The sequence below is a fragment of the Corynebacterium sp. UD i78 genome (genome assembly GCF_056280545.1).
In genome coordinates, this window is the sequence record NZ_JBWCED010000001.1 from 2,288,124 (window position 1) to 2,344,451 (window position 56,328).

54 protein-coding genes, 1 pseudogene and 1 riboswitch (1 of these 56 cut by a window edge) are annotated in these 56,328 nt (G+C 67.6%); of the genes and pseudogenes, 25 read left to right on the forward strand and 30 right to left on the reverse strand.

Translation table 11 applies throughout. The annotated features are described in order from the left end of the window. Positions 1–70 precede the first annotated feature (70 nt). The 4 genes from ACZ9GM_RS10750 to ACZ9GM_RS10765 form a co-directional block, all read right to left on the reverse strand. Positions 71–211 (reverse strand): hypothetical protein, encoded by a 141-nt coding sequence (locus tag ACZ9GM_RS10750; RefSeq protein ID WP_291474435.1) that lies wholly within the window; start codon positions 209–211, stop codon positions 71–73. 339 nt (positions 212–550) lie between these two features. Then, the gene (locus tag ACZ9GM_RS10755) at positions 551–2,275 is read right to left on the reverse strand and encodes a purine-cytosine permease family protein (protein WP_291474436.1); all 1,725 of its coding nucleotides are present in this window, start codon (positions 2,273–2,275) and stop codon (positions 551–553) included. 225 nt (positions 2,276–2,500) lie between these two features. Next, on the reverse strand, positions 2,501–3,280 hold the full coding sequence (locus ACZ9GM_RS10760) for an NAD-dependent deacylase (protein ID WP_476037812.1): 780 nt from the start codon (positions 3,278–3,280) through the stop codon (positions 2,501–2,503). Positions 3,281–3,467: 187 nt separating this feature from the next. Next, positions 3,468–3,797 (reverse strand): hypothetical protein, encoded by a 330-nt coding sequence (locus tag ACZ9GM_RS10765; RefSeq protein WP_476037813.1) that lies wholly within the window; start codon positions 3,795–3,797, stop codon positions 3,468–3,470. Here ACZ9GM_RS10765 and ACZ9GM_RS10770 point away from each other — a divergent pair. After that, a complete protein-coding gene (locus tag ACZ9GM_RS10770; protein ID WP_476037814.1) occupies positions 3,796–4,380 on the forward strand; it encodes a PIN domain-containing protein in 585 nt (194 codons plus the stop codon). The two genes, ACZ9GM_RS10765 and ACZ9GM_RS10770, sit on opposite strands and share 2 nt — an antisense overlap. Positions 4,381–4,456: 76 nt before the next feature. On the opposite strand, the gene ACZ9GM_RS10775 is transcribed toward ACZ9GM_RS10770, so the two are convergent. From ACZ9GM_RS10775 to ACZ9GM_RS10810, 8 genes are all read right to left on the reverse strand, one after another. Beyond that, complete coding sequence (locus ACZ9GM_RS10775; protein WP_476037815.1) at positions 4,457–5,461, reverse strand: urease accessory protein UreD; 1,005 nt, start codon at positions 5,459–5,461, stop codon at positions 4,457–4,459. Further along, positions 5,458–6,111: an urease accessory protein UreG gene (gene ureG, locus ACZ9GM_RS10780; RefSeq protein ID WP_291474440.1), complete on the reverse strand. Its 654-nt coding sequence runs from the start codon at positions 6,109–6,111 to the stop codon at positions 5,458–5,460. Before ureG ends, ACZ9GM_RS10775 begins: the two co-directional genes overlap by 4 nt. Positions 6,112–6,122: 11 nt before the next feature. Next, complete coding sequence (locus ACZ9GM_RS10785; protein ID WP_476037816.1) at positions 6,123–6,872, reverse strand: urease accessory protein UreF; 750 nt, start codon at positions 6,870–6,872, stop codon at positions 6,123–6,125. Positions 6,873–6,877: 5 nt separating this feature from the next. Further along, positions 6,878–8,605 (reverse strand): urease subunit alpha, encoded by a 1,728-nt coding sequence (gene ureC / locus ACZ9GM_RS10790; RefSeq protein WP_291474442.1) that lies wholly within the window; start codon positions 8,603–8,605, stop codon positions 6,878–6,880. Next, the gene (locus ACZ9GM_RS10795) at positions 8,605–9,009 is read right to left on the reverse strand and encodes an urease subunit beta (RefSeq protein ID WP_291474443.1); all 405 of its coding nucleotides are present in this window, start codon (positions 9,007–9,009) and stop codon (positions 8,605–8,607) included. The genes ureC and ACZ9GM_RS10795 overlap by 1 nt, the downstream gene beginning before the upstream one ends. 14 nt (positions 9,010–9,023) lie before the next feature. Further along, positions 9,024–9,794, reverse strand: coding sequence for a hypothetical protein (locus ACZ9GM_RS10800; RefSeq protein ID WP_291474444.1), 771 nt, complete (start codon positions 9,792–9,794; stop codon positions 9,024–9,026). A 9-nt stretch (positions 9,795–9,803) separates the two neighbouring features. Next, a complete protein-coding gene (locus ACZ9GM_RS10805) occupies positions 9,804–10,109 on the reverse strand; it encodes an urease subunit gamma (RefSeq protein WP_014011090.1) in 306 nt (101 codons plus the stop codon). Between the two features lie 71 nt (positions 10,110–10,180). Beyond that, positions 10,181–11,668, reverse strand: a complete 1,488-nt coding sequence (locus tag ACZ9GM_RS10810; RefSeq protein WP_476037817.1) for a PepSY-associated TM helix domain-containing protein — start codon at positions 11,666–11,668, stop codon at positions 10,181–10,183. A gap of 124 nt (positions 11,669–11,792) precedes the next feature. Between ACZ9GM_RS10810 and ACZ9GM_RS10815 the strand changes: the two genes are divergently transcribed. Continuing rightward, a complete protein-coding gene (locus ACZ9GM_RS10815) occupies positions 11,793–12,482 on the forward strand; it encodes a hypothetical protein (RefSeq protein WP_476037818.1) in 690 nt (229 codons plus the stop codon). 34 nt (positions 12,483–12,516) lie between these two features. Here ACZ9GM_RS10815 and ACZ9GM_RS10820 read toward each other — a convergent pair whose 3' ends face one another. From ACZ9GM_RS10820 to ACZ9GM_RS10830, 3 genes are all read right to left on the reverse strand, one after another. Then, positions 12,517–13,518 (reverse strand): calcium/sodium antiporter, encoded by a 1,002-nt coding sequence (locus ACZ9GM_RS10820; protein WP_291474446.1) that lies wholly within the window; start codon positions 13,516–13,518, stop codon positions 12,517–12,519. Further along, positions 13,515–13,928, reverse strand: coding sequence for an ArsR/SmtB family transcription factor (locus ACZ9GM_RS10825; protein WP_291474447.1), 414 nt, complete (start codon positions 13,926–13,928; stop codon positions 13,515–13,517). The genes ACZ9GM_RS10820 and ACZ9GM_RS10825 overlap by 4 nt, the downstream gene beginning before the upstream one ends. Before the next feature lie 119 nt (positions 13,929–14,047). Beyond that, positions 14,048–15,058: an MsnO8 family LLM class oxidoreductase gene (locus tag ACZ9GM_RS10830; protein WP_476037819.1), complete on the reverse strand. Its 1,011-nt coding sequence runs from the start codon at positions 15,056–15,058 to the stop codon at positions 14,048–14,050. A 171-nt stretch (positions 15,059–15,229) separates the two neighbouring features. Here ACZ9GM_RS10830 and ACZ9GM_RS10835 point away from each other — a divergent pair, with 171 nt between their 5' ends. Beyond that, positions 15,230–15,505 carry a Rid family hydrolase gene (locus tag ACZ9GM_RS10835; RefSeq protein ID WP_476037820.1) on the forward strand — a complete coding sequence of 92 codons (276 nt, stop codon included), beginning with the start codon at positions 15,230–15,232 and terminating at the stop codon, positions 15,503–15,505. Between the two features lie 73 nt (positions 15,506–15,578). Here ACZ9GM_RS10835 and ACZ9GM_RS10840 read toward each other — a convergent pair whose 3' ends face one another. Next, positions 15,579–16,541 (reverse strand): hypothetical protein, encoded by a 963-nt coding sequence (locus tag ACZ9GM_RS10840; RefSeq protein ID WP_476037821.1) that lies wholly within the window; start codon positions 16,539–16,541, stop codon positions 15,579–15,581. Positions 16,542–16,710: 169 nt separating this feature from the next. Between ACZ9GM_RS10840 and ACZ9GM_RS10845 the strand changes: the two genes are divergently transcribed. The 5 genes from ACZ9GM_RS10845 to ACZ9GM_RS10865 all read left to right on the forward strand — a co-directional run bounded on the left by ACZ9GM_RS10845 (position 16,711) and on the right by ACZ9GM_RS10865 (position 20,729). Then, a complete protein-coding gene (locus ACZ9GM_RS10845) occupies positions 16,711–17,823 on the forward strand; it encodes a FecCD family ABC transporter permease (protein ID WP_476038349.1) in 1,113 nt (370 codons plus the stop codon). Then, the gene (locus tag ACZ9GM_RS10850; RefSeq protein WP_476037822.1) at positions 17,820–18,827 is read left to right on the forward strand and encodes an ABC transporter substrate-binding protein; all 1,008 of its coding nucleotides are present in this window, start codon (positions 17,820–17,822) and stop codon (positions 18,825–18,827) included. Before ACZ9GM_RS10845 ends, ACZ9GM_RS10850 begins: the two co-directional genes overlap by 4 nt. Further along, complete coding sequence (locus tag ACZ9GM_RS10855) at positions 18,824–19,639, forward strand: ABC transporter ATP-binding protein (protein WP_312775769.1); 816 nt, start codon at positions 18,824–18,826, stop codon at positions 19,637–19,639. Before ACZ9GM_RS10850 ends, ACZ9GM_RS10855 begins: the two co-directional genes overlap by 4 nt. Further along, complete coding sequence (locus ACZ9GM_RS10860; protein ID WP_476037823.1) at positions 19,636–20,385, forward strand: class I SAM-dependent methyltransferase; 750 nt, start codon at positions 19,636–19,638, stop codon at positions 20,383–20,385. Before ACZ9GM_RS10855 ends, ACZ9GM_RS10860 begins: the two co-directional genes overlap by 4 nt. A gap of 173 nt (positions 20,386–20,558) precedes the next feature. Next, a complete protein-coding gene (locus ACZ9GM_RS10865; RefSeq protein WP_476037824.1) occupies positions 20,559–20,729 on the forward strand; it encodes a hypothetical protein in 171 nt (56 codons plus the stop codon). A gap of 69 nt (positions 20,730–20,798) precedes the next feature. On the opposite strand, the gene ACZ9GM_RS10870 is transcribed toward ACZ9GM_RS10865, so the two are convergent. From ACZ9GM_RS10870 to ACZ9GM_RS10880, 3 genes are read right to left on the reverse strand one after another with little or no spacing between them, the layout of a single operon-like run. Further along, positions 20,799–20,966: a hypothetical protein gene (locus ACZ9GM_RS10870; RefSeq protein ID WP_291474455.1), complete on the reverse strand. Its 168-nt coding sequence runs from the start codon at positions 20,964–20,966 to the stop codon at positions 20,799–20,801. Further along, positions 20,966–21,451 (reverse strand): hypothetical protein, encoded by a 486-nt coding sequence (locus tag ACZ9GM_RS10875; RefSeq protein ID WP_291474456.1) that lies wholly within the window; start codon positions 21,449–21,451, stop codon positions 20,966–20,968. The genes ACZ9GM_RS10870 and ACZ9GM_RS10875 overlap by 1 nt, the downstream gene beginning before the upstream one ends. 34 nt (positions 21,452–21,485) lie before the next feature. Beyond that, complete coding sequence (locus tag ACZ9GM_RS10880; RefSeq protein ID WP_476037825.1) at positions 21,486–22,451, reverse strand: NAD-dependent epimerase/dehydratase family protein; 966 nt, start codon at positions 22,449–22,451, stop codon at positions 21,486–21,488. Positions 22,452–22,583: 132 nt separating this feature from the next. Here ACZ9GM_RS10880 and ACZ9GM_RS10885 point away from each other — a divergent pair, with 132 nt between their 5' ends. Then, positions 22,584–23,321 (forward strand): TetR/AcrR family transcriptional regulator, encoded by a 738-nt coding sequence (locus ACZ9GM_RS10885; RefSeq protein ID WP_476037826.1) that lies wholly within the window; start codon positions 22,584–22,586, stop codon positions 23,319–23,321. 383 nt (positions 23,322–23,704) lie between these two features. Here the strand turns inward: ACZ9GM_RS10885 and ACZ9GM_RS10890 are convergent, their stop codons facing one another. Together ACZ9GM_RS10890 and ACZ9GM_RS10895 are read right to left on the reverse strand one after the other, a co-directional pair. After that, on the reverse strand, positions 23,705–25,276 hold the full coding sequence (locus ACZ9GM_RS10890; protein ID WP_476037827.1) for an ABC-F family ATP-binding cassette domain-containing protein: 1,572 nt from the start codon (positions 25,274–25,276) through the stop codon (positions 23,705–23,707). Positions 25,277–25,653: 377 nt separating this feature from the next. Beyond that, positions 25,654–27,003, reverse strand: a complete 1,350-nt coding sequence (locus ACZ9GM_RS10895; protein ID WP_476037828.1) for a hypothetical protein — start codon at positions 27,001–27,003, stop codon at positions 25,654–25,656. Between the two features lie 201 nt (positions 27,004–27,204). On the opposite strand from ACZ9GM_RS10895, the gene ACZ9GM_RS10900 reads away from it, so the two are divergent. Together ACZ9GM_RS10900 and ACZ9GM_RS10905 are read left to right on the forward strand one after the other, a co-directional pair. Further along, positions 27,205–28,581, forward strand: coding sequence for a YibE/F family protein (locus ACZ9GM_RS10900; RefSeq protein WP_476037829.1), 1,377 nt, complete (start codon positions 27,205–27,207; stop codon positions 28,579–28,581). Beyond that, a complete protein-coding gene (locus ACZ9GM_RS10905; protein WP_476037830.1) occupies positions 28,578–29,291 on the forward strand; it encodes an aspartate/glutamate racemase family protein in 714 nt (237 codons plus the stop codon). Before ACZ9GM_RS10900 ends, ACZ9GM_RS10905 begins: the two co-directional genes overlap by 4 nt. Here the strand turns inward: ACZ9GM_RS10905 and ACZ9GM_RS10910 are convergent. Continuing rightward, complete coding sequence (locus tag ACZ9GM_RS10910; RefSeq protein WP_291474463.1) at positions 29,288–29,830, reverse strand: TetR/AcrR family transcriptional regulator; 543 nt, start codon at positions 29,828–29,830, stop codon at positions 29,288–29,290. The two genes, ACZ9GM_RS10905 and ACZ9GM_RS10910, sit on opposite strands and share 4 nt — an antisense overlap. Continuing rightward, positions 29,817–31,328: an MFS transporter gene (locus ACZ9GM_RS10915; RefSeq protein ID WP_476037831.1), complete on the reverse strand. Its 1,512-nt coding sequence runs from the start codon at positions 31,326–31,328 to the stop codon at positions 29,817–29,819. The genes ACZ9GM_RS10910 and ACZ9GM_RS10915 overlap by 14 nt, the downstream gene beginning before the upstream one ends. A 255-nt stretch (positions 31,329–31,583) precedes the next feature. Between ACZ9GM_RS10915 and ACZ9GM_RS10920 the strand changes: the two genes are divergently transcribed. The 6 genes from ACZ9GM_RS10920 to ACZ9GM_RS10945 all read left to right on the forward strand — a co-directional run bounded on the left by ACZ9GM_RS10920 (position 31,584) and on the right by ACZ9GM_RS10945 (position 39,633). Next, positions 31,584–32,420, forward strand: coding sequence for an aspartate/glutamate racemase family protein (locus ACZ9GM_RS10920; protein WP_476038350.1), 837 nt, complete (start codon positions 31,584–31,586; stop codon positions 32,418–32,420). Continuing rightward, the gene (locus ACZ9GM_RS10925; protein ID WP_291474465.1) at positions 32,417–33,922 is read left to right on the forward strand and encodes an NCS1 family nucleobase:cation symporter-1; all 1,506 of its coding nucleotides are present in this window, start codon (positions 32,417–32,419) and stop codon (positions 33,920–33,922) included. Before ACZ9GM_RS10920 ends, ACZ9GM_RS10925 begins: the two co-directional genes overlap by 4 nt. A gap of 9 nt (positions 33,923–33,931) precedes the next feature. Beyond that, positions 33,932–35,287 (forward strand): DUF6986 family protein, encoded by a 1,356-nt coding sequence (locus ACZ9GM_RS10930; RefSeq protein WP_476037832.1) that lies wholly within the window; start codon positions 33,932–33,934, stop codon positions 35,285–35,287. Between the two features lie 18 nt (positions 35,288–35,305). Continuing rightward, the gene (allB, locus tag ACZ9GM_RS10935; RefSeq protein ID WP_476037833.1) at positions 35,306–36,868 is read left to right on the forward strand and encodes an allantoinase AllB; all 1,563 of its coding nucleotides are present in this window, start codon (positions 35,306–35,308) and stop codon (positions 36,866–36,868) included. A gap of 30 nt (positions 36,869–36,898) precedes the next feature. Further along, positions 36,899–37,951: an allantoicase gene (gene alc / locus ACZ9GM_RS10940; protein WP_476037834.1), complete on the forward strand. Its 1,053-nt coding sequence runs from the start codon at positions 36,899–36,901 to the stop codon at positions 37,949–37,951. Positions 37,952–38,109: 158 nt separating this feature from the next. Then, positions 38,110–39,633 carry an NAD(P)-binding domain-containing protein gene (locus ACZ9GM_RS10945; protein ID WP_291474469.1) on the forward strand — a complete coding sequence of 508 codons (1,524 nt, stop codon included), beginning with the start codon at positions 38,110–38,112 and terminating at the stop codon, positions 39,631–39,633. A 14-nt stretch (positions 39,634–39,647) separates the two neighbouring features. Here the strand turns inward: ACZ9GM_RS10945 and aqpZ are convergent, their stop codons facing one another. Next, on the reverse strand, positions 39,648–40,415 hold the full coding sequence (aqpZ, locus tag ACZ9GM_RS10950) for an aquaporin Z (RefSeq protein ID WP_291474471.1): 768 nt from the start codon (positions 40,413–40,415) through the stop codon (positions 39,648–39,650). Positions 40,416–40,717: 302 nt separating this feature from the next. Between aqpZ and ACZ9GM_RS10955 the strand changes: the two genes are divergently transcribed. The 4 genes and pseudogenes from ACZ9GM_RS10955 (at position 40,718) to ACZ9GM_RS10970 (ending at position 43,847) form a co-directional block, all read left to right on the forward strand. Beyond that, complete coding sequence (locus ACZ9GM_RS10955; RefSeq protein WP_476037835.1) at positions 40,718–41,785, forward strand: isopenicillin N synthase family dioxygenase; 1,068 nt, start codon at positions 40,718–40,720, stop codon at positions 41,783–41,785. Positions 41,786–42,099: 314 nt separating this feature from the next. After that, positions 42,100–42,822, forward strand: a pseudogene (locus ACZ9GM_RS10960) (solute carrier family 23 protein); the annotation flags it as partial. A gap of 34 nt (positions 42,823–42,856) precedes the next feature. Beyond that, positions 42,857–43,390: a solute carrier family 23 protein gene (locus ACZ9GM_RS10965; protein ID WP_476037836.1), complete on the forward strand. Its 534-nt coding sequence runs from the start codon at positions 42,857–42,859 to the stop codon at positions 43,388–43,390. Between the two features lie 64 nt (positions 43,391–43,454). Continuing rightward, entirely contained in the window at positions 43,455–43,847 is a 393-nt protein-coding gene (locus ACZ9GM_RS10970; RefSeq protein WP_291474474.1) for a phage holin family protein, read from the forward strand. Here the strand turns inward: ACZ9GM_RS10970 and ACZ9GM_RS10975 are convergent. The 3 genes from ACZ9GM_RS10975 to ACZ9GM_RS10985 form a co-directional block, all read right to left on the reverse strand. Beyond that, positions 43,804–45,582, reverse strand: a complete 1,779-nt coding sequence (locus ACZ9GM_RS10975; protein ID WP_476037837.1) for an alpha/beta hydrolase — start codon at positions 45,580–45,582, stop codon at positions 43,804–43,806. The genes ACZ9GM_RS10970 and ACZ9GM_RS10975 overlap by 44 nt on opposite strands. Further along, the gene (locus ACZ9GM_RS10980; RefSeq protein WP_476037838.1) at positions 45,539–46,711 is read right to left on the reverse strand and encodes an MBL fold metallo-hydrolase; all 1,173 of its coding nucleotides are present in this window, start codon (positions 46,709–46,711) and stop codon (positions 45,539–45,541) included. The genes ACZ9GM_RS10975 and ACZ9GM_RS10980 overlap by 44 nt, the downstream gene beginning before the upstream one ends. A 110-nt stretch (positions 46,712–46,821) precedes the next feature. Continuing rightward, positions 46,822–47,265, reverse strand: a complete 444-nt coding sequence (locus tag ACZ9GM_RS10985; protein WP_476037839.1) for a pyridoxamine 5'-phosphate oxidase family protein — start codon at positions 47,263–47,265, stop codon at positions 46,822–46,824. A gap of 255 nt (positions 47,266–47,520) precedes the next feature. On the opposite strand from ACZ9GM_RS10985, the gene ACZ9GM_RS10990 reads away from it, so the two are divergent. The 3 genes from ACZ9GM_RS10990 to ACZ9GM_RS11000 all read left to right on the forward strand — a co-directional run bounded on the left by ACZ9GM_RS10990 (position 47,521) and on the right by ACZ9GM_RS11000 (position 51,373). Beyond that, entirely contained in the window at positions 47,521–49,179 is a 1,659-nt protein-coding gene (locus tag ACZ9GM_RS10990; protein ID WP_476037840.1) for a long-chain fatty acid--CoA ligase, read from the forward strand. A 21-nt stretch (positions 49,180–49,200) separates the two neighbouring features. After that, a riboswitch (TPP riboswitch) is annotated at positions 49,201–49,300 on the forward strand. Positions 49,301–49,364: 64 nt separating this feature from the next. Then, positions 49,365–50,126, forward strand: a complete 762-nt coding sequence (locus tag ACZ9GM_RS10995) for a 3-oxoacyl-ACP reductase (RefSeq protein WP_476038351.1) — start codon at positions 49,365–49,367, stop codon at positions 50,124–50,126. Next, complete coding sequence (locus ACZ9GM_RS11000; RefSeq protein ID WP_291474480.1) at positions 50,126–51,373, forward strand: LLM class flavin-dependent oxidoreductase; 1,248 nt, start codon at positions 50,126–50,128, stop codon at positions 51,371–51,373. Before ACZ9GM_RS10995 ends, ACZ9GM_RS11000 begins: the two co-directional genes overlap by 1 nt. A 508-nt stretch (positions 51,374–51,881) precedes the next feature. Here the strand turns inward: ACZ9GM_RS11000 and ACZ9GM_RS11005 are convergent. The 3 genes from ACZ9GM_RS11005 to ACZ9GM_RS11015 are packed head-to-tail and all read right to left on the reverse strand — an operon-like array spanning position 51,882 to position 55,209. Then, positions 51,882–52,952, reverse strand: coding sequence for an isopenicillin N synthase family dioxygenase (locus ACZ9GM_RS11005; RefSeq protein ID WP_291474481.1), 1,071 nt, complete (start codon positions 52,950–52,952; stop codon positions 51,882–51,884). Between the two features lie 11 nt (positions 52,953–52,963). Next, entirely contained in the window at positions 52,964–54,244 is a 1,281-nt protein-coding gene (locus ACZ9GM_RS11010) for an amidohydrolase family protein (RefSeq protein ID WP_291474482.1), read from the reverse strand. Next, positions 54,241–55,209, reverse strand: coding sequence for a PDR/VanB family oxidoreductase (locus ACZ9GM_RS11015; RefSeq protein ID WP_291474483.1), 969 nt, complete (start codon positions 55,207–55,209; stop codon positions 54,241–54,243). Before ACZ9GM_RS11015 ends, ACZ9GM_RS11010 begins: the two co-directional genes overlap by 4 nt. Before the next feature lie 471 nt (positions 55,210–55,680). Between ACZ9GM_RS11015 and ACZ9GM_RS11020 the strand changes: the two genes are divergently transcribed. Then, a protein-coding gene (locus tag ACZ9GM_RS11020) for an amidohydrolase family protein (RefSeq protein ID WP_291474484.1) crosses the window boundary here: on the forward strand, positions 55,681–56,328 show its 5' portion. The gene runs 675 nt beyond the window's last position; only the first 648 of its 1,323 coding nucleotides appear in the window; it begins with the start codon at positions 55,681–55,683; its stop codon lies off the right edge, out of view.

The window sequence follows — 56,328 nt, forward strand, 5'->3', positions numbered from 1 at the left end:
GACGGAGTGCCCGCGCAGGAGTTGATTCTGAGTGGTCAAGCGTGGCCAGAGCTTTGTCTGACCACCGTATTTACTCTGCGGAGGGAGCCCCGTCGCCGGCCGAACCGACAACCGCGGTCAGACCCTCACCGAGGGAGATGATGATGTTGCGGATGAGACCGCCGACGGCGTAGAGGACATCCTTGATGAGCTCAGCAGAACTGTCGATCATGGGGGTACCTTTCGATGAAGTGTTCCCCGGAGCTCCGACAGCGTCGAAGTTGCCGCCTGAACCAGTTACCGCGACCCTCTGCAGGATCTCAGTTTCTACGGGAAGAGCCCGCCGGGAAGATGTGATCTTTCACAGCGAGAATCTAGCACCTGAACAAAGGTAGGCATACCTCAGAAAACTGATTACTACCCCCGTCTAATGAAGGGTGGGCTTGCCTAAATCGCTTCCACTCACGTCTCACGCTGCGGAATTGCAGAACCCCCCTGCACCTGTCTCCCTCCCCCCGCTCCGTAGCGGTATCAGGTCAGTTCGCTACGCAGCACCCGCCCCCGGAGAGGCTCACCGGCCATCCGGCGGATCGGCCGGAAGGACATGCTGACCCGTCGCGTCCAGCGTGAGCGCCAGCGACGACACGTACTGCGTCCTCCCGTGCTCGTCAGGAACGGGCGAGGCGACCATGTCCGGTCGCTCACAGGACTCACCGGTGATCGCACAGGTCAGGCGGTCGTCGACCGGGTTGCCGTCGGCGTCGAACATCGGCAGGTCGATACCGTCGTCCACGCGGCGCAGGTAGTAGCGGCCCTTCGTGACGACCGCGGCCAGCGGAGTGACGATCACGGCGATGCCGGCGGCGAACAGCGGGGAGAAGGCGGAGATGCCGTCACCGAAGGCGCCGAAGAACATGGCCACGGAGATGCCGCCGGACAGGATCACCGAGGTGATGCCGACCGGGTTCCAGTCATAGAGCATGCCGCGGCGGAACTCCGGCACTTTCGGAGACAGGCCGAGCAGGTACTTGTTGATGACGATGTCCGCGGCAACGGTGAAGATCCAGGCGATGGCGAGGTTCGAGTAGAAGCTCAGCACGAAGCTCAGGACACTGAACATGTTGAACTCCATCAGCGCCAGGGAGATACCCACGTTGAAGACCACGAACCACACACGACCGGGGTACTTCTTGAACGAGCGTGAGTAGATGTTCGTCCAGGCCAGGGAGCCGCAGTAGGCGTTGGTGGTGTTGATCTTGATCTGGGAGATGACCACGAGGATCACGGCGAGAGTGGTTGCGAGCCAGCCCGGCATCATCTCGCGGTACTCACTCATGAACTGGTTCACCGGTTCGACGGCGATGTCGGTACCCTGGCCCAGCACGGAGATCATGTAGACCGCGAGGAAGATGCCGATGATCTGCTTGGTCGCACCGAGGACGACCCAGCCCGGTCCACCGCAGATCACCGCGGCCCACCAGGACTTCCGGTTGGCGGCGGTCTTCGGCGGCATGAAGCGCAGGTAGTCGATGTTCTCGGCGATCTGGGCGGTCAGGGAGAGACAGACGCCGGCGGCGAGCATCATCGCGGCGAAGGAGACGGATTTGTCGTCCTCACCGGTGTAGTCGAGGAAAGTGCCGACCGAGCCCGGTTCCTGGATGATGAGCACGACCAGGGGGACGAACATCATGACCAACCACAGCGGATTGGTCCACGAGTGCAGTTTCGACAGCAGCTTCATACCGTAGATGACCAGCGGGATGATCATCAGCGAGCTCACGGCGTAGCCGATCCACAGCGGGATGTCCAGGCCGACCTTCAGGCCCTGCGCCATGATCGCACCTTCTGTGGCGAAGAGGATGAAGGTGAAGGACACGAAGATGAGGTTCGTGATGATCGATCCCTTGTAACCGAAGCCGGAGCCGCGGGTGATGAGGTCGAGATCGACGTTGTAGCGGGCGGCGTAGTAGGCCAGCGGGAAGCTCGAGACGAAGATGAGTACCGCCGCGATAAGGACACCACCGATGGCGTTGACGGTGCCGTGCTCGACACCGATGGTCGCGCCGATGGAGAAGTCGGCGAGGTAGGCGATGCCGCCGAGGGCACTGGCGGCGACGGCGGCCGGCGTCCACCTACGATAATGGCGCGGGGCGAAGCGCAGCGAGAAGTCTTCGGTACCGACGGGAGCGGCGTGGTCGACGGCGGAGGCTGGGGACGTACCGGAACCGGGCGCACCCGCCTGCGTGGCCGGTGCCGTGGTGGCGGTCTGCTGGAGCGTGTCCACTGGAGGTGTCATGTCGGGCAACGCTATGGGCGCTGTATTTCATGCGCGTGACCGTATATGTTTCGGTCATGGGTGTAAGCGTCGTTCACCTGGCGCCCCAGGTTACGGGCACGTGAGATGGCGTGGGACGCCGCTGGTCAGGACGGTCGGAACCCGGCAAGTCTGATCTGTCGAAATATCCGGGCAGGAATCCGTGCTCAACGCCGTCTCGGCGGATTCCTGCTCGCAGATTTCGTCTCATCCTAGCGCGGCGTCCACCAATGCCGGCAGGCCGGACGCGGCAGTGGTCCGCAGTGACCAGGTGGACAGCGGTGTGAGGTCGGTGGCTGCCGGACTGATCTCCACGACGGGGACGCCGCGTCGGACCGCCAGCTCCGGCAGGCCCGCCGCCGGGAAGACGACGCCACTGGTACCGACGATGACGACCAGATCGCAGCCGAACATCGAGGCTTCGGCGTCCGCGAAGTCCTGCTCCGGCAGGGACTCACCGAACCACACCACACCGGGACGCACCGGGCCACCGCACTCCGAACACTCCGGAGGGGTCAGCCGTTCCACGGACCATGTCGGCAGCTCCGGCTCCGGCGCGGGGCGGTCGCACACCGAGCAGCGGAAGGCCAGAAGGCTGCCGTGGAGGTGGGAGACATCCGTGGAGCCGGCGCGTTCGTGCAGGTCGTCGATGTTCTGGGTGGTGACGTGAAGGTGTGCGTTCCCGTCACCGTCGCCGACCGGGGCGTCCTGCCAGCGGGCGATGGCGAGATGACCGGGACTGGGGACGGCGTCCCGTGCCCGGGCGGCCCGCCACAGGTACCAGGCCCACATGGGGTCGGGGTCGCGTCGCCAGGAGTCGAGAGTGGCCATCGCCTGGGCGTCGACACTGCTCCACAGACCGGTGGTGGCGTCCCGGAAGGTGTCGAGGCCGGAGTCCGCGCTCATGCCGGCGCCGGTGAAGACTTCGACACGGCGGGCGGAGCGCGCGGCGTCCTGCAGGTCGGTGGGGATCGCGACAGAAGTCATGCCCCCGAGGGTAGTTACCCGGGCACAGTCAACGGCACCCCGGACACGTCGACGTCTCGGGATCGCAGGATGGTCTCGCGGCGGTTTTCCATCCTGCGGTCCCACGATGCCGACACCCTGATCCCCAGTCCTCCGGTTCAGCGTCCAGGCGACGCTCGTCAGCAGCCCGCATGCGCCTCATTGTGCCTCACACCGCAGGGATCCCGAGGACGGCACCAGTGATGAGCCCCGGCACCACGCCGCTTGTCTCTGCGCCAGACGACAGGGAGTCGCCTCCCCGGAGGATGACACCCCCAATCCAGACCGCCATGACAACGACGAGCACGGTGATCTCCGGAATCAGGCTGCACAGGACATAGTCCTCGGACAGAACCCACACAAGTACAGCCACCGTGACCAGGAGCGACCAGTACATGTACCGCATCCCCACCGTCTCTGCCCGGGACAGAATCCGTTCCTGATACTCGTCATCGACAGAATCCTCCACACGGCGGATGTAGGTGTCCCCGTAGCTCATGGTCACTTCTCCGTTCCCGATGGTCTGCCGGGACACACCGACCGGATCCGCCGGGGAGAGTTCCTCCCAGCGTCGCCAGCGACGGACCATGTTGGTCGTCTCGGCCGCATACTTCGATGCAGCACCGTTCCTACATACAGGAGGTGGAGACCATGACGACAATGTCCTCCCGCGTCCTCCCGCGTCCTCCCGCGTCCTCCCGCGCATTCAACCAGCACGTGAGCTCCGCCAAGCGCTCCGCGCTGATCCTTCGGTCCGACGCCGGATCGCAGCACAGCGTCCGACCGACCTCTACCTCAGCGTCATCACGATCATCGAGCTTGAGCCGGGAGTACGCCGGGACGAACGTCGCGACACCATCCAAGGCCGCAGCCTCCGGAACTGGCTCGAGGACGAGGTGATGGACATCTTCGCCTCACGGACTCCCGATATCGATACCGATGCCGCCGTCCGGGCAGCCTCACTCCACGTCCCGGACCCAGCCCCGGAGAGAGACGCACTCATCGCTGCAACGGCCGTTGTCCATGGCCTTACCGTGGCGACCCGCAATACCCGGGATTTCTCATCGAGCGGCATCTCCTGATCAATCCCTGGGAGCAGTAGACCCACCGTACATGCCGACAACGCCGCCACGCCCCGCCCCGGACCCCCGGTTCAACTCACATCCGGCGCAGGTCCACGGCGGGCCGCCCCAGCAGGGCACGGCGGGCCTGGTCGTGCACCGCATCCACGGTCGCCCGCACCGCGACCGGGTCCTCCCCCGCCACACGGACGGTGATTCCGGCGTCGTTGACCATGGTGGACGCTGCGGCGGTGAGGTCATCAGGAGAGGATGCCGCACACCGCTCCACCAGCAGATTCCGGACGGAGGCCAGCAACTCCTTCACGGACACGCCGGCCGAACCAGTGGAACCGGTGGGCCCCGCAGCGCCGGCCGGCGGCACGATGAGCACCGTCCCCCACACCGGCCACCGCGACAGCAGCATTTCCGACCTGCCCGCCCCTGCACCGACCACACACAACGAATCCGAGAGCAGCGGCCGTCCACCCCGCTCGACCCGCCAGCACTGGCCCAGGGCATCGAAGAGGTCCCGCTCCCCACGGGCCAGGCGTCCCGTGAGGATCACGTCCGCGGCGAGCAGCGTCGCGGAATGAGCCAGGGAAACATCCGTGACCTGCAGTAACCGCGCTCCGGCGAAGAGGGTGTTCTGCCCGGGCAGGTACTCGCACACCGCGTCCTCCCCCACCGTCAGGCTGATCCACTGTGTGGCGAGCCCGGCGTTCATCCGGTGCACCGGCGTACCCGCCGGAGTGGTGACCGTCGCCCGTGCTCCGTCACCGAGTGTGATCCGCTGCCGGATCCGGTCGTTCTGCGCCAGCCCGCCTCCGGTCGACCGGACGTAGACGAACGCCTCGCCGGGATCGGCGGGATCGACGTACAGCGGCCGGGTGAACTGCATCGGCGCCTTGACGTACCGCGAGGTCACACCGGTTTTCTGCATCTCGGACGCAGCATCCACACCCAGTGTCAGATCGAGGACGCCGACCTTGCCGGGGCGTCCCACCGGCTGCACACCGTCGGTGGCAGCGTCCCCGAGGAAAAACGCGAACTCCCACGGCACCGGCGGCGTGAGCGCCACCGGATCGAGACGGGCAGAGCTCACGCCCGGTACCCCTCCAGCGCTGCCGCAAGCTCGGCGATACCCTTTCCTGCCAGGCAGTCGGTGAGCACGACCGGCCTGCCGTCGCGCACCGCGATGGCGTCGGTGTTCATGATGTCGAGGTCACAGCGCACATACTGCGCGATGTCGGTCTTGTTGATGACGAGGATGTCGGACTCGGTGATGCCCGGCCCCCGCTTCTTAGGCATCTTCTGTCCCTCGGCGGTGTCCAGCACGAAGACGAAGACATCCACCAGTGCCGGGGAGAACGTGAGGGTCAGGTTGTCGCCGCCGGACTCGAAGAACACGGTGTCGATCTCCGGATGCTCGTCGATGAGGTCCGCGGCGGCCATGAGGTTCATCGTCGGGTCATCGCGCACGGCGGTGTGCGGGCAGGACCCGGTCTCCACGCCGACGATGCGCTCCGGATCGATGATGCCGTCGAGTTCACGGCGGACGTGGAGGGCGTCCTCCTGGGTGTAGATGTCGTTGGTGATGACGCCGACCTGGCGTCCGGCATCGACGAACAGAGGCACGAGTGCCTCGATGAGGGCGGTCTTGCCGGAACCGACGGGACCGCCGATGCCGATGCGCAGCGGGGAGCCGGAGCCGGTGACGGAATCAGGGGCGGCGGAGGGTGAAGGAGTGGTCATGGTGGTCCTTTCTAACTCATGAACAGGCGGGCGGGGGCGGTCTCGTGCGCGGCGGAGGCGAGGTCGGAGCCGGGACTGGCGCGGCCGAGCAGGCGCCACCGGCCGTAGGTGGGGGACTCCGGGTTCAGTAGATCGGACGCCACAGCCACGCACTGCCGGGCCAGTTCGGCGATCACCGGGTGGGCGGCGGTGATGATGACCTGGGCGTCGACGTGGTCGAACTGCCGCAGTCGCAGCGCCGCACCGGCCCACCCCACGGCGAGCCCGGTGAGTTCCGTGGCGACGGCCTCGGCCGGGGCGAGCCCGTGGGAGGCGTGGATGAGTCCGGCGACGACGGCCTGGTTACCGGGGGTTTCCTTCGCGGCCACCGCGGACGCAAAGGACGCCAGGGGTTCCGGTTGAACCTGCCCCAGCCGGGTCTCGACATCGGTGGTGACCTGCAGCATCTGGCGTCCGACCCGGGTGGATGCCCGACGCAGCTCACCGGTGACCTTCGTCGCCGGGAGTTCGTGGTCGATGGTGATCAGCGTGTCCAGATCCACTGCGCCCGGCATCGCGGCGGCCGCGGTCGCCACACCGTCGCCGGGTGCGGCGGTGTGCCGCAGATGGTCGATGAGGACGCGCTGCACGGCGTCCGCCCCGGTCACGCGGTGCGCCTGCACAAGCCCCTCGAGTCCGTGGGACAGGGTGTAGCGGCCCGACGGGTACGCCGAATCGGCGTAGGTCATGGCCTGCAGGAACGGAAGCATCGGAGACGTCACAGCACTCAGAACAGGAAGAACTTCTGCGCCAGCGGCAGGGACTCCGCCGGGGCGATGGTCGCGTGAACGCCGTCGACGCTGACCTCGTAGGTGTCCGGGTCGACGCGGATGTCGGCGGTACGGTCGTTGCGGACCATGTCCTTCTTACCGATGCTCCGGGTGTTCCGCACCGGCAGGACTGTCGAAGTCAGGCCCAGCTGTTCGGGGACGCCGGCGTCGATCGCCGCCTGGCTCATGAAGGTGACCCGGGTGGCCTGCAGCGCGGTGCCGTAGTTGGCGAACATGTCGCGGTAGTAGACCGGCTGCGGGGTGGCGAGCGAGGCGTTCGGGTCGCCCATCTGGGCATACGCGATGCGTCCCTGACGCAGCACCAGCCGAGGTTTCGCCCCGAAGGTCTCCACCGGCCAGAGCACCAGGTCGGCGAGCTTGCCGGGCCCGATACTGCCGACATGCTCACCGATACCCTGCGCGATCGCCGGGTTGCACGTGATCTTCGCGACGTAGCGCAGGACACGCTCGTTGTCGTCGCCGTGACCCTTGTCCTCCTCCAGTTCACCGAGTTCCACCTTGCAGTGGTGCGCGGTCTGGAAGGCGCGCTGCCAGGACTCCCCGACGCGACCCATCGCCTGGGAGTCGGAACTGAAGATACTGATCAGGCCCAGATCGTGGAAGACCGTCTCCGCGGCGATGGTCTCGGCGCGCACCCGCGAGTCAGCGAAGGCGACATCCTCGGGGATGTCGTGGGACAGGTGGTGGCAGACCATCACCATGTCCAGCAGTTCCTCCACCGAGTTCACCGTGTACGGCAGCGTCGGGTTGGTTGACGCCGGCAGCACATTCGCCATCCCGGAGACCCGCAGGATATCCGGGGCGTGGCCGCCGCCGGCGCCCTCGGAGTGGAAGGTGTGGACGGTGCGTCCGCCGAAGGCCCGGGCCGTGGACTCGAAGAAGCCGCCCTCGTTGAGGGTGTCGGTGTGGATCGCGAGCTGCACGTCATACTCGTCGCAGACGTCCATGGCGTTGCGGATGTTCGCCGGGGTCGCACCCCAGTCCTCGTGGATCTTCAGGCCCGCGGCACCGCCGACGATCTGCTCGGCCAGCGCCTCGGGCAGTGCTCCGGAGCCCTTGCCGAGGAAGCCGGTGTTCACCGGCATGCCCTCGGCGGCACGCAGCATGAACTGCACACCGTTCGACCCCGGGGTGCAGGTCGTGCCGAGCGTGCCCTCGGCCGGTCCGGTGCCACCTCCGAAGAAGGTGGTGATGCCGCCGGCGAGACCGTGTTCGGCCTGCTGCGGGGTGATGTAGTGGATGTGGGAGTCCACACCGCCGGCCGTGAGGACGCGGTGCTCACCGGCGATGACCTCGGTGCCCGGGCCGATGACCAGCTCGGGGTCCACACCGTCCTGCGCGTTCGGGTTGCCGGCCTTGCCGATCTTCACGATGCGTCCGTCCCGGATACCGACATCGCCCTTGACCACCCCCGCCACGGCATCGAGCACGATGACGCCGGTGATGACGGTGTCGAGCGCGCCGGTCGCCGCTGTGGCGGTCGGGTCCTGGGCCATGCCGTCACGCACGGCCTTACCGCCGCCGTAGACGGACTCGTCGCCGTAGGCGTCCGCGAGGAAGTCGTGGGTGATGCGGACGGTGAGGTCGGTGTCCGCCAGTCGGACGGTGTCCCCGGTGGTGGGTCCGTAGATCTCCTGGTAGCGGTGTCGGTCGATCGAACTCATCAGTTCAGCTCCTCCGGGAGTGCGTCATTGCTGGCCAGGAAGTCGGGGAGTTTCTCGCACGCGGCGGCCTTCACGGCCGGGTCGTCGAGCGCGCCCTCGGTCAGCCCCGCGAAGCCGTGGAGGACGCGGCGTCCGCCGAAGTCCACCAGGTCGACCTCGCGGGTGTCGCCGGGCTCGAAGCGCACGGCCAGCCCGGAGGGGATGGACAGGTGCATGCCCCAGGCGTCCTCCCGGTTGAAGGAGAGTGCGGGGTTGACCTCGAAGAAGTGGTAGTGGGAACCGACCTGGACGGCACGGTCGCCGGTGTTGGACACCCGCAGTGTGGTGGTACGACGCCCCGGGTTGAGCTCGATGGTCGGCCCGGCACCCGGTGCGGTGCCGTAGCCGGCGGCGGATCCGGACATGGTGGTTCTCCTGCCTAGTGGTGGTGACTGTGGCCGTGCGAGTGGCCGTGGGAATGCGGGTGCGGGTGGCTGTGCGAACGGTTTTCGTCGCCGTGGGAGTGGGCGAACCCGGTGGCGTGGTCGGCGAGCAGGCCGGCGGCAATGCCGTCGTCATGGTGGTCGTGGGCCAGATGCACTGCCGTGTGCGTCGTCCGTTCCACCGCGGTGGCCAGGGCGGACGCCCGGAACAGTGGTGCTGCCGTACCGGCGTCCTTCCCGAGCGCCAGGTCCACCCGGATCTCGACGATATCGCGGGCACCGAGAAGTCCCAGCCGCTCGCGGGCCTTGTCCGGGGTCGGCCAGGAACCCTCGAAGGCGACCTCGACCTCGAGGTCCTCGGAGAACTGACGGGCCAGGCGCACCCGACGCAGCAGCTCGGCGTCTGCGAAGGGGTCGACGGTCCTCGCGACGAAGAGCACGGCGTCCTTCCCCTGCAGTGACCCGACGGCACGCAGGTGACGCCGCATCTCGGCGATGGCGCGGGTGGCGTCCACCAGCGAGGGACCGAGAATGACCTCGGTCCCGGAGCGTTGCGCCCACTGCAGGGCCTGCGCGGCCTGGGTGACCGAGGTGAGGTCGCGGTCGGTCCCGGCGGGGATGACGACCAGCGGCTGCTCCTGCTGGCGGGCCTGCTCCAGGTAGGGGGCGAGTGCACGGGGGCCGGTGACGACCGGGGTTCCGGTGACTGCGGCCAGTGTGTCCGGGGTCGGTGCCTCGGCGCCGGCGTAGAGGACGGTGATGCTCATGCCTCTCCCCTACTGCCCGATCGGGTCGTGGACGCTGACCAGCTTGGTGCCATCGGGGAACGTCGCCTCGACCTGGATGAGGCTGAGCAGGTCACGCACGCCTTCCTGCACCTGGTCGGGGCCGAGGACCTGTGTGCCGATCTCCATCGCCTCGGCGACGGTGCGTCCGTCCCGGGCAGCCTCAACGACGGCCTCGCTGATCAGCGCGGTCGCCTCCGGGACGTTGAGTGCCAGGCCGCGGGCGAGGCGGCGTCGGGAGACTTCAGCGGCGGTGAACAGGAGGAGTTTCTCCTGCTCCCGGGGAGTGAGATCCATGGCGTCCTTCCGGTCGTTGTACCCCTACGGTACTGCCGGGGCAGGACGCCGTGTGCCGCCGATGACGGGGTTTAACGCCGTCGAAACACGCGGCGCGCGGTGTCCCACACCGTGCTCAGCGCCAGGAAGACCAGACACGTCATGCCGAAGAGCGGGGCGATGGACCCGTAGACCACCAGTGCGGCGCCTAGGAGCAGGGTGCCCGGGGTGGGGCGTCCCCACGCTGCCCGGCGCGGCGGCGCGGCGAGACCGTTTGCAGGACGCCGCATCCACCACATCGCGTAGCCACGGACCACCATCACGATGACCGCCGCGGCGAGCAGTGCCAGGATGATCTGGTTCGGCAGTCCCAGCAGAGTGCCCATGTGCAACTGGATCAGCCAGGCCGAGACCTGCGCCGCCAGCGGCCAGTCCGTGGAATCCAGCCGGTCCGTGACCCGGCCGGTGGCCCCGTCGACGGCGACGGCGTCCGTGGTGAAGCGCCAGGACGCACGGTTCTCGGCGGCCTGCCACGCCTCTCCCTCGGCGGTCGGCGGGGTGAGTGTGACCGGGGTGCGCAGGTCACGGCGTGCGGTGGCGGCGACCCGGTCGACCGCGTCGGGGTCGGTGCCTGTGTCCGTGTCCGTAGCAGATGTCATGCTGTGGCCGGCATGGCCGCCGTGGCCTGCGTGTGCTGCGTGGTCAGAACTGTCTGACCGGGCTGCGTGGTCAGAACTGTCTGACCGGGCTGCGCCCGTCAGCGTGGTGGAGACCGCAGGTTCGGTCCAGCTCAGGTTCTGCCTGAGCTCGGTGATGTTCGCGCCCGCCACCGAGGACCAGGTCAGGCCCGTGACGGTGAGAAACACCAGGCCGACGGCGATGACGGTGCCGGTGGCCCCGTGACGCCGCATCATCCGCGTCCGCCCCGCCCCGTCACGGCGGAACATGCCGGCCACACGGTTGTCACTCTTACGCTGGCGCCGCCACAGGATCACCACCCCACCGACGGCGAGGACGCCGAGCCAGCTCGCCGCGGTCTCCGAGTAGAGCCGGCCGGGTTCGCCGAGCCAGAGATTCCGGTGCCCGTCTGAGATCCACTGGCGGAACGGGAGTGCCGCAGAGCTGCCGTACTGGGTGGTGTCGCCCGTGATCTCACCGGTGTAGGGGTCGACGAAGACCACCCGCAGCGTGGACTCCGGCAGGCCCGGATCGTTGAACAGGACGCGGGTGGTCTCGTCGGCGTCCCCGAGCCGGATCCCGGCGAGTGCGAGATCGGGGTACGTCTCCTGTGCAGTGGCGACCTGTTCACTGACCGGCACGACGACACCGTGCTGTTCCGGGGCGGTGAGCATGTCATGGTTGTTGACCTGCTCGACCGTCGGGGCGACAGCGTAGAACAGGCCGGTAACCGCTGCGACCAGGATCAACGGGGCACAGATGATCCCGGCGAAGAAGTGCAGCCGGGTCAGCAGGCGTGAAGTCTGGCGGGAGTTACGCGGAGAGCGGCCGGATGCTTGTCCGGACGGAGCCGGGGCGTCGTCGCCGGCCCCGGAGGAGGGGTGCGTGGTGGTCGTCGTCACGATGGAGATAGTCGGATCCGGTGCGTCCCCGGTTCCCGGCGGTCTTCCCCCGGCCGTCCGGGGGTGCACGGGCCTTCCGTATAGTTGTCCACTGGAAACAGCGACGACAACAGAGGAAGACGACATGTCTGATCAGTCCGGAGACTCCTGGGGTGAACCGCAGAATCCGCAGAACCCCTACGGGCAGGACCCGCAGCAGGGGCAGCCGGGCCAGCCCGGCCAGGCGTGGCAGCAGGGGCAGGGCCTGGACCCCTCCCAGTGGGGCCAGCAGCCGTCCGACCAGCCCTCACCGAAGAAGAAGACCGGCCTGATCATCGGTGGTGTCATCGCCGCGGTCGTTGTCATCTGCGCCGTCGTGGCCGCCTACTTCCTCATCGGCGGTGACGACGACGGTGACGAGGACCGCATGCACGACATCGCAGAGTCCTTCACCGAGGTCGAGACCGTCGACGACTACCTCGACTGGGGCAGCGACCACCTGGTGGACGCCGTCTACCAGCAGGAGAAGGAGCAGATCGCGTCCTTCAGCGACGACGGGAAAGCCGAGGTCGAGGACTACTTCGCCCGCGGCGTCGATGTCGGCCGGACCGAGGAGCCCGCCGAAGCCGAGGTCGACAACCTCGCCGACGAGGACATTGACGGCATGAACGAGGCCCTGGAACGCACCGATATCGACGAGGACACCCTGCGTTCCTCCCGCCTCGTATACATCACCGACGAGAACGGCGACGACGTCATGAGTCTTCTCTTCATGAAGCTCGACGACAAGGTCCAGGTCGCCGGCGTCACCCAGGAAGGCACCTCCCAGGAGTGACGCCGGTCGGCGGCGGGTCGGCGCCCTGCGGTCCTCACACCCGGAACATGACCAGGTAGGACAGGTACACCAGGTAGCTGAGCACCAGCAGCAGCCCTTCACGCCTGGTCACCCGGCGGCCGGTGCGGAACATCGTCGCCACCAGCAGTGACACACCGAGCATCACCGGCATGTCGACCTGCAGGACCACGGACTCCACGGGGATGGCGTCCGGGGAGATGACCACGGTCAGTCCCAGGATGAAGACGATGTTGTAGACACTGGAACCGATGAGATTGCCGACCGCCATCGACGCATGGCCACGCATCGTCGCCACGACCGAGGTGACCAGTTCGGGGGCGGAGGTACCGATCGCCACGACAGTCAGGCCGATGAGCGTGTCCGAGACCCCGAGTTCCGAGGCGATGTCGATGGCGCCGGTGACCAGCCAGTCCGCGCCGAGGATGACGGTCCCGATACCGACGACCAGGTAGGCGATGTCGCGGAGAATGCTGAGCCACCCGGGGCGTCCTGCGGTGTCTGCGGCTGCGGCCGCGTCCGTGCCGGCCTCCACCACATTGTCCGGGGCTGCTGCAGGCTCCGGACGTCGGGCCTGCTGCCGGACGTACCAGAGGATCAACCCGGTGTAGATCACACCGACGACCAGCAGGAGGACGCCGGACGTACGCCCCAGACTCCCGCCGAGCGAGAGCAGGAGCAGCAGAGCGGCGACGATGACGACGGCCGGCAGGTCGAGCCGCATGGTCTGGCGTCCGGAACGGATCGGACGCATCGCCGCGCTGATGCCGAGGATCAGCAGCAGGTTCACGATATTCGTGCCGACGATATTGCCGGTGACCAGGCCGGTACTGCCACGCAGGGCGGCGTCGATCCCGACGGCGAGTTCCGGCAGGCTGCTGCCGATCGCCACCACGGTCAGCCCGACGACCATGGGAGAGATCCCCATCCGTACCGACACCGCTGTGGCGCCCCTGACCAGGAGTTCACCGCCGACGACGAGGACGGCGAAACCGAGGATCAGAAGTATCCAGCTCATGAGGTGTGGTGTCCGTGAGCGCGGTCGTGGTCGTGGTCGAGCGCGTGGTCGTGCGAGTGGGTGCCGCCGAGATGGTGCAGCAGCCGGTGGACGCGCTCATCCGTCAGCGCGTAGCGCATCATCCTGCCGTCACGGGTCGCGGTGACGATCCCTGCGGTGGTCAGGAGCCTGAGCGCGGCGGACGCGGTGGCGGTCTTCACCCCGGCGCGGTCCGCGAGCTCGGACATGCTCAGCGTCCCCGGCCCCTCGTAGTGCAGCAGCGTGAGAAGCCGCAGGCGGGTGGGGTCACCGAGCAGACGGAAGGTGTCCGCCCAGTCGTCGGACAGGGTGCACAGGTGGGTGAGCTCATCGCTCTGCGCGTCCTGCGCGTGAGCGTCCTGCGCGTGATACTGTCCGTCGCCGCCGGTCATGGCTCCGTAGTGTAGCCGGACCTGCCGAGGGGACGGTGCCGTACACGATCGTGACGGATCCGCATCCTGCGTACAACGCATATGCCCGAAACGTCATGATCGTGTGCGCGGGCGGCTGCTCACAGGTCCGCCAGCGCCTCGGCGATGAGTGCGCGGGAGCGGCTGCGCAGCTCCGGGTCATTCAGGGCGTCCTGCACCATGATCTCGGTGATGCCGAACTCCTCGACGAACGGTCGCAGTTGGTCACGCAGCGAGTCCGGCGTCCCGGCGAGACACTGCGGCAGTATGAGACCCTCGACATGGGCCGGTGCGTCCTTCTCCTCGGTGGTGAGGTGGTCGCCGGCGTCCGCCAGCAGCGGCACCGGACCGGGCCTCCCGGCGCGCAGGTCCGCCCACATCGCCCGGTTCGGCCAGGTCAGGGTGAGTGCCTCCTCCTCGGTCGGCGCGGCGACGATGTTCAGCGCGAGGATGATCTGCGGCGTCCCCGGGCCGAAGGGTGTGGCGGTGAAGTTCTCCCGGTAGGCACGCAGCGCCGCCTTCGCCGCACGCGGGTTGATGAAGCCGGCGAAGGCGTAGCCGATGCCCAGCTGACCGGCGAATCCCGCGCTGCTCCCGGAGGAGCCGAGGGTGAAAACCTCCGGGACGGAGTCGATGCCGTGGGTCGGGTCGAGCGTGGCGAAGGGGTGCTTCTCGCCGAAGGCGTGATGGTAGTAGGCGAGGATCTCCTGGACCTGGTCACCGTAGTCGTCTCGCCGTGCCGAGCTCCGGTCGCGCTGGAGTGCGGCGTCCGCCACCGGGCCACCGGTCGCGCGCCCCAGGCCGAGGTCGATGCGCCCGGGGAAAAGTGCCTCAAGCTGCAGGAAACGCTCGGCGACGGAGTACGGGCTGTAGTGGTTGAGCAGCACCGCGCCAGAGCCGACACGGATACGGTCGGTGCGCTCGGCGGCCAGGGCGATGAGCTGCTCCGGGACCTGGGACGCGTAGCCGGTGGCGTTGTGGTGCTCAGCGAACCAGATGCGGTGGTATCCGAGCTGCTCGGCCTCGACGGCGGCGTCCAGCGCGCGGGTCAGGGCCTCGTGCTTGGTGTGTCCGGGCGTGACGGGTGCGAGTTCGACGAGGGAGTACTTCATGGGTTCCAGTGTGGCCCTGTCGGCTGTTCGGTGCCGTTACCCTTGCACCCCATGGACCACTTCTTCAGCCCTGACCTCCACCGGTCGACCGCACCGTTCTCGCACGCCGTCACCCACGACGGGCTCGTCCACACCGCCGGCATCATCGGGTAGCACGTCGCGTCCGGCGCCGTGGTCTCCGCGGATGTCGCTGAGCAGTGCTCCGCAATGCTCGCCAATCTCGGCGTTCTGCTGGACGGCACCGGGACCCGACGGGAGGACGCCGTGCGCACCACCGTGTATCTCACGGACTACGCCGACTTCGCGGCGATCAACGAGGTCTACGGCGAGTGGTTCACCTCGCCGTACCCGGCGCGCACCACACTCCAGGTCGCTGCGCTCCCTCTCGGCGCCAAGGTGCAGATCGACGCGGTGTTCCGGGCGCCTGCTGTCACCGGGGCGTCCTGACCTTGGGTCTGGCGTCCGGAGGTTTCCCGTCGCGCAACGGCAGGAAATCGACCTCAGGACGCTACGCACAAGGTCAAGACACATCCTCCGGCGGATAGGTCGGAGCACGGTTGCAGATGGCCTCGAACTCCTCACGGGAAACATCTTCGGGCGTATAGAGCCCTCCACACAGCCCTTCCGCACGAATTGATCTCTGAGCTTCGGGCGTGTTCGTGCATTCCTCCGCGTACCTCATGGTGCCGTCGAACCACTGAGCTGGCCCGGGGGCTCCCTGCAGACACTCCACGACGTACGGTTCCCCCACACTCACCGCCGGTTCCGCTGCACTCGCTGCAGGTTCTTCCGCACTCTCGACCGCAGGTGCCGCCACCGATGACTGCCGGTACTCGGTGACCTCGTAGGCGACATCCCCGAGGTTGCTGATGTCCGTCGAACTGTTGAACCGGAACTGCGGGGTGTCGCAGTTCGTGGTGAGGATCCATCCGTCGGACAGGGTGAGACTCGCGTCGATGTTGTTCGCCGCGTTGCGCAGTTGAGCGTCCAGCAGGACGTCCTCGTTCACCGAACGGAAGGTCACGAGGTACATCGCGATCCCACAGTTGTTCATTGACGCCGGGAACCGGGAATGATCCTCATCGGTGACGGGTGTCGCGTCCTGACCTTCAAAGACGCGCAGCATCCCGTTCCAGGACCGGTTCTTCACGTAGTCACCCCAGGCCTCGACCGCCGCCGGCACCGGGGCGGGGTTCACGCTCTGCACGCCGGCGTTCTCGAGCAGCGCGACGGAGTCAGTCCCGGGCCGCTCCTCACTCCCCGTGTCCTGCACTGCGGACGTCGACGCAGAGGCAGGACCCGTGGCCGAATCATCGTCTTCTCCCCTGCCCCAGATCAACCAGGCGCCGACCGTCGCCACCACGACGATGAGCACCACGGGCAGTGCGATGATCAGCCGCGACTGCCCTGTCGTCGGACGTCGCCCGGAGTCTGCTCCGGCGAAGGGATTACCGGGACTGTTGTTCTGTTCCTGAAACGTCACGCAGGCACAATAGTCAGACACCCTCTTTTCATTACGGGCAGGTAAAATCTTCATTCAAACGGTCGATTGAATGTGCAACTGAGCGGACGCGAGGGCTAGCGTCAGGGCGGTGACCATCTTCGCCGAGCTCCGCCACCGCGGGCGACAGGACGTGACCAGTCCCGACGCCATGACCGCGGATTCCGGCGCCACCACCGACCCCCTCGGCTTCACGGCATCCACCAGGCGCACCGTCACCTGGATCATCGTGCTCGCCGCGGCGCTGCTGGTCAGCGTGGTGTTCAGCGTCGGCTTCGGCTCCGTCCACGTCTCTCCCGCAGACTCCGCCCGCATCCTCTCCCACCACCTCTTCGGCACCGGCCTTGACCTCGGTGGCACAAGCGGCGCAAGCACCACCTCGGACCTCGCCCGGCACGACGCCGTCATCTGGACGATCCGCGCACCGCGCGCCGTGCTCGGGGCGCTCGTCGGCGCAGGACTCGCCATTGCAGGGGTGATCCTCCAGGCCACCGTCCGCAACGTCCTCGCCGACCCCTACATCCTCGGCGTGAACTCCGGCGCCTCCGTCGGTGCCGCCGCCGCGATACTCACCGGTGTCGGCGCAGGATTCGGTGACTACGCCCTGCAGACCAGCGCCTTTCTCGGCGCCACCGTGGCGTCCTTCGTGGTCTTCGGCGTAGCCCGCTCCGGCGGGCGCCTCACCCCGAACCGCCTGATCATGGCCGGTGTCGCTGTCGGTTACGCCCTGTCTGCGCTGACCAGCTTCATGATCTTCGCCTCGGACTCCGCCGAATCGAGCCGTTCGGTGATGTTCTGGCTGCTCGGCTCGCTGGGCCTGGCGTCCTGGTCCGGGCCGTTCGTCGTCGTCGCTGTCGTGGTTCTGATGGTCGCGGTGTGCCTGATGGTCCTCGGACCGAGACTCGACGCCCTCACAGCCGGCGACGAGACCGCACTCACCCTGGGCGTCCACCCGGAGCGGATGCGCATCCTGTTGCTCATCCTGTCCTGCCTGCTCGTCGGCACGGTCGTGGCGATGGCCGGTTCGATCGGTTTCGTCGGGCTGGTCGTCCCGCATCTCGCCCGGCGGATGGTCGGTGGTGCGCACCGGGCCGTCCTGCCGGTGGCCGCCCTCCTCGGGGCGATCCTGCTGTGCTGGGCGGACATCGGTTCCCGCACCCTTCTCGCCCCGCAGGAGATCCCGATCGGCATCATCACCGCCCTGGTGGGCGCCCCGTTCCTCCTTATCCTCGTCCGACGTATGCACCATGGAGCAGACCAGTGAAGAAGACTCTCGCACTCACCCTCGCCGCCGGCCTCACCGTGGGCCTCGCGTCCTGCAGCTCCGGTGACAGCGCCTCCGCCATAGAGGTCGACAACTGCGGCGGTACCGTCCACCTCGACGGTCCGCCGGAGAATGTCACGCTGCTGAAATCAGCGCCCGTGCCGACGCTGCAGCACCTGGGTGTCCTCGACCGGGTGACGAACCGGGCCGGAAGATACCCCACCGCCTACTACGATGACGCCACCAACGACGCCCTGTCGGCCATCCCCTCCCTGACCGACAGGACGGATGCCTCAGGCCATCTCCAGATCTCCCGGGAAGAGGTCGTCGCCACCGGTCCGGACCTCGTCCTCGGTGAGACGGACACCGTCAACCGGCAGACCCTCGCCAGCTCGGATATCCCGCTGATCGAGGAACCGGCTTTCTGCGGTTCCCTGGAAGGCGCTGTGACCTGGGACGATGTCTGGGACCAGATCAGGCTCTACGGCACCGTCTTCGACAGGGACGCGGAGGCGGAGGAGTATGTCACCGCCCTGCAGGACCGCCTGGCGGCCATCGAGGACGCCGCCACCCCCACGAAGCCTGACGGCTCCCCCTACCGCATCGCGGTGCTCTACCCGACTGTCGGAGGCGGGGTGACCTACGCCTACGGCACAGGGTCGATGGCCGCCCCTGTGGTGGAGGCCGCGGGGGCGGAGAACGTCTACGCCGACCAGTCCGACCGGGTCTTCGAGGTCACCGCCGAGGACATCGTCGACCGTAACCCTGACGTGGTGCTCGCCCTCTACTCCGACGGTTCCGCCGACGGGATCGTGGACGCCGTGACCGGGCTCCCGGGCATGGACCGCACCTCCGCCGGGCAGCGTGGCCAGGTCCTGCCGCTGCTGCTGAACTACGCCGAACCACCGACTCCGCTGGCCATCGACGGTCTGGAGCAGGTTGACGGGTACCTCCGGGACCTCCCGGACGCCTCGGGCACGGCGGACAGCCGGGCCGGTCAATGATCACCGCGGAGAACGTCCAGGTCCAGTTCGGATCCTCAACTGCGGTCGACGGGGTGTCCCTGACCGTGCCGGACTCCGGGGCTCTCGGACTCGTCGGCCCGAACGGCTCCGGAAAGACCACCCTGTTACGCGCCCTGTACGGGTCCGCGTCCCTCGCTGCCGGCCGCGTCCTGCTCGACGGGGAGGACCTGACGCAGGTGCGACGACGGGAGATCGCCCGCACCGTGGCGGTCGTCGCCCAGGAGAGGGACGCGGCGTCCGCCGGCATGCCGATGACTGTCGCTGAGCTGGCGATGCTCGGCCGACTGCCGCACCAGAGCTTCGGATCCCGCTCGGGTGAGCGGGACCGGGAGATCGTCGAAGACTCATTGGACGCGGTGGGGATGACGGCCCTGGCCCGCAGGGACCTGTCAGAGCTGTCCGGCGGCGAGCGGCAGCGGGCTCTCATCGCCCGGGCGCTTGTCCAGCAGGCCCGCCATGTGCTGCTCGATGAGCCGACGAATCACCTGGACATCCGCTACCAGCACGACGTTCTGGAACTCGTCGTCGGGTTACCCGGATCTGTGGTGGTGCTCCACGACCTGAACCTCGCCGCCCGGTACTGCGACCGGCTCGTGGTCCTGGATCACGGACGGATCGTCGCGACCGGGACACCGGGCGAAGTACTCACCCCGGAGGTGCTGGAACCGGTGTACGGGCTGCCGGTGAAACGGCTCGACGTAGACGGTGAGATCACCCTGGTCTTCCCCCGGTCCGCCCGGACCACACCGGGTCAACCGCATGCCCGGGAGAGGGACGAGGTGTCCTCATGACCACCGCCACATCCGTCACGACCACCTCGCTACAGGACAGGCTGGACACCTACTGGTCCGGACGCGCCGTCGAGTACCACGCTCACCAGGTCTCCGGGGCACGTGCCGCGATCGACCGTGAACTGTGGACGTCGGTGTTCACCACCTCGCTGGAAGACTGTGGCGTGGACAAGGCCGGAGCCCTCGACATCCTCGACGTCGGCACCGGATCGGGTTACCTGGCGTCGCTCCTGACGGACGCAGGCCACCACGTCACCGGTGTGGACCACTCCCCTGGCATGGTCGCCGCCGCCCACGCCGCACACCCTGAGCTGTGCGTTCTGAACGGCGATGCCCACTCCCCCGGCCTCCCCGCGTCATCTCTCGATGCCGTCGTCAACCGTTATGTGCTGTGGACGCTCCCCGATCCGGTTGCCGCAGCCAAGGCGTGGCGGACGCTGCTGCGCCCCGGTGGATCGGTCGTCGCGGTGGACGCCACCTGGTTCCCGCACGGTGTGGACCCCGCGATGAAGGTTCCGTCCGCAGACGGGGAGGACGCCTTCGCCCGCACCTATGATCCGGCGACGCTCGGGGAACTGCCGCTGGGTACGGCAGCTTCCATGGACGACTTCGCCGAGGTGTTCCGGGTCGCGGGATTCACCGATGTCACTGTGCAGTCATTGCCGCAGGTCGCGGAACTGGACCGGCGTTTCGGGGTGGCGCCGGGGCACGAGTCCAGGCCCCACTTCGTGGTGACGGCCAGCTGATCGGGCGTCCGTCGGGGACCATGGTCGTCTTTCCGGGATGTCGGCGTCGCGCAGCGTCAGGTCGTTCAGACCCCCTCGCGAGCGACCTCAGGGTGCGTGCTGCGGACAGCCCCACCCGGTAACGTGGATACCCTGACAACAAGGCCGGGGCCACCGTGACAAAGGACGCCGCCATGGTCCGCACCACCGCCGAAAAACTCCGGATCAAGCCGAACACCGAACTTCTTCTGGGCCCCTGCAGCCCCGCACAGCGTGGACTGCTGGATCCGTTGCCGGACGGGGTCACGGTGGTCGACGGCATCGACCGGGACAGCATCTGGGCCCGCGCCGAGGACTTCGGTTAGACCCTCAGCGGCAATATCTCCCTGTCGGAGACCTGGTCATCGGTGAGGTTCAAGCGGAAGAACTGACCGTCACATGTAGATCGTCATGCAGACGACGAGACCGATGATCATGATCGCGCCGAGGACCAGCGTGACCACGTCGGCGTTGGAGGAGTGCGGGATCTCCGGCTGCTGGGCCTCGAGGTCCTGCTGCTCCTGCAGGGCGGTCTCGTAGTCGGTGGCTTCGTCGTTCTTCATCAGGACACGACCTTCACAATCTCGTGGACGATGGTCACGATGCTGATCACGTAGATCAGCGCCATGAACCAGGTGTACCCCCATTTGCCGCGGTGGTCGGTGACCCAGAACCGGCGGACGCCGAGCCAGCCGTTGACCAGTGCGACCACGCACAGGGCGATGGTGATCGGGGCGGCCAGGGAGCCCATGACGCTGAGCACCGGAATGAGGATCGGGATGATCACGTAGCTGATCGTGCAGCGGATCGCGGAGACCACGATCGCCCAGCGGAACGCCCGGTGGGCACCGGCGATGGCCTCCATGTCGATCTTGTCGATCTGTTCCGGGCGGATCCGCAGCATGCGGTACATGAAACGGTCAGCGCGGCTCAGCGGCTTCGCCGTCGTGGCCGGCGTAGCCTGTGGGGTCGACGCAGCGGTGTCGGGCGACGGGGCGGTGGCGCCCGTAACGCCCTGGTTCGCGGCGACCTGGCTGGTGGTGGACATGGCCTCCAAGTTAGCAGCGTCAGCGGCCGGTGTCCTAACTGTGTGACCAGTGGGAACGGGTGAGGACATCCTTCTGCGGGGTGGGTCGCAGTCCGTACCTCTTCTCGAGAAGTCCGGGGCGTAGGACCGCCGGGGCGTCCCACAGATAGCGTTGCCGCCGCAGTTCCCGCATCATCGGCGAGAACACTCCCGCACCTCGGAGGACCCACCAGGGGATGTGGTGGACCCGGGCGTGACCGTCCGGGGCGACCGCCTCGGCCATCTGCCGCGGGGTCATGGTCAGGGCAGTGGGCGCGAGGAGGACGGCGGTGCCCCCGGGAGCCAGTTCGTCCGCATGCTCCGCCGCGGCAGCCATCGCCGAGGTGAGGTCGGGGATCCAGGTCACCGACCGCGGCACATCGGGGTCGCCGAGCATCCACACCCGCTTCCCCGCCGCGGCGGGACCCAACACGAGCAGGTGGAACGCGGAGGACGCCGGGTCGGCGGTCGGGCCGATGAGGTCGGCGGCGACGACGGACAGGGTACGTGCGGGATGTGCCGCACGGGCCGCGAGCAGGTTCACCCGGATCTCACCGAGCGGGGACGCCGGTTCCACATTTCCCCTGACCGCCCCCTCCACGGTGCCGTCATCGAGATCCTGCGCCACTGTTCCGAAGGCGTAGACGGATTCGGGGAAGACGACGGGAACACCGGCTTCCGCGGCGACGTCCATCACCGCCTGCTCCCGGTCCGGCAGATCGGTGGCCCAGGCGCGGGCGTCGTAGCTGGTGTGGATGCAGTGGAAGACCCCTGCGACGGGTTCGGCGGCCGGTCCACTGCCCGATCCACCGGTGACGGCGCGGCGGAGCAGGTCACGGTCGCCGGCGTCGCCGCGCATGAGGTCTGCCCCGTCGGGGGCATCGGTCCCACGGCGGATGACGGTGACGTGGTGGCCGGCCGCCACCAGGTCACGGGTGAGTTGGGTGCCGATCTGTCCGGCGCCGGTGACGAGGTACCGCATGGCTCTCTCCTTCATTTCGCGAGCAGTGCTCTCTTAATGCGCCCTCTCACGGTAGGTCCTTCCCGTCCAATAAGCAAGAGCAGTGCTCACTTTCTTGGTTCCGCCCTCAACGACATGCGACAATGGCATCCCATGAGCCCCGGAACCCCCAGACCCCGCCGCACCCACGCACAGGCCCGCGCCGAGATGCGCGAGGGCATCCTGCGCCTCGGGCGGGAACAGCTGGAGACCCGGGGCGCGGCCGCGCTGTCCGTCCGCGAGATCGCACGGGGTCTCGGCGTGGCATCCTCCGCGGTGTACCGGCACGTCAGCAGCCGCGAAGAGCTACTCACCCTCCTCGTCGTGGACGCCTACACAGACCTCGCCGACCGGGTGGATGCCGCACTCGCCGACAGCACCGGCAGCAACGCAGACAACACCGGCAGCTCAGGCAGCACCACCCGGCCCCTGCCGACCATGGTCCACGCGATCCGTCGTTGGGCGGTCGCGAACCCGTCACGCTGGGCCCTGATCTACGGCACCCCGGTCCCCGGCTACGCTGCCCCGGCGGACACCACCACCATCCCCGGCACCCGCGTGATGGGGGTCTTCCTCGGCATCCTCGCCGACGGCGCCGGGTCGGGAACACCGGCCGGTGACAGGCCCGCCCCCTCCCCGGAGCTGACACAGGTGCTCGCCGAGGGAACGGAGGAGCTCGGCGTCGTCGCGTCCCCCCGGACCGCCGCGGACGGCGTCCTGGCGTGGAGCAGCCTCATCGGCCTCATCAGCGCCGAGATCTTCGGGCAGCTGGGGCCGGAACTCACCGCCCTGGGTGGGGAACTGCTCGACCGGTGGATCGCGGACACCACCTGTCACTTCGGACTGGGCTGACAGCCTCATCGAGGACCATGCGCCAGCGTTCCTGCACCCCGTCGTCGGCGGAGAGGGGTCTGGCGTACCAGGTACGGAACACGTCGGTGAGCCACGACCACTGCGGGTAAGCGAGGAGTTTCTTCTGGCAGAGGCGACAGAGATCTGTCGATCATGGCGCATAACTACCTGCACTGTGACCAACAAACTCAGAGCCTGTGGGGACGAGGCGTGAAGAAGCCCCCGACATAGCGCGAGCCGCGGGCCTCACCTACGGCGAGTAGTGCTGCGGCCCACTTCCAACCCTTCCGCAAAGAGGCGGCTTCGTCAGCGGCGTTACCCTCACACCGGCACTGCTGCAATGCCTGTCCTGCCATGCCGTCTGATCTGAAACAGCACCACCGTCACCCCAGCTCGACCCGCGTCCACTCCCCCAGATCCCGCAGCATCTGCCGGTCATGGGTCACCACGATGACGCCCGCCTCCGTGCCCTTCACCGCCGCAGTCACCGCGTCCACGAGCACCGCCGAGAGATGGTTCGTCGGCTCATCGAGGATCAGCAGGTCAGGACGCTCCGACAGGACCATCGAGAGGTGGAGTCGGCGTTGCTGGCCCTGGGAGAGGCGTCCTGCCGGAGTCGACCGCGCCGCCCGGTCCAGCAGGCCGAGCGACGCGAGCCCCGGCGCCCCGTCGAAACGTGCCGCATACCGGGCGTAGACCTCCGCAGCCGCCAGATCCGGCTGCTGCCAGACCGGCTCATGCTGGGTGAGGACGCCGACCCGCACCCCGTCGTGGACGTGCACCGACCCGCTGGTGGGTTCCGCAATGCCTTCGATGACGTCCACGAGAGTTGGCTTGCCCGCACCGTTCGGCCCGGTGAGCAGCACATGCTCCCCACCGGACAGGTCGAGTGTCACCGGTTCCAGCCGCCCGGCGACAGCAACACCGTTACAGGTCAGCAACGTCTTCCCGGATGCCACGGACGCTCGCGGCCACCGCAGTTCCAGCGGAGGTTCGGGGATCTCCACGGCATGGGACGCCAGTTCCTTCTCCCGCCGGTGCAGGGTCTGGACCACACCGTCGGCCCGCGTCGCACGCTTGTGCTTGAAGTGGCCTTTCGGCGGACGCCAGTTGTCGGTGAGCCGGGCACGCGCATCAGCCACCGCAGACTCGAGACGCCGATGCTCGGCGACCTGCGCGGCGTACTCCTGCTCCCATCGCTCCCGATCCGTCCGACGACGCTCCATCCACGCGTCATAGGTGCCGGTGACCAGCAGTGGTGTGCCGTCCGCGGTCGGGTCGAGGTCGAGGAAGGTCGCCCGTCCGTCAGCGGAGAGGTCACGCAACAGTGCGCGGTCATGGGTGACCACGCCCAGCCCACCGGACCATGACGTCAACTGGTCGGTGAGGAAGCTCAACGCTGTGGCATCCAGGTGGTTGGTCGGTTCGTCGAGCAGCAGGGTGTCCGATCGGGAGGCCAGGGCACAGGCCAGGCGCACCCGGTAGCGCTGACCGTGGGAGAGTTCGACCAACGGTCTGGTCCGGTCGGTGCAGGCGTCCAGCCCGGCCAGGGCGATGTCGACGCGCCGGTGGGTGTCCCAGGCGTCGAGCATGGTGGCGCGGTCGAGGGCGTCGGCGTAGCCGTCGCCGAGATCTCCACTGGTCAATGCGTGGTCGAGGTCAGCCAGGGCGGCGTCGGACGCGGCGGTGGCGTCCGCGACAAGATCGCCGACGGTGCCGGTGGCATCCATCCCCTGGCGGACCAGGGTGAGGCTGCCGGTGCAGCGCACCTCCCCGGCGTCCGGAGTGCGGACACCGGCGAGGGTGTGCAGGAGGGTGGTCTTGCCCGTTCCGTTCTCGCCGACGATGAGCAGGCGGTCACCTGCGGAGATCGTGGCGGTGAGATCGGTGAACAGCGTCCGGTCGGCGACGGTGACGCCGAGGGAGGACGCGGACAGATGAGGGGTACGGGACATGGTGGTCTCCAGATGTCTTCCGGAGCCGGGCTGAGCAGGGTGCGGTGACGATGACCGGTCACGTACTGCGGGCAGCACGAAGCCGCCGCCCGGCTCCACGGTGTTGATGTGGGCCGGAAGACGGCGGAGAACAATTCTGTGCTGTGTGCCCGGAAACGCTCCCCGCCGTCAGCGGCGGGTGCGGAGCTTCAGGGAGGCGGTACCCGTGTAAGTGCCTGCGAACATGACCGTCACTCTAGCAGTCCCACGGCGCAGGACGCCAGGCTCTTTCGCGGCATCCCTTTCTGCAGGCCGGCATCTGCTTCTGTCACTTTTCCCCTCCGAGCCGACAGGACCAGCTGCCACTGTGCAGTTGCAGATGCCGGCGACCTCGGGGACTACCAGCGGCCCTCGGCGGGCGGGATCTGACCGGGGTTCTGCGGCGGGTACTGCTGGCCCTGATCCTGCGGCTGCTGCGGGACCTGGCCGTACTGGTTCCACTGCGGCTGGCCCGGCTGGCCCGGCTGGCCCGGCTGGCCCTGCGTGGCCTGGCCGAACTGCTGGCCGAACTGCTGGCCGAACTGCTGCTGCGGCAGGGCCGCGCCGAGAATGCCGAAGTCCACCAGCAGGTACAGCACCGACACGACGAGCAGCACCAGGCTGAAGAAGATGGCGAGGAAGACGCCGACAGAGGCGGAGCCACCGTCGAGCTTCTCGCCGCCCAGGTCACGGAACAGGCCGTAGTCGGAGACCAGGCCGACGAATGAGGTGAGCAGGGCGAGTACCGCACCTGCGGCAATGAGCAGACCACCGGTCTTCTTCCAGACGGTCGCACTGAGGACCAGCGCACCGAGGAGGATAAGAGCGAAGGTGAGTGTGGCGGCGAACAGGGGGAGCAGGCTGAGATCGCCGGCGGTAGCGGACTCCCCGTAGCCCGAGTACTCCACGGAGCGGCGTCCGAGACCGTTGACGGCCAGGTCGTTGTTCGCGTCGCCGGCGGAACGCCACTCGAGGATGTAGCTGAGCACGAGCAGCAGGAACAGGACGACGCTCGCACCTGCGACGTAGACCGGACGCAGCACCGCCGCCAGCCCGGTGGCCGGTGCCGTCGGCGCAGCAGCGGGGAGCAGCGGTTCCTGGGCCGTCAGGAAGTAGAGGACGCCGAAGGCCAGGGTCACCAGACCGACGACCAGTGCAAGGAAGATGCCGAAACTCAGGTTCCAGTCGATGGAGTCACCGTCCGGGCCTGCGCTCATGCCCATGAAGTTCCGGTCCATGCCGAAGTCCGTGAACAGGCTGATGAACGAGTAGAGCACACCGATGCCACCGGCGACGGTCAGGCACAGTGCGGCGATCTTCCGGTACGCCGTCGTCAGTGCCAGCACCGCGGCGACGACGATGAGCAACAGCACGAACAGGCCGAGGAAGTAGAAGCCCGTCACCAGGTTCCGCGTCGACTCGCCCTCATACGTGGCCTTCTGGATGCCGAATCCGTTGATGGTCGCCTTGCCGCCGTCTTCGCTGAACTTCTTCCAGCCCAGCCAGTAGGTCAGCAGGGTGAGCAGGAAGAGCACGCCGGAGGCACCGGCGACGTACAGCGGAGTGAAGAACGGACGCAGCGCGGCGAGCCCGGCCCCCTTCTGCTGCGACGCTGCCTGCTGCGCGTGCTGGCCGTACTGGTTCTGCCCCTGCTGTCCGGCCGGCCCCTCGTTCTGCGGTACCCCACCCCACGGTTGTTGATCTGCCATCGTGACTGTCTCCTTGAGTGTCTGTGGTGAGCATGGTTGGAACGTCATTCGGTTCGCGACTCTACCTATCTTCGCCTACGTTTCTGAGGGCACCCTCCAGACGGGGCAGCCGGGAGGTCACCCCTGCCCGGTCGTGGCAGACTGGGCAGGTCCGTTCCGCCTGCCCGGGACGCCGTCCGCCGACAGAAAGGCACCACCACAGTGGGACGCCACGCAGCCCCGGAAGAACACCCCGAGCACGACTCTGTACACGACCACGCGCACGACCACGCGCACAACCACGCGCAGCCGTCGAAGGAGCTCCACTCCCACGGCCACAGTCACTCCCATGACACGGGCCCGTGGATCTCCGACCCGCGCAAGATCACCTGGACGCCGTCGCGCGTCATCCTGGCGTCCTTCCTGTTCCTGGGGGCGATCGCCACGGTTATCGCCGTGACGCTGCAGTGGCCGCACGGCAAGGCCGTCACCTCCGACGGTTTCCACGAAACCTCGAATCTGGCCCAGGAGGTCTCCGAGGGCACCGTCGCCATGGAGACCACCGGTTCGTGTGCCTCGGCCCAGATCGGCAGGGTCTTCGACTCCGCCCCCACCTCCGAGGCCGTCGGCGCGGACCCCTGTGACCAGCTTATCGTCGACATCACCGACGGTCCTGACGAAGGACGCCGCACGCTGCTGGCGTCCCTGAACAACGATGAGGACGCCGACGTGAACGTCGGGGACAAGGTGCTGCTGGCCACCACCACCGACGCGGACGGCAACCGCTCCTACGCCTTCCAGGACTTCCAGCGTGGGACGCCACTGTGGATCTGGCTGGCTGTCACCATCCTCGCCATCTGCCTGGTCGGTGCGTGGCGCGGCGTGCGGGCGATTCTCGGCCTGGCGATCACGCTCTCGGTCATCGGCTTCTTCCTGCTGCCGGCGCTGGCGCGCGGTGGCAACCCGGTGATGCTGGCGATCACGGCCTGTGCGGCGGTGCTCTACCTGGTGCTGTTCCTGGTGCACGGGATGAACTGGAAGACGGCGTCCTCGTTGGGCGGCACGCTGGTCGCCATGCTCTTCGGCACCGGTCTGGCAGCACTGGCCATCGACACCTCGGAACTGCGTGGGCTGGCCGACGAGAACAACTTCCAGATCCTGCTGTATCTGCCCGGGGTGCAGGTCACGGGCCTGCTGTTGGCCGGGTTCATCCTCGGCACACTCGGTGTGCTCAACGATGTGACGGTGGCGCAGGCGTCCACGATCAGTGAGCTGCAGGCGGCGAACCCGGACGCCAGTCGGTGGAAGCTGTTCACCACCGCGATGCGGGTGGGACGCGACCATCTGGCTTCCACGGTCTACACCCTGGTGCTCTCCTACGCCGGTGCCGCACTGCCGCTGCTGGTGCTGCTCAGTGTCTCCGGACGGTCACTGACCCACATCCTCACCTCGGACATCATGGCCACCGAGATCCTCCGCTCCGCGACCGGTTCCCTGGCCCTCGTCGCCGCGGTCCCGCTGACCACCGCGATCGCCGCGGTGACGACGAGCGTGAAGAAGTCCAGGGCTGAGCCGGACGTGGTACGAACGGAGGCATGACCAAACTCGGCATCATCGGCGGCACCGGCCCGGAATCGACACTCCTCTACTACCGCGCGATCTGCGAGGGCGTGCAGGCCAGACTCGGCGATGACACCCTCCCGCAGCTCACTGTCGAGTCTCTGAGCGTCTTCGAGGTCTTCCGCTACTGCAGCGCCGGCGACCTCGACGGTCTCACCGCCTATCTTTCCGCGGGGTTCGAGGCGCTGGCCGCCGCCGGTTCGGAGGTCGCCAGCCTCACCGCGATCACCCCGCACATCGTCTTCGACCGGCTTGTCGAGGCGTCCCCTGTCCCCCTGGTCTCCGCGGTGGACGCCGTGCGCGACGAGGCCGTCGCCCGCGGGGCCGGCAAAGTGCTGCTGCTCGGCACCGGGTTCACCATGTCCCCGGAGACCAACGGCTTCTTCACCCGCCCCTTCGCCGACGCCGGCGTCGAGGTCATCCTGCCGGACGCCCCGGAGATCGACGAGATCCAGCACCGGATCGCCACCGAGCTGGAACTCGGCGTCGTCACCGACGAGACCCGCGGGAGGTTCGTGGGGATCATCGACCGGGTCCACCGCGCTGAGGGCATCGACCAGGTCGTGCTCGGCTGCACGGAACTGCCGATGGTGCTCAACGACTCCGTCTCCCCGGTCCCCTGCCTCGACACGGTCGCGATCCACACCCGGGCCCTGGTGGACGCCGCCGTCGGTAGCCCTGAGGCTTAGGGGATCAGCCCCAGCAGCGTCGACGTCAGTGCCTCGCGCTGTCCCATCGTCAGTGTCCGGTGCACATGATCGTGGACCCACAGCCCGTCCGCGGCGATCTGCACCAGGTACGCCATCCGGGCGAGTTCCCCCTCCTCGCCGTCCGCGGTAAGCTCCGCGGTCGAGGGCATCCACCGCCTGTCCACCTCGTCCCAGATCTCCGCGAACTCGGGATCCGCGACCACGTCGAGCTGAACCAGGAGTTCCGCCCGCGTGGCGGAGTGCGACATCGTCCGCACCACCGCCCGCAGCCGCGTCGCCGCGTCCACCTCGGACGCCGGGCCCCCGGCCGCGGCAACCAGGTCCTTCTCCCACTCCGCGGCGAGGTACCGGTGGATCCCGACGAGCAGGTCCCGGCGCGACGGGAAGTGGTAGACGATGCCCGACTTGGAGAAACCCGCGGCGTCCGCCAGTGACTCGTAGGTCACCGCGTCGAGGCCGGCGTCCCCGATGAGGCTGACAGCGGTGTCAAGGATGAGGTCCCTCTTACTGGTGCGCAACGGTGCCCTTCGGGTTCCCGGTGAAGCACCGGGCGGTCAGCACCGCGGCGAGCAGCGCCACGCCGCAGGTGATGGCCAGGATGTACAGGTAGGCGGAGTCGTAGGCGGCAGCTGCGTCCACCCCGAACACCGGATCATTCACGCCCAGGTCCACGTCGTGCGAGACCGACTCCGGAGCCATGAGCGTGTAGAACATGGGCATCAGACTACCGAGGATCGAAACGGAGACCAGCGTCCCGAACTCATAGGAGACCTCTTCGATGGAGGACGCCATGCCCGCCTTCGACCGCGGCGCAGACCCGATGATCGCCGTCGAGGAGACGGACATGACCATGCCCGCACCCGTGCCGATCGCCACGAAGCAGAGCACGAAGACCCACAACGGGGCGTGCTGGAAGGCCCACATACCTACACCCAGTCCAGCGGCGATGACGAGGAAGCCACCGCTGATCAGCGTCCGGAAACCGACCTTGTGCAGGTAGGCGCCACCGAAGACGGACGCCGGGATCGCCGGGAGCGCGGCGGCCGCGACGAGCAGACCGGCCTCGAGCGGGCTGAATCCGCCGGAGGTCTGGTAGCGCTGCGTGGTCATCATCTCCGCACCTGCCATGACGAACATGGCCAGCACGGCGGCCAGGGTGCCGCCGGTGAACATCCGGTTGCGGAAGATGCTGAACTCCAGCAGCGGCTCCCGCCCGTCGGAGACCAGGATGCGCTGGCGGTGACGGAACGCCGCTACACCGATGCAGCCGACCACGATCGCCAGGACGAAGAGGATCATGCTGCGGTCCGGGTTCGCCAGCTCCTTGATGCCCATGACCATGCCGACCATCGCGAACATCGCGCACAGGGAGGACGCGAAGTCCCACTTCCGGTCGCGGTTCGGCATATTAGGCGGGGCGAAGAGCAGCGTGCCGATCAGTGCGACCGCGGCGACCGGAACATTGATGAGGAAGACGGAGTGCCAGGAGTAGTGCTCCAGCAGCAGACCGCCGAGCACCGGGCCCGAGGCGGAGCCGACGACGGCGACGGACACCCAGATGCCGATGGCGGTACTGCGTTCACGCTCATCGGGGAAGATCTGGCTGATCAGCGCCAGGGTGGCGGGCATCATCGTCGCGGCGGCGACACCGAGGACGGCGCGGGCACCGATGAGGTACCCGGCATTCGGGGCGAGGGCGGCGAGCAGAGAACCGATGCCGAAGGTGGTGACACCGATGGTGAACATCAGGCGGTGTCCGATCCGGTCGCCGAGCGTGCCGGTGCCGAGGAGCAGGCCGCAGAGGACCAGCGGGTAGGCGTTGATGATCCACAGACCCTCAAGGTCGGTGGTGTGCAGTTGGGCCCGAAGCTCCGGCAGTGCGGTGTAGAGGATCGAGTTGTCGGCGCCGACAAGGAAGAGGCCGAGGCTGAGCAGCACGAGGAATCCCCATCGCCTGGCGGGCGACAGGGACGAGGTCGTGGCCATGCGGTCCCGGGCATTCAAGGTAGTACTCATAACAGTGCGTAACTGTACCGCACGTTCGGTGCAGTTATCAAGGTCAGGACATGACCCGGCAACGTAATCCACGCCACAGTCCCGGACCGCCCCAGGGCGACGACCATTGTTCTTCGTGGCGATTTACTGAATCGAAACAGAGATGCTTCCACAGGAAACATTCACCGGCGTAGAGTCACTCCGGTCGAACAAGCAACTCGTCCCCGTCACCCACCACTGGAGCCCTGAATCTTGAGCGCTACCGCACGCACCGGCATCACCCTCGGCATCGTCAACGTCAACACCAGCGTCACCATGACGCAGACCATCGTGGATGCCGCGACCGCCGTCGCCGCCCCCGATACGACCATCGTCGGTGTCACCCCCACCATCGGACCCGACTCCGTGGAAACCCATGTCGAGGCCGCCCTGTCCCAGGTCGGCGTGATCACCGCCGTCCACCGGCGCCACACCGCCCCGATCACCCTGGATACGCCGGCCATCGACGCCTGGATCATCGCCGGGTACGGCGACGAGGGTCGCGAGGCACTCCAGGAACTCGTCGACGTGCCGGTCGTCGACATCACCGAGGCCGCCGCCATCGCCGCGATGGCCGTCGGTGACCGCTACGCCGTCGTCACCACTCTCGACCGCACGGTTCCGATGATCCGGGGACGCCTCGAGCTCGCCGGGGTCCACGACCGTTGTGTCTCCGTCAAGGGCACCGGCCTCGGCGTCCTCGAACTCGAGGAAGACGCCGCACGCACCGACGGGCTCATCCTCGACCTCGCCCGCGAGGCTCTGGCCGACGGCGCAGAAGCCGTCTGCCTGGGCTGCGGCGGCATGGCCGGCCGCGCACCGGAACTCAGCACCGAACTCGGTGCACCGGTCGTCGACGGTGTCACCGCAGCGGTCGGCATCGCCGAGTCTCTGGTCCGGCAGGGGCTCACCACCTCGCGGGTCGGCACCTACGCCGCCCGCTCCCCCAAGAAGCTGTCCGGCTTCGAGGATCTCGAAATCTCTTCCGGCGCCCACGTCGCCGACAGTGCAGACAGTGCCGACAGTGCCGGCAGTGCCGACAGTGCCGACAGTGCAGAAACGGAGCTCCCATGAGCGGCATGAAAGACGAGGTCGTGTACCCGGAGGGTGCCGATCCTCAGCTGATCAACGACGACATCGCCCCGCTGAAGGAACAGAAGTGGGGCGCCTACAACATCTTCGCCTTCTGGATGTCCGACGTGCACTCCGTCGGCGGGTACACCACCGCCGGCGCCCTGTTCGCCATGGGACTGACCTCCTGGCAGGTCCTCCTCGCCCTCCTGGTCGGCATCTTCATCGTCTACTTCGCCTGTAACCTCGTCTCCCTGCCCTCGCAGCGCTCCGGTACCCCCTTCGCCGTGGTCTGCCGTGCCGCTTTCGGTATCCAGGGCGCGAAGATCCCCGCTCTGATCCGTGGCTGTATCGCGGTGGCCTGGTACGGCATCCAGACCTACCTGGCGTCCCACGCGCTGGTGATCCTCATGGTGAAGCTGCAGCCGGACTGGGCGGAGTGGGCGGACAAGGATCTCCACGGCTTCCTCGGGCTGTCCGTCCTCGGCTACATCGCCTTCGCGATTCTCTGGGTCGTCCAGGCGCTGGTCTTCTGGCGCGGCATGGAGTCCATCCGAAAGTTCATCGACTTCTGTGGTCCCGCCGTCTACATCGTCATGGCGGTCCTGGCGATCTACCTGGTCAGCGAGGCCGGTTGGGACAACGTCAACCTCAACCTCTCCGACCACCAGCTCACCGGCTTCGCCGTCTTCTCCACCTTCTGCGCCGCCGTCGCCACCACAGTGAGCTACTTCTCCGGTCCGATGCTGAACTTCGGCGACATCTCCCGGTACGGGAAGTCGCAGAAGGCGGTGAAGATCGGCAACTTCCTCGGTCTTCCGCTGAACTTCCTGGTCTTTTCGATCATGGTGGTGCTCACCGCCTCCGCGACTGTCCCGGTCTACGGCCGGATGATCACCGACCCGGTGGACACCATCGCCGAGCTGGACAACACCTACGCCATCGCCTTCGGCGCACTGACCCTGCTCATCGCCACCGTGGGTATCAACATCGTGGCCAACTTCATCGCCCCGGCCTTCGACTTCTCGACCGTCGCCCCCAGGATGATCTCCTGGCGCATGGGCGGCATGATCGCCGCAGTCGGTTCGATCTTCCTCACCCCGTGGAACCTCTACAACTCCCCGGACACCATCCACTACACACTCGACACGCTCGCCGCGTTCATCGGGCCGGTATTCGGTGTCCTCATCGCGTACTTCTACGTCATCAACCGCGGCGACCTGAACCTCCCGGCCCTGTTCGACTCCTCCCCCTCGGGCGCCTACTGGTACTCCAGGGGCTTCAACGTGAACTCGGTCATCGCGATCTGCGTGGCCGCGGTCGTGGGCATCGTCATCGTGGTCGTCCCCGCGTTCGAGGACGCCGCCACCTACACCTGGTTCATCGGCGCGATTCTCGCCGGTGTGCTCGTCATCCTGCTGGAGAACGTCCGCCCCTCGGTGATCATGCGCGACGCCGCGACGGCTGCCGAGGCCTCCCGGAACACGGTTCGCATCCTGGACTAAACTGTCTGCGTGACCTCTGCGAACTCTGCCCCTGACCCCGGCGCCCTGTGCGCCGCACTGGGACGCCACGCCGACGCACGCCTGGCTGCCACCGATGACCTGGTGCGTGGCCCGTGGGCGAACCCGGTGACCTGGCGCCAGCCCGTGCACACCGTGTACGTCCCCGCCCACCTCATGACCGGGGAGAAGCGCGACCCGCAGATCGCCCGGACCTGGGGCGACGCAGCCCGCGCAGCCCTGGAGGCCTACGGCTCCGCCGCCGATCTGGCCCTCGAGCTGGGCGTCCCTGCGCGAAATTCCGCCACCATCGGCGCGCTCACCGTCGCCAAGCTGGAGCGCGAACCCGTCGAAGACCTCCGGATCGACTTCGAGGACGGCTTCACCCAGCGTGGCGTCCCGCTCGAGGACAGGGACGCTGACGAGGACGCCCGGGCCACCGAGGCCGCGGACATCCTCGCCGACTGGCTCGACGCCGACGCTGACGGCGGTCACCCCCGCCACGCCCCCGCCTTCGCCGGGATCCGCTTCAGGTCCTTCGACCCGGCCGTCCGTGACCGTGGCCTGCGGACCCTGGTGATCGTCCTGTCCGGGCTGGCCCGACGCGGCGTCCTGAATAAGGTCCTGGCGAACGATCCCCGTGCCCTGCGCCTGACCCTGCCGAAGGTCCAGCACCACAGCCAGGTCGAGACCTTCGTCGAGATCCTGGAGCAGCTGGAGGAGACCTTCGGCGTTCCCGAAACGACCCGGATACCCTTCGAGGTGCAGGTGGAGACCCCGCAGGCCATCGTCGGCGTCAGAGGTGAGGCCGAGCCGGCACGCATTCTCGCCGCCGGGCGGGGGCGCATCCTGTCACTGCACTACGGCACCTACGACTACTCCGCCTCCCTCGGGGTGGACGCCGCCGAGCAGTCCATGGAGCACCCGGTCGCCGACCACGCCAAGGACGTCCTCCAGGTCGCGACCACCGCGGTGGGCGTGGAGCTGTCCGACGGCTCCACCAACCGCATCCCGGTCGGCTCTCCGGCGCAGATCCTCGACGGCTGGCGGATCCATCACCGCCTGGTCACCCGTCACCTGCGCCGGGCGGTCCGTCAGGGCTGGGACCTGCACGCACACCAACTCGTCACCCGACACCTGGCGACGATCGCCTACTTCCGGGCATCCTGGGAGGTCAGCGCCGAGCGACTGCGCGACTACGTCGCCGGCGACGAGACCCGCTGGATGGACGAACCCGCCACCGCCAAGGCGATGTCCGGCTACCTGCTGCGCGCCCACGCGTGCGGTGCGGTCACCGACGAAGAACTGGCCACCACCGGCGTCTCCACCGAGGACCTGCGCACCCTGCAGGTCACCGGACGACTGTAGACACAGTAGAAAGGCATCATGAGCACCCGAATCTTCCGCGCTGAACAGGCCGTCTACCTCCCGGAGGACGCCGAGACCGGCACCCGCCCCGTTCTCGGCCCCGTCACGGTCGTCATCGACGGCGAGACCATCATCTCCGTCACCCCGGGACTGACCTCCGACATCCACGCCGGGCATGACGCCGAGATCATCGACGTCCCCTCCGACCAGGTCCTCATCCCGGGGCTTGTGGACACCCACGTCCATGTCAACGAGCCGGGACGCACCGAGTGGGAGGGCTTCACCTCCGTCACGCGTGCCGCGGCGTCCGGCGGTGTCACCACCCTGCTCGACATGCCGCTGAACTCCATCCCCTCCACCGTCACCGTCGACGCCCTCGACACCAAGCAGGCCGTGGCGAAAGAGAAGGTGAAGGTCAACGTCGGTTTCTGGGGCGGAGCCGTGCCGGAGAACCTCGGAACCGGTGATCTGAAGGCCCTGTGGGACCGCGGTGTCTTCGGCTTCAAGTGCTTCCTGCTGCACTCCGGTGTCGACGAGTTCGCGCCGCTGAGCACCGAACAGCTGCACCAGGCCATGGCCGAGATCGCCGAGTTCGACGGGCTGCTCATCGTCCATGCCGAGGACGGCGAGCTCATCGACGAAGCCACCGCGCACGTAGACTCCGCCGGTGGGATCGACGAGACTTTCGACAGCTTCCTGGCGTCCCGCCCGTCGGCCTCGGAGGCGAAGGCCGTCGCCACCGTCATCGCCGCCGCCGAGGAGACCGGCTGCCGGGCGCACATCCTGCACCTGTCGGACTCCGGCTCGATCGACCAGATCTCCGCCGCCCAGGAGCGCGGTGTGCGGATCACCGCGGAGACCTGCCCGCACTACCTCTCCCTGTTCAGCGAGGAGATCCAGAACGGCGCGACGCAGTACAAATGCTGCCCGCCGATCCGGACCGCCGGCAACCGGGAACGGCTGTGGAAGGGCCTCGTCGACGGCGTCATCGGCACCGTCGTCTCCGACCACTCCCCCTGCACCGCCGAGCTGAAGCGCTTCGCCGAGGTCGCCGAGGCCCAGGCGTCCGCCCACGAGAACAACGAGCTCACCGCCTTCGCCGCGCTGGCCGCCAAGGGCAACGACCTCGGTGCCGGTGGCGCCGACCACCGTGGTTCCGGTGGTTCCTTCGGGACCGCCTGGGGCGGCATCGGCGCCGTCGAGCTGGGCCTGCCCGTCGTCTGGTCCCAGGCCCGGCTGCGCGGCCTCGGGATCACCGACGTGGTCCGCTGGATGTGCCAGAACCCCGCCGAGTGGGCCGGCCTGTCCGACCGTGGTGCGATCCAGGTCGGACGTCGCGCCGACCTGGTGCAGGTCAGCGCGGACGACGCCTTCGTCGTCCTGCCGGAGAACCTCAACCAGCGCAACAAGGTCACCGCCTACGCCCAGCGGGCACTGGCCGGTGTGGTGACCCGCAGTTACATCGGTGGCGAGACAGTCTACGTCCGCCCCACCACCCCCCGGACGCCTGCCGCCGCCGGCGAACCCGGCGACCTGGCGGTATTCCCCGCCGACGTCCGGCCTTTCACCCTCCGACCGTAGCCGTCACTACCCCGCTTAAGGAACAGTCACATGAGTGCCACCCCCACCGAACAGCCCGAGTTCACCATCTGGCCGGACCTCGCCAGCCGCGCCCTCGCCGGCTCCGTGATCTGGGCGTCCGACGAGGCCTTCGCCGAGCGCGAGAACCTCATCGCCGCCCACGAGCCCGGCTTCGACCCCGACGAGTTCGGCAACAAGGGCAAGGTCTACGACGGCTGGGAGACCCGCCGCCGCCGTCACGACGAGATCGGCGGGCACGACTCCGCCATCGTGCGCCTCGGAGTCCCCGGTCAGATCAAGGGCATTGTCGTGGACACCGCCTGGTTCAAGGGCAACTTCCCGACCCAGATCGCCGTCCAAGGTCTGACCTGCGACGAGTACCTCCCGGCCGAGGAGATCGCCGCCCTGCCGGACAGCGCCTGGACCACCCTGGTCCCCGTCAGCGACGCGAAGGGCGACCACAAGCACTACTTCGAGGTCTTCCCGGCCGGCGCCGCCGCCGAGCAGCGCTTCACCCACGTCCGCCTCGACATGATCCCCGACGGCGGTATCGCCCGCCTGCGCGTCCACGGTCAGCCGGTGCCGGACCCCCGCTTCCTGGGCTGCACCATTGACCTCGCTGCAGTGGAGAACGGTGGTCGGGTCACCGACTGCACGAACATGTTCTACTCCAGCCCGAACAACGTCATATCCCTCGGACGCACCCGGAACATGGGTGAGGGCTGGGAGAACGCCCGCCGTCGTACCGAGGGTAATGACTCGGTCACCGTGCAGCTCGCCGGTGAGGGCCGGGTGCGCTGGGTCGAGATCGACACCTCCTACTTCGTCTTCAACTCCCCCGGCGACGTCAGCCTCACCGGCATCACCGCATCCGGCGAGGAGATCGAGCTGGTCGCGAAGACCCGCGCGCTGCCGGACACCCGCCACCGCTTCCTCGTCTCCGACCCGGCCGAGGCCGAGACCGGCCCGACCCCTGTGGTCGCGGTGCGCGCCGATGTCTACCCCGACGGCGGCATCGCCCGGCTGCGCGTGTGGGGTGACCTCACCGACGAGGGACGCACCACCGTCGAGGCCCGCTGGTAGGCGTCCTCCTGCGTAAAACACCTACTGGCTGAGGTACGCGGTCCGCCTGATTCGCGTACCTCAGACAGTGGATATTCGGGGAGCGGGCGGGGGTGGTGACACACGTCTGTAACCCCTCCGTATCAGGGCTGCCTGACCCGCAGAATATGATGACAGCCATGACCGTCATCTATGATCCGACCAAGCCGGAGCGCAACCGCCCCGCCCCCCTGCCGGACGCCGAGGCCGAGACCCGCCTCTCCGCCCTCGCGGACCAGGCCCGCGCCGACATGGCGCTCATCGGCCACAACCACGACTGGGTCCCCGCCCCGGCCGAGGGGGCGTACAACGTCCTCGTCCTCGGTGCCGGCCAGGCCGGTCTGGGCTCCGCCTTCGCCCTGTCGCGCCACCGCATCGGTGCGGTGAAGGTCATCGAGGGTGGCCCGGCCCACGAGGTCGGCTGCTGGACCCGCTACGCCCGCATGCACACGCTGCGCAGCCCGAAGAACATGAAGGGTATCGAGCTCGACATCCCGTCGCTGCACACCGAGCGCTGGTTCGAGGCGAAGTACGGCAAGGAGGCGTGGGATGCCACCGACCTGGTCCCCCGTGAGGACTGGAACGAGTACCTCACCTGGTACCGCGACGTCACCGGTGCGGACGTGGACTTCAACACCACCGTCACCGCCGTCCACAAGCCGGACGCGTCAGGTTACTTCACCGTCGTCGCCACCCGCGACGGTGAGCGGGTCGAGTACCGGGCCCGGCGCGTCATCTTCTCCCTCGGGCTCAAGGGTGGTGGCGGAACCTTCCTGCCGCCGCTGGTCGAGAACCTGCCGGAGCATCTGCGCTTCCACACCGAGGACGACATCGACTTCAATGCCCTGGCCGGTAAGCGCGTCCTCGTGCTCGGCGGCGGTGCCTCCGGCTTCGACAACGCCTCCACGGCGCTGGAGGCCGGTGCCGCGTCGGTGGAGATGCACGTGCGCCGTTCCGACATCCCGCGCCAGAACTCGCTGCGCTGGATGGAATTCCCCGGCATGCAGGAGCACTTCTACGATCTGACCGACGAGCAGAAGTGGGAATTCTCCCTGTTCAACGGTGGTCTGCCGCAGCCGCCGACGCAGGCGTCCGTGTGGCGTGCCTTCTGCCACGGCAACTTCTCCATGCTCACCGACACCCGCTGGGCGGACGCGACCGTGCGCACCACCGACGGTGTCGAGGAGGTCGTCGTCACCGACGACAAGGGTGTCGAGCACGTCGGCGACGTGGTCATCTCCGCCACCGGGTACGCCGTGGACCTGGGTCTGCGTCCGGAGCTGGAGGAGTTCCTCGACGACATCGCCCTGTGGTCCGACGAATTCGGCCCGGCCGAGGGGCACCCGATGGGCGGCTGCCCCTACCTGGGCGACGGTTTCCAGTTCCAGGCGAAGGACGCAGCATCCGCCGAGGCGAAGGAGTACATCCCCCGCCTGGTGCACCTGTCCACCGGTGCCCGTGCCTCCCACGGTGTGGCCGGTAACCAGCTCTCCGGCATCTTCGCCGGTCTGACCCGCGTCGCGCAGCGGATCGCCACTGACATCACCAAGGAGAACTGGCCGACGTTCTTCGAGGAGTTCAAGGCCTTCGAGCACATCGAGATCGAGGAGGCCGGCCCGCACCGCGAGGGCGAGGCCTGGTACCCGGACGGCCCGCGGTACTGATCCTGCCTGCCGATCTACCCCTCGGCTCCGACGCGGGCCTCTTCCTCGGCAGGGGCGTCGTCTTCGTCACCGGTGAGGAAGGCGTAGCTGATGCCGGCGATCGCCGCACCGACCAGCGGGGCGAGGATGAACACCCACACCTGCGACAGTGCGTCCCCACCGGCGTACCAGGCCACGCCGAGGGAGCGGGCGGGGTTCACCGAGGTGTTGGAGACCGGGATCGAGATGAGGTGGATCAGGGTCAGCGCCAGGCCGATGGCCAGCGGCGCGAACCCGACGGGAGCCTTCTTCGAGGTCGCGCCGAGGATCACCCAGAGGAAGACGGCGGTGAGCACGACCTCCGCGACGATCACTGCAGCCAGGGAGTAGCCGTCCGGGGAGTGCTCGCCGTAGCCGTTGGTGGCGAACCCGGATTCGGAGGCGCTGAACCCGTCCTTGCCGTTGGCGATGACGAAGAGGACGCCACCGGCGACCGCACCTCCGACGACCTGGGCGATCCAGTAGGGGACGACCGCCGCCCACTCGACGCGCTTCGCGACAGCGCAACCGAGAGTGACGGCAGGGTTGAAGTGACCGCCGGAGATGTGGCCGACCGCATAGGCGCCGGTGACGACGGTGAGGCCGAAGGCCAGGGCGACACCGACGAAGCCGATGCCCATGTTGATGGTCCCGTCGGAGACGACCTTGGCGGCGAGGACGGCTGAACCGCAGCCGCCGAAGACGAGCCAGAAGGTGCCGAGGAACTCGGCCCAGAGGCGGTGGGTCATGGGAACAGGTGACATGGTGTTACTCCTGTGGTGGAAGCGTCAGATGTGAAATGGTGCACTCCCAGACCATAGCCTTCTGTCCTGGGAAACATAACCCCCTGCCACATAGATGCTGTCCCTTTACCCACGGGAAATACCGGTAACGGCCCTTTCACGTTCATGGCACAGCCCCGCAAAACCCGCCGCCTAGATTCAGTGGTGCCAGGGCGCGACGATGCCCCTGGACATACAGGACAGCGGCTCAGCCGGGTCTGCACGGCGTCGGGATGACGGAGCGAAAGACCGTAGGGGAAACCGCGTGACATGGAAGGACCACCATGGTTCAGACCACCACGCCCACCGACAACGCAACCGTCACCGACACCAACGCCGAGCTCACCCTCGAGTCGACGATGGGTGGCATCGGCACCGAGACCACCGACCGTTCCGTCCCGGTCATCGACCTCGACAACTGGGACCTCACCGACGAGCAGTGGGACGCCAAGGCCGAGGAGTTCTGGGACGCCGCAACCACCATCGGCTTCTTTCAGCTGAAGAACTTCGGCATCACCAGGGCCGAGATCGAGGATGCCTTCGCCACCTCCGCCCGCTTCTTCGCCCTGCCGAAGGAGACCCTGGAGACCGTCGCCAAGCCGAAGGGCAGGAACGTCGGCTTCGAGCACAAGTCCCAGATCCGCCCCTCGACCGGCACCCCGGACGAGAAGGAGAGCTACCAGATCACCCGCCCGCTCATGGACGGCCTGTGGCTGGACGAGGACGCCAACCCCTCCATCGACGGTTTCAAGGACGCCTCCCTCGCTTTCGAAGCGAAGTGCCACGAGGTCGCCATGCGCGTCCTCGAGTTCTTCGCCGTGAAGCTCGGCTTCGAACATGACTACTTCCGCAAGGTCCACAACCCTGCCTCCGACCTGCACCAGTGCACCCTGCGGATGATCCACTACATGGCGTTGGACGCCAAGGACAACGTCGCCGACCCGAACGGCAACCCGGTCTGGCGGGCCGGAGCGCACACCGACTTCAACCTGCTCACCCTGCTGTTCCAGACCGACGGCCAGTCCGGCCTGCAGGTCATGCCGGGTGCGGACGCCGGTCAGGACGTCCAGGCCTGGACCCCGGTCCCCGCCTTCACCGACGTGCTGACCTGCAACATCGGCGACATGCTCATGCGCTGGTCCGATGACCGGCTGAAGTCCAACTTCCACCGTGTGAAGGCCGCCGACATCGGCGTCGACATCCCCGAGCGTTACTCCATGCCCTACTTCGCCCAGGCCGACCGGGACGCCGTCATCGCCGGCCCCGAAGGCAGGTACGAGCCCATGACCGCCGGCGAGTACCTCGACATGCGCATCCAGGCGAACTTCGGCAAGGCCGAGTCCACGAAGTAGGACGTCGGGAGGACGCTGCGTTCTCCCTCCCCGCTTCTTCCCCTGCGTCCGCATCACGCACCGTGAGGTCGGTTCACCCCACCGTGAACCGACCTGACGCAGCGTGATGCCGACATCCCCCTTTCCGCTCAAGCGTTGACCTGCTCAGGAGCATCCCCATGACTGCCACCATGCCCGCACAGGGTGAAACGACCGGCCGGACCACCGACAACACAGCCAACGTCGATATCGGCTTCTCCACTGACGGATCCGCCGTCGACACGAACTTCGGCTGGCGCCACAACCTCGTCTTCGGCATCCAGCACATACTCATCATGTACGTCGGCTGCGTCTCCGTTCCGCTCGCCCTCGGCGCCGCACTCGGCCTCGACCAGGAGACCGTGGCAATGCTCGTCAACGCCGACCTCCTGGTCGCCGGCGTCATCACCCTCATCCAGTCCCTCGGCGTCGGGAAGATCGCCGGCGGACGCATGCCCATCATCGGCGGTGCCGCCTTCGTGCAGGTCGCGTCCATGATCTCCATCGGCCAGACCTACGGGCTGCCCGCCATCTGGGGCTGCATGCTCGCCGGTGGCGTGATCGGACTGGTGCTGGCCTGGCCGTTCAGCAGGCTGCTGAAGTACTTCCCGCCGCTGGTCACCGGGGCCGTGCTGCTGGTGCACGGGGTCTCGCTCATCAGCGTCTCCGCCGGCCTGTTCGTCGGCCAGCCCACGGTGGGTGGCGAGGACAATCCGGACTACGCCCGCCCGCTCTACATCGGTATCGCCGCGATCGTCGTCATCGTCGCTGTCGCGCTGACCTGCCTGGCCCGAGGAGTCATCGCCAAGGCGTCGATGATCATCGCGACGGTCGTGGGCGTCCTCGTCTGCTGGCCCGCCGGCCTGCTGGACTTCTCCGGTGTCGGGGACGAGCCACTGTTCGCCCTGGCCAAGCCGTTCCACTTCGGCACCCCGGAGTTCCCCGTCGTCGGCGTGCTGTCGATGTCCGTGGTGATGATGTTCCTGTTCGCCGAGACCATCGCCAGCGTCTCCGCGCTGTCCGAGATCACCGGCAAGAAGATGACCCAGGGCGATGTCGCACGATCCCTCGTGGGGGACGCGGCGGTCCGGCATCCTCGGCGGCATCTTCAACGGCTTCTTCGACACGGTCTTCAACCAGAACGTCGGTGCGGTGCGCACCACCCGCGTCCACTCCCGGTACGTCACCGCCACCGCCGGCGCGATCCTGCTGGTCATGGGACTCATGCCTGTCACCGGCGCGGTCATCGCCGCACTGCCGGACCCGGTGATCGGCGGCATCTCGTTGATCCTTTTCACCTCGATCGCCGCGGTCGGCGTGAATACGTTGCGCAAGGTCGATCTGACGGACACCATCAACTCGACGATCATCGCCCTGGCCGTCGCGCTGGGCCTGTTGTCGAAGTTCTCCACCGGGATCTGGTCGAACTTCCCGGACTGGGCTCAGACACTGCTGTCCGACGGTGTGGTCCTCGCCGCGCTCGCCGCGTTCTTCCTCAACCTGCTGTTCAACCACACAGGTATCGCGGAGAAGGCCCGTGCCGCACGTAACGAGACCCGGCCCACCGCAGAATCACTGTTCCTCTGACAACCGTCGGCGATGTACCCTGACCGGTACATATCACTCCCAGGCAAGGTACATGGTGGACGTCATGAAGTTCCTCACCCGGCTCGCGGTCTCCCTGGCGTCCTCCGCCGTGGCGATCCTGCTCTGCGCACTGCTCATCGACCGGTTCACGCTGTCCTGGGGAGGCATCGTCGTCGCGGTCATCGTCTTCACGGTCGCCCAGCTGCTGCTCGCCCCTGCCGTCACGAAACTGGTCAGCCGCTACGCCGAAGGATTCGTCGGCGGTGCGGGACTGGTCTCCACTCTCCTGGCCCTGTGGATCGCCACGCTGCCGTCTGGTGGCCTGCGGATCCAGGGTGCCGGTACCTGGGTGATCGCCACGGTCCTCATGTGGGTATTCACCACCGCAGCGGCACTCATCATCACTGTGGTGCTCAGGAAGCGGGCAGGTCGCCACTCCGCGACAGCAGCGGAGTGATCTTCGCCAGCTTCTTCCCGCCCTCCTCGCCCGTCCAGCCGGCCGGCTCCAGGATCTTCGCCCAGGCCCGCGGGATCTCCGAGAGGTACTTGTGACCGTGCCCCTCCGGCACATCGGTGGAGACCGCCATATCGGCACTGACCTGCAGGAAGCTGACGATCGGCAGCCACCGGGTCGAAGACAGTACATCGGAACCGCGGGCCTCCGTCAGCCAGTCCGGCTCGTTGAACAGCAGGTCCGGCGACCACCAGGTGATCGGGTCGGAGGCATGCTGCAGATAGACCGCCCGCGGCTCCTTCCACCCGGTGTCCGGAGCGTCCAGGTCCTCGGCGGACGCACCGAAGCGGAGGTGCTCCCCACCGTCATAGACCGGCAACCGCTCGGGCGACCCGGCGTCCCGACGGTCGGTGGCTTCCCGCCAGAGTTCGTTGTTGAACGTCGGGCCGATGAACAGGGCACCGTCGGTCCGGGCGGAGAGGGTCGGGATCGTCCCGAACGCCGCTTCCGCACCGAAGGAACCGAGGGACTCACCGAAGACCACGATCTTCGGGCGCCGGTTCTCCGGCAGTTCCCGCACCTTCGCATCCACCGCCTCGAAGAGGTACACGCCGGCCTGTCGGGCCTGCTCCTGGTCGACGAGGAAGGACAGCCAGCTCGGCAGGTAGGAGTACTGCATCGACACGGTCGCGACATTGCCGTTGTACATGTACTCCAGCGAGTCGACGGTCGCCTGGTTGATCCAGCCGGAACCGGTCGCCGAACCGACGGCAATGACCTCGCGTCCCATACCTCCGGCGCGGACCAGTTCCTCGGCAGCGAGTTCGGCGTTCGCCCGCAGATCGTCGCCGGAGCCGAGGCCGACGAACGAGCGGATCGGTTCGACAGCGTGGTAACCGTTGATCTCCTCCAATGTGTCAGTGGAGGGCCCGTGGGAGACGAACTTGCGTCCCTCACGGCCCAGAGATTCCCAGCTGACCAGGGATGCGTCACTACCGGACCGCATCTCGCTCGTCGGCTTCACCGACGTTTCGGTGGTGTCGTCGTTCGCAGTGGCGAAAGACGCGTTGAGGAACTTCAGCGAGTAATTCGCGACGACACCGTTGGCCAGGAAGACACTGAACGCCACCACCACCGCAATCGCCGACACCCGTGCGATGCGTGGCGGGAGGACGTGGTGCAGCCAACCGTTGAGGGTCCGGACCAGTTTCCCCCAACCCTGTCCGAGCAGGACGAGAAGGAAGAAGACCAGAACCGCGACAATCACCGTCACCGGCCAGACGGTCCAGCTCAGGTGCCCTTCGCCGACCAGAACACGAACCTCGTTCTGCCACACCCGGAACTGCCACAGTCCGAGAACCGCACCGACGACGGCGACAACACCCAGGGGGACCCACCACCGCCAGGACAGCGTGCGGCCCCGCTTCTGCTCCGCCGGATCCTTGTTCATCATGTACCGGACCAACCAGGAGACGAAGACGCCGATCATGTAGCCCACGGCGGCGGACGCTCCGGTGACCACGCCCTGGAAGAGGGGACCACGGGGCAGCAGCGAGGGTGTCATCGAGGCGAGCATCATCACCACGGCGACGACGGACCCGGTGTAGCTCAGCCGCAGGCGGTAGGTGGTCAGCCGACTGAGCCGTTCTTCGAGGGTTCCGGTGACATTCCCGGTGGTCGGGCCGGTTCCGGCGTCAGTGCCCGTCCCGGGGGACTCTGCATTCTTCGTCGAGGCCAAGGGTCCGCTCCCATCGGATCAGTGCGTCCTTCCCGTCGTCAGTACGGGAAAGTACGAGGTCACGGTACATCATTGTCTGGCGTAGACCGGACACCAGCATCGGTGATTCCCGCAGTCCCTCCCAGCCCGAGGACCAGGTCAGCTGCGAAGCCAGCCGCCACACACTGATCTCCGGGTTCCAGTCGAGGACGCGCCGCACCTCCCAGGCACGGGCGAGGACATGCTCGGCAGTCTCGCGGCGTCGTGCCGCAAGGCCCGAGAAGACGTAGCCGTGACCGGGGATGACCAGCAGATCGTCGAACTCCTTGATCCGGTCCAGGGACTCAAGATAGTCGATCACCGGGTTGCCGCCGAGCTGCCCGACGCCCAGTCCGATGCCCGGGTGGATCTCCGGGAGGATCATGTCGGCGGCGAGGAAGATTCCGGCGCCCTCGTTGACCAGGCACATGTGCCCCGGGGTGTGGCCGGGGGTGACGACTGCCCTTGTCCTGCTGCTGCCCCCGAGATCGTCGTCGAGGCCGTGGTCGGCGAGCAGATCGCCGTCGGCGAGCCGGATATCCGGCCGGCGCCGCGGGATGAACGCGGGGACGCGGGGGTTGTTCATGTGCTCGACGGCGGAATCGAGGATGCCGGCAGGTGCCCCGAAGCGCTCCGGCCAGGGGGCGTAGACGTCGTCGGCGTCTCCGACACGGGACTTCTCGACGGTGCGCCACTCCCGGTCACCGACAATGAAGCGGGCGCGGGTGGCGTCCAGCAGACAGGATGCTGCGGCGACGTGGTCGGGGTGGGCGTGGGTGACGATGACCTGGGTGATCTGTTCGAGACGGCGTCCCCGGTCGTGGAGGAATCGGTCGAGGTCGCGGAGGTACTCGCCCTCGTGCTTCTTCCCGGTCCAGCCCGGGTCGATGACGGTGATACCGTTCTCGCCGAGGTGGATGGTGGAGAACACGGACGCCATGACCCCGGACCCGGGCATTGTCACCGGACGCACCCAGGTCCCGGTGCCGTGGCCTTCCCCGGCTGTGCCGCCGACGACGCGCACCGGCCCCGGGGTGCGACTGTTCTGCGCAGCGGTGTACTGCGGCTTCGCGAAGGGCGTCACCTGGGATGCGGCCGGGGGAGTCGACATGTTCTCAACGTACCGGTTGCAGCGGTAGGAGGCTGACGGTGGGCCGGGGCACAGTCATCCACGCGTGACTCCGGTGATGTGGTTGATCCTCCGTTCCCGGAGTTCGTCGATCAGTACCGCTCGGGCTCTTCGCCGAGGTTGAACTTCCGGCCGGAGAGGCCGTCCTCGTTCGGGGTGATCACCACGTAGTTGTACTTCAGCGTCGGCAGCCAGGGCTTCAGCGGCGCTTCATCGGCCGCGTGGATCTCGGTCGTGTCCTTGAGGATGCGTGCGGTGCCCTTGACGATGACGGACCAGGCTTCGCCGGTGTCCTCGGAGGTCTGCTCGACATTGTCGACCTCGAACAGGACATCATCGTTGAGGTTGAGGCTGAACAGTTTGGTGCCCTCGGCGGTTCGGAAGAGGATCTTTCCGTCATGCACGATGTAGTTCAGCGGGAAGAGATCGATGTCGTTCTTCCGGTGGACGACGAGACGGCCGAAGGTCTTGGTCGCCAGGAGGTCCAGGGACTGCTCGTCGGTGAGGTGGGTGACGGGAGAGTTCTTGTCGGTCATGCCCCCCATTGTCCCACCCCGCCACCCTCTCCTCCCCCGGATGTGGGGACCAGCGGGGGCAGCAGGACGCCGGTACCGGGGGTGACATGTCCGGAATTTCACGACGAGGGCAGCCGCAGAAGCCACATCGGATCCACTTCGACAGTCACCGACCTGTCCGCCTGACATTTCAGACTCAAACCCTTAGTATCACCGGTAGCAAGAAGTGAACAGTGACTCACAGCACCTCCTACCCACAGACGGGAACACATCACAATGCTCGGACAGATGATGGACCAGCCGCTGCTCATCAGCAGCATCGCGCGCCACGCGGACCGGCGGTTCGCCGACCAGGAGATCGTCTCCTTCACGGTCGACAACCCGCGCCACCGCTACACCTACCGGAACGCCTTCTCACGCGCCCGGAAGCTGGCCAACGCCCTGGCACGTCACGGTGTGGAGCAGGGTGACCGTATCGGCACCATGGCCTGGAACGACTACCGCCACTTCGAGCTCTACTACGGTGTCTCCGGCTCGGGTCTGGTGTGCCACACCATCAACCCGCGCCTGTTCGAGGACCAGCTCGTCTTCATCATCAACGATGCCTCAGACAAGTTCCTCTTCCTCGACCCGATGTTCGTCGGCACCGTCGAGGCACTGCTCCCCCGCCTGGACAATGCACCGCAGCTCGTCATCCTCACCGATGACGGGCACATGCCGGAGACTTCCTTCGATGCCGTGAGCTACGAAGCCTTCATCGCCGACGAGTCCGACGACTACGACTGGCCGCTGTTCGACGAGAACACGGCATCCGCCCTGTGCTACACCTCCGGTACCACCGGCAACCCCAAGGGCGTCCTCTACAGCCACCGTTCCACGGTGCTGCACAGCTTCGGTGTCTCCCTCCCGGACGTCTTCGACCTCTCCGCCAAGGAGGTCGCCATGCCGATCGTCCCGATGTTCCACGTCAACGCCTGGGGCATCCCCTACGCCACGGCGCTGACCGGCACGAAGCTGGTCTTCCCCGGCCCGAAGATGGGCGACCCGGCGGAACTGCAGGCGCTCATCGAGGAGGAGGGCGTCACCAACTCCGCCGGCGTGCCGACCGTCTGGCAGGGCCTCATCGCCTACCTGGACGCGTCCGGCAAGCGCATCGACTCCGTGAAGACCCTCGTCGGCGGTGGTTCGGCGGTGCCCTACTCCCTCATGGTGGCCTACGAGGAGCGCTACGGTGTCGACCTCGTCCACGCCTGGGGCATGAGTGAGACCAGCCCGCTGGGCTCGATGTTCCACACCTCCCCCGCGCTGGAAAAGCTCCCCGAGGAGGAGCGGCAGAAGGCACGCGCCAGCCAGGGTGCCCCGCCCTTCGGTGTGGAGCTGCGCATCGTGGACGAGGACGGCAGCGTCCTCCCCCAGGACGGAGAGGCGGTAGGTGCGCTGCAGATCCGCGGCCCCTGGATCGCGTCATCCTACTTCAGCGCCGACGGCCCGGGCACGGTCGGCGCAGACTCCTTCACCGCCGACGGCTGGTTCGACACCGGCGACGTGGCCTCCATCACCCCGCTGGGCTACATGCACATCGAGGACCGCGCGAAGGACCTCATCAAGTCCGGCGGCGAGTGGATCAGCTCCATCGAGCTGGAGAATGTCGCCGTGGCCCACCCCTCGGTGAAGCAGGCGGCGGTCATCGCCATGCCGGACGAGAAGTGGCAGGAGCGTCCGCTGCTGGTCGTCATCCCCGAGGAGGGAGCTGACCTGGATGCCGCAGAGCTGCTCGGCTTCTTCGACGGCCAGGTCGCCAAGTGGTGGATCCCCGACGCCATCGCCGTCACCGACGCGATCCCGCTGACCGCCACCGGCAAGATCAGCAAACTTGACCTGCGCAAGCAGCTGGACGCCGGGAAGTTCACGGTCCAGGCGCCGGCGACGGCGTAACCGTCGAACCTGCTACGCTCGCATCCTGACACGGGGTGCCGCCCGACCAGGGCGGCTGAGATCACACCCGTTGAACCTGAACCAGTTCGTACTGGCGGAGGGATTGTCAGGGTTTCCGCATGTCTGTGCATGCACAGGCACGCATGCCCGAAGGTCCTTACCGCTTGTGACCGAAAGGCATGAGCATGAACCTCACCGATCAGACCGTCCTCGTCACCGGAGGCGCCCGTGGCCTCGGCAGGGCACTCACCGACGCTTTCCTCCGCGAAGGCGCGACCGTCATCGTCAACTACTTCTCCAGCGGGGACGCCGCGGCGTCCCTCATGGCGGAGCACCCCGGCCGCGTCCTCGCCGTGCAGGCGGACGTCCGCGACCGCGAGCAGGTGGATGCCCTGTTCACCACGGGCGCAGAAGCCAGCCTCGGCCCGGTGACCACAGTCGTCAACAATGCGCTGGTCGACTTCTCCTTCAACGGGGACGCCCGTCCGAAGGCCACCGACATCAGCTGGGGTGACTTCCACCGCCAGTTCGAGGGAGCGGTGGGTGGTGCGGTGAACGTCATCCAGGCCGCACTGCCCGGCTTCCGGGAGATCGGCAGCGGACGCGTGGTGAACATCGGCACGAACCTCTTCCAGAACCCGGTCGTCCCCTACCACGACTACACCGCTGCCAAGGCCGCGCTCCTGTCGTTGACCAGGACGTTCGCGGATGATCTGGGCCCGGAGAACATCACCGTGAACATGATCTCCGGCGGTCTGCTGCGCACCACGGACGCCTCCGCCGCCACCCCGGAGGCCGTCTTCGACGGCATCGCCTCAGGGACACCGTTGCGTGAGGTCACCACCCCGGAGCAGTTCGCGGACACGGCCCTGTTCTTCGCGTCCCCGTGGGCCCGCGCGGTCACCGGTCAGAACCTCGTCGTCGACGGTGGTCTGGTGAAGAACTGATGCACCTGAACCTCTTCGCCTACGGCTGCGGGCACCACTCCGCCGCCTGGCGCGCCCCGGACTCCGCCTTCGACCGGCTCGGTGACGTGACCTGGTGGGAGGACCTCGCCCGGACTGCGGAACGGGGACGCTTCGACGCCTTCTTCCTCGCCGACGGCCAGTCGCTGAACCCTGTCCCCGGACCGTCCTGGTTCCTCGAACCGGTCACCGCGCTGACCGCCCTCGCCCGGGCGACCACCCGGCTCGGACTGGTCAGCACCATCTCCTCGACCTTCTGGGATCCCTTCCACGCCGCCCGGCTCAGCGCGAGTCTGGACCACATCTCCGGTGGCCGCGCCGGTATCAACGTGGTGACCTCCATGACGGACGCCGAGGCCCGCAACCACGGGATGGACCGTCTGCCCGACCACGCGGAACGCTATGCGCGTGCCGCGGAGTTCATCAGTACCGTGACTGCCTTGTGGGGGTCCTGGCCCGCCGGTTCCTCCCCTGCTGAAGCTGTACCGGTGGACCATCACGGCCGGTACTTCGACGTCGACGGGCCGCTGAACATCCCCGCCACATCGCAGGGCCACCCGGTGCTCTTCCAGGCCGGGGCGTCCGAGCCGGGCCGTGACCTGGCCGCCCGGTACGCCGAAGGTGTCTACGCCGTGGCGTGGGACCTCGACTCCGCCCGCGACTACCGTCTGGACCTGCGGCGGCGTGCCGCCGGGTACGGTCGCGACCCTGATGACCTGGTGATCATGCCGGGTCTGGTGACCTTCGTCGGGAAGACGGAGGAGGAGGCGAGGGAGAAGCAGCGGGAGCTCAATGAGCTGCTGCCGGTGGAGGATTCCCTCCGTCAGCTGTCCTTCTTCGTCGGTCAGGACACCTCAGGGTGGGACCTTGATGCGCCGGTGCCCGAGCTTCCGCCGCTGGCGGAGTTCAGCGGTCCGGCGGGACGCTACGCCACGATCCTGCGGATCCTCGCGTCCTCCCCGGGTGGTCGTCCGACGGTCCGTGACCTGCTGGGTTACCTCGCCGCCGGTGGTGGTCACGCCACCTTCGTCGGCACTCCGGAACGGATCGCCGGTGAGATGGAGCGGTGGATCGTCAATGGTGCCGCCGACGGCTTCAACCTCATGCCGCCGACCCTGCCCGGCGGGCTCGACGATGTCGTGGACCTGGTCGTCCCGGTCCTGCAGGAGCGTGGTCTGTTCCGCCGGGAGTACACGGCGGACACGCTGCGCGGGCATCTCGTGGGATAGTGCCCCGTACGAGCACCTGATTTTCCTGCATCTCGAGCTTTCCGTCCGTCCACGGAGTCTTCCTTATGCAGGGGTGCACGTCGTACCCTCGACGAGATGGGGAAGCTCACCCTGGATCAGCGCCCCTCGCTGGAGACCGCCCTGGAGGAGTATCGCGAGAAACCCCGGACGCGACGCCACGGGGAGAATCCTTGTTGATCACCATGTCCGGGAAGCCGATCTCCGTCTGGTCATCGCAGCGGGGCTGACGGTCCTCTCCCTTTTTCGGCATATTCCTGTGCCTGTTCGGCCTGGAACCACCCGGGTCCGTTGTCGGTGCCGCGTTGTGTGGGTTGGGAACCCTCGCGCCGACCATCGGGTCATTCCTGCGTCCAGGGCCGCCACGGGAAAGTGGTTGGAGCTGCGGGCAGCCGGGCCCGGTGTCGGCATCACGCAGTCTGAGGCTGGTCAGGACCACCTCCCGACGACCTCACGGTGCGTGATGCGGACATACCCGAGGAGAACCCACCTACCGCCGCGAGGACAGCACCCGCTCCGACTCGCGCGCCGTGTCCGAGGCGTTGAGCTCCAGCGACCGCGACCCGGCGAGCTTGCGGGCCACATGCTCGCCCACGGTCACCGGCTCGTACCGGGCGGGGTGGTCAGAGTCGACCATGCCCGGCAGCGGACCGACGATGGCGTCCACGTTCCCGTCATGGAAGAACGCCGCCGACCGACGACGCAGGATCGTGCCGTCCACCACCGGCGGCTTCACCCGGTGCAGCGTCGACCTCCACTGGTCATTGGTCAGTCGCGCAGTCACGTCACCCAGGTTGACCAGCAGCGCACCGGGCTCGGGAAGCACATCGTTCCACGACCCGTCCGACCCCAGTACCTGCAGTCCGGCGACCCGGTCGGCCCAGAGCACGGTGACGATGCCGTAGTCGGTGTGCTCGCCCATGCCGTTGAGCTCGCCGTCGAGCTCCACGGTCACCCCGGGTTCCAGGGCGTAGTTGATGGTGCGCAGTACGTCGATGGAGTGGTCGGCCAGGGATCCGATGGTGCCGCGAGGCTGACCCAGGGCGTCCTCGAAGATGTCGACGAGCGTCTCGGCCACTCCCTGGGCAGCGCCGAACCACGCCTCCAACTGCGATCGGAAGCCGGCCATCCCTTCGGCACCGGCACCGGACTCCGCCGGCCACACGTTCTCCGGGTAGTCCGAGACCGGCAGGTCCAGCTCCGGGAAGGCGGACGCCTGCACACCGATGTTGAAGGCCTCGAAGAAGTCGTTCATCCCGGTCGCGGACTCCACCCCCAGTGACAGTGACAGTCGCTCGGACTTCGGCGGCGAGTAGCCGCGGTTCACCGACGGCGGTGTCGTGACCTCCTTCTTCACCTCGAGATCGCGGAGGAAGAAGGCGTCCAGTGCCGAAGCCAGGCCGTCCCATACCTGCGGGTCGATGCCGTGCCCGGTGAGCTGGATGAAGCCGACCTCGCGGGCTGCGGCGTCCACCGCGGCAGCGACGGCAGCCTTTTCGGAGTCGGTACCGCCGGTGACGTAGGCGGTGATGTCGATGACGGGTACGTGGAATCCGGTCATGTCAGGTCCTTTCAGGATCGTTCAGCAAGTAGTTCAGTCAGTTCAGCGGCAAGCCGGTCGGCATCCGCGGTGAGCAGTTCGCCGTCGCGTACCACCCATTCCCCGGCGACCATGACATCGCGAGGACGCCGCCCGGGGGTGGCCCACAGCAGGCCCGCGGGCCAGTCGTGGACACCGGCGTCGGCGACCCCGGAGCAGTCCCAGACGCACAGGTCAGCGGGTGTCCCGGCATCGAGGACGCCCAGTTCAGGCCAACCCAGCCCTGCGGCGGAGCCGGCGGTCGCCATACCCAACGCCTCCTCTGCGGTGAGGACGCGCCCGGTCAGCCCGGAGACCTGCACCGCCAGTCGGGCATCGGCGAGAAGGTGACCGCCGTCATTCGAACCGCCGCCGGAAGTTCCCAGGCCCACGGTCACCCCGTGGTCGAGCAGGTCGCCGACCGGGGCGACGCCCCAGCCCATCGGCACATCGCAGCCCGGCGCGTGGGTCACGGTCACCCCGGAGGACGCCACGACCTCCACCTCGGCGGCGGTGATACCGCACAGGTGGGCCAGCGTGACGCCCGGTTCCAACCAGCCCCAGTCGGCCAGCAGGTCCAGCGGCCGACACCCGTACGTCAAGGCGGCACGCTCGACGTCCACCTGTTCATTGGACTGGGTGCGGCGCAGCAGCCCGAGTTCCCGGGCCACGTCGCGCAGGGCGGTGAAGGTCTCGGGCCCGTCGGTGTGGGCGCCTGAGGGACCGACGGCAAGCTGCAGCGTTCCGCGTCCGACCGGGTCCCCGGCCATGGCAGCGAAGGAGGCGTGGATGGCACGGACCGAGTCGACGACGGCGTCGGCGTCCTCCCCGGTGGTGCCGCGCACGAAGCACAGCCGGGCGCCGAGAGCGTCAGCCACCGTCGCCGTGGCACAGGCCAGATCCACCGGAGATACCCCGTCAGGCCAGGTCAGATGATGGTCGGCAACAGTCGTCACCCCACACAGCAGGGACTCCGCCACACCGACGGACGCCGCTGCGGCACCGAGCTCCGGATCGACGGCGTAGCCGCGGTAGGCCTGTCCCATCACCGACAGCCACTCGGCCATCCGCACACCGCGGGTCCCGGGCAGTGTACGGAACGCGGACTGCAGCAGGTGGTGGTGGGCGTTGACCAGACCCGGAGTGACGATACAGCCGGAGACGTCGATGCTCTCGGCGTCTGTGGGCAGGACAGTGGTGATCACCCCGTCGACGACGGCCACATCGGACGACGCCCCCACCGATGTCAGCGCGCCGCGCAGTACGGTACTCAAAGGTCCAGCACCAGCCGTCCGGAGAAACACCGGGAGACGCACACCATCATCGACTCGTTCTCGGCGCGCTCCTCCGGGGTCAGCACCGCGTCCCGGTGGTCGACTTCCCCGGAGACGACCTCGACCTCGCAGGTCCCGCACATACCTTCCCGGCAGGAGGACGCCACCAACCGGCCGTGCTCCTCGAGCACGGACAGCACCGAGGCGTCCGCCGGCACGGTGAAGGTCTCCCCGGAGGATGCCAGCGACACGTCGAACGAGGTGGCCTCCCCCGAAATGTCCGGCGCGGTGAACTGTTCGGTGAAGACGTCCACCGCCGGCTGGTCGGCGACCACGGCGGCGACACCGTCGGTCAGGGCGCCGGGTCCACAGACGTAGACGGCGGTACCACGGGGCAGGTCGGCGAGCTCTGCGGCGAGGTCGACTCGTCCTTCCGCTGACCCGTGGAAGCGCACCGCGTCCCCGTAGGAGGACCGCAGCTCCGGCAGGTAGGGCATGGCGTCCTCCGTGCGGGCGAGGCAGAGCATCCGCCACGGGCGGTCGGAGCGCGCGACCTGCGCGGCGAGCGCGATCATCGGCGTGACACCGATGCCGCCGACGACGAAGACGTAGTTCAGTGCGCGGGTCAGCGGGAAATGGTTGCGCGGCTCCCCGACCTGCAGTTCCGTGCCGACCGTGGCGAGGTCATGGAGGGCTGCGGACCCGCTGTGCCCGTTCTCACGCGGGTCCGTGGCGCGGTCCACGGCGATGGTGTAACCGGAGCGGTCGGCGGGGTCCGAGCACAGTGAGTACTGGCGAAGCAGCCCACCGGGGACGGTGACGTCCAGGTGGGCGCCGGGCGTCCATCCGGGGAGGACGCCGGGGGCGGACGGTTCGAGGCGGAACTCGTCGACCCGGTCGGTGAGCGGGCGTCGGGCGGTCACGGTCACCGGGTGTGACACAGGGGAGGGCACAGAGGCGGGCATCGGTTCACCTTCACAGAATCGGTGCCGCCCCAGCCCGGCGAGTACACGCCACACCGTAGCACGACCCCGCCGACATGGCACCACATCACTGCAGGTCATGGCATATGCAACACGGGAGAAACATGGATGCACCCTTATACTCCCCACGCTCCCGAAGCGTCACCGTAGTGAACAGAACCCGAAACAGACGGGAAACACGGTCTCCGTAGATTCACCTCCTGCATGACGAACCACGCGGTGCACGACCGTTGTCCGGTTCTTGAACGTCTCCGCCCCAGCCCGGCGCAGACGACGGACACAAGAGAGCACTCCTGCACACCGCCGACTGTCATGGTCGATCTTCCCCGGTCGCCACCCGGCGTCCGGTAGCAACGACCAGTGCAGCCGGTGATGTGACACCACCGATGACCACGGGACGCACACCGCCGACACGGCACCGGTCACCCTCAAGACCCGGAAGAGGAGGGTCCGATGAGTGTCATTCCGGGAGCACAGCTCCACGGCATCGCCGGTGTTCAGCTGTACGGTGCCCCCACCGGTCAGCTGATGGACATCACTGTCGACGGCACGACCGTCACCGAGGTCCTCCCCCACGATCCGTCCCGCATGCGCACTGCGACGGTCGACGGGAGCTGGCTGGACCTGCACGGCTACACCGTATTCCCGGCCGCCGCCGACCCGCACACCCACCTGGACAAGGCCCTGAGCCATGACCTCGTGAACCCGCCGGCCGGTGACCTTGACGGGGCCATCTCCTCGTGGGTGGCGGCCGCCGACGGGTTCACCGAAGAAGACATCCTCGACCGGGCCCGATGCGCCGCCCGGCTGATGCTCGCCCAGGGCACCACCGCGGCGCGCACCCATGTGGACGTCTACCCGGCCGAGGGGCCGGACCTTTCCGACGCCCCCTACCGGGGCATCCGTGCCCTGACCCGGCTGCGGGAGGAGCTCACCGGACTGATGACCCTCCAGATCGTCGCCCTGGTACCCGCCCACACCCCGGACGACCAGCTCACCGAGCTCACCCTGGGCGCGTTGGACTCTGGAGCGGACCTCGTCGGCGGTGCCCCGCACCTTGCCGGGGATCCGTTGGGCCAGACCGACACCCTGCTCGATGTC

Coding starts and splice junctions, on each gene's coding strand:
- ACZ9GM_RS10770 (WP_476037814.1), top strand. CDS start 3,796: ATGGTCACTTCTCCGTTCCCGATGGTCTGCCGGGACACACCGACCGGA.
- ACZ9GM_RS10905 (WP_476037830.1), top strand. CDS start 28,578: ATGACCAAACTCGGCATCATCGGCGGCACCGGCCCGGAATCGACACTC.
- ACZ9GM_RS10970 (WP_291474474.1), top strand. CDS start 43,455: ATGAAGTTCCTCACCCGGCTCGCGGTCTCCCTGGCGTCCTCCGCCGTG.
- ACZ9GM_RS10955 (WP_476037835.1), top strand. CDS start 40,718: ATGGTTCAGACCACCACGCCCACCGACAACGCAACCGTCACCGACACC.
- allB (WP_476037833.1), top strand. CDS start 35,306: ATGAGCACCCGAATCTTCCGCGCTGAACAGGCCGTCTACCTCCCGGAG.
- ACZ9GM_RS10750 (WP_291474435.1), bottom strand. CDS start 211: ATGATCGACAGTTCTGCTGAGCTCATCAAGGATGTCCTCTACGCCGTC.
- alc (WP_476037834.1), top strand. CDS start 36,899: ATGAGTGCCACCCCCACCGAACAGCCCGAGTTCACCATCTGGCCGGAC.
- ureG (WP_291474440.1), bottom strand. CDS start 6,111: ATGACCACTCCTTCACCCTCCGCCGCCCCTGATTCCGTCACCGGCTCC.
- ureC (WP_291474442.1), bottom strand. CDS start 8,605: ATGAGTTCGATCGACCGACACCGCTACCAGGAGATCTACGGACCCACC.
- aqpZ (WP_291474471.1), bottom strand. CDS start 40,415: ATGTCACCTGTTCCCATGACCCACCGCCTCTGGGCCGAGTTCCTCGGC.
- ACZ9GM_RS11005 (WP_291474481.1), bottom strand. CDS start 52,952: ATGACCGGATTCCACGTACCCGTCATCGACATCACCGCCTACGTCACC.
- ACZ9GM_RS10765 (WP_476037813.1), bottom strand. CDS start 3,797: ATGAGCTACGGGGACACCTACATCCGCCGTGTGGAGGATTCTGTCGAT.
- ACZ9GM_RS10945 (WP_291474469.1), top strand. CDS start 38,110: ATGACCGTCATCTATGATCCGACCAAGCCGGAGCGCAACCGCCCCGCC.
- ACZ9GM_RS10895 (WP_476037828.1), bottom strand. CDS start 27,003: ATGGCAGATCAACAACCGTGGGGTGGGGTACCGCAGAACGAGGGGCCG.
- ACZ9GM_RS10880 (WP_476037825.1), bottom strand. CDS start 22,451: ATGCGGTACCTCGTCACCGGCGCCGGACAGATCGGCACCCAACTCACC.
- ACZ9GM_RS10890 (WP_476037827.1), bottom strand. CDS start 25,276: ATGTCCCGTACCCCTCATCTGTCCGCGTCCTCCCTCGGCGTCACCGTC.
- ACZ9GM_RS10995 (WP_476038351.1), top strand. CDS start 49,365: ATGAACCTCACCGATCAGACCGTCCTCGTCACCGGAGGCGCCCGTGGC.
- ACZ9GM_RS10755 (WP_291474436.1), bottom strand. CDS start 2,275: ATGACACCTCCAGTGGACACGCTCCAGCAGACCGCCACCACGGCACCG.
- ACZ9GM_RS10855 (WP_312775769.1), top strand. CDS start 18,824: ATGATCACCGCGGAGAACGTCCAGGTCCAGTTCGGATCCTCAACTGCG.
- ACZ9GM_RS10760 (WP_476037812.1), bottom strand. CDS start 3,280: ATGACTTCTGTCGCGATCCCCACCGACCTGCAGGACGCCGCGCGCTCC.
- ACZ9GM_RS10825 (WP_291474447.1), bottom strand. CDS start 13,928: ATGACCGGCGGCGACGGACAGTATCACGCGCAGGACGCTCACGCGCAG.
- ACZ9GM_RS10965 (WP_476037836.1), top strand. CDS start 42,857: ATGTCGCACGATCCCTCGTGGGGGACGCGGCGGTCCGGCATCCTCGGC.
- ACZ9GM_RS10915 (WP_476037831.1), bottom strand. CDS start 31,328: ATGAGTACTACCTTGAATGCCCGGGACCGCATGGCCACGACCTCGTCC.
- ACZ9GM_RS11015 (WP_291474483.1), bottom strand. CDS start 55,209: ATGCCCGCCTCTGTGCCCTCCCCTGTGTCACACCCGGTGACCGTGACC.
- ACZ9GM_RS10875 (WP_291474456.1), bottom strand. CDS start 21,451: ATGTCCACCACCAGCCAGGTCGCCGCGAACCAGGGCGTTACGGGCGCC.
- ACZ9GM_RS10860 (WP_476037823.1), top strand. CDS start 19,636: ATGACCACCGCCACATCCGTCACGACCACCTCGCTACAGGACAGGCTG.
- ACZ9GM_RS10800 (WP_291474444.1), bottom strand. CDS start 9,794: ATGAGCATCACCGTCCTCTACGCCGGCGCCGAGGCACCGACCCCGGAC.
- ACZ9GM_RS10795 (WP_291474443.1), bottom strand. CDS start 9,009: ATGTCCGGATCCGCCGCCGGCTACGGCACCGCACCGGGTGCCGGGCCG.
- ACZ9GM_RS11000 (WP_291474480.1), top strand. CDS start 50,126: ATGCACCTGAACCTCTTCGCCTACGGCTGCGGGCACCACTCCGCCGCC.
- ACZ9GM_RS10885 (WP_476037826.1), top strand. CDS start 22,584: ATGAGCCCCGGAACCCCCAGACCCCGCCGCACCCACGCACAGGCCCGC.
- ACZ9GM_RS10805 (WP_014011090.1), bottom strand. CDS start 10,109: ATGGATCTCACTCCCCGGGAGCAGGAGAAACTCCTCCTGTTCACCGCC.
- ACZ9GM_RS10990 (WP_476037840.1), top strand. CDS start 47,521: ATGCTCGGACAGATGATGGACCAGCCGCTGCTCATCAGCAGCATCGCG.
- ACZ9GM_RS10985 (WP_476037839.1), bottom strand. CDS start 47,265: ATGACCGACAAGAACTCTCCCGTCACCCACCTCACCGACGAGCAGTCC.
- ACZ9GM_RS10870 (WP_291474455.1), bottom strand. CDS start 20,966: ATGAAGAACGACGAAGCCACCGACTACGAGACCGCCCTGCAGGAGCAG.
- ACZ9GM_RS10820 (WP_291474446.1), bottom strand. CDS start 13,518: ATGAGCTGGATACTTCTGATCCTCGGTTTCGCCGTCCTCGTCGTCGGC.
- ACZ9GM_RS10925 (WP_291474465.1), top strand. CDS start 32,417: ATGAGCGGCATGAAAGACGAGGTCGTGTACCCGGAGGGTGCCGATCCT.
- ACZ9GM_RS10865 (WP_476037824.1), top strand. CDS start 20,559: ATGGTCCGCACCACCGCCGAAAAACTCCGGATCAAGCCGAACACCGAA.
- ACZ9GM_RS10815 (WP_476037818.1), top strand. CDS start 11,793: ATGTCTGATCAGTCCGGAGACTCCTGGGGTGAACCGCAGAATCCGCAG.
- ACZ9GM_RS10980 (WP_476037838.1), bottom strand. CDS start 46,711: ATGTCGACTCCCCCGGCCGCATCCCAGGTGACGCCCTTCGCGAAGCCG.
- ACZ9GM_RS10830 (WP_476037819.1), bottom strand. CDS start 15,058: ATGAAGTACTCCCTCGTCGAACTCGCACCCGTCACGCCCGGACACACC.
- ACZ9GM_RS10845 (WP_476038349.1), top strand. CDS start 16,711: ATGACCGCGGATTCCGGCGCCACCACCGACCCCCTCGGCTTCACGGCA.